Origin of the sequence: Klebsiella sp. Q2, assembly GCF_009900705.1 — a bacterium.
GTDB lineage: Bacteria > Pseudomonadota > Gammaproteobacteria > Enterobacterales > Enterobacteriaceae > Klebsiella > Klebsiella quasipneumoniae.
The window spans coordinates 451,159-505,844 of the sequence record NZ_JAAABE010000003.1; the positions used below are offsets into that span (position 1 = coordinate 451,159).

Here is a 54,686-nt window from a genome sequence, read left to right on the forward strand (position 1 = left end):
CGTCGGTAAAGTCGCTGGCGTGCGGCGAAACCCACGCCTCCAGTGCATGGGTCAGCACGTCCATACCGGTGTTGGCCGTAATCTGCGGCGGTACGCTGACCACCAGCTCCGGGTCCAGGATCGCCATATCCGGATACAGCGCATTGTTGAACAGTGGATACTTAATGCCTTTATCCGGGTCGCTAATTACGCAGGCGCTGGTCACTTCCGAGCCGGTGCCGCTGGTGGTTGGTATGGCCACGCAGGTTTCGATGTTGATGCCGCTCTGCTGGCTGAACCAGACGATAGCTTTCGCCGCGTCCATTGCCGAACCGCCGCCGAAGCCGATGACCACCTGCGGACGCAGGGCCTGCATTTGCGCAATCCCCTGCACCACGGTATGGATAGTAGGGTCCGGCGTTATCTCGCTAAAGACGCTGATGCGGTTATCTGCGGGCAACGCGTTACGCAGGGTATCCAGCAGCGGCGAGCGCGCCAGAAAGCCATCGCAGATTATCCAGATGTGCTTATTGGTAAAGCGCTTGAGCACCGCCAGACTGCCATGACCGCTGTACAACCGCGTTTGTAGTGAGAAAGTATTCATCGCGACCTCGGTTAGCGGATGGAAAAGCCGTTGGTCAGCACGCAGCGCCGGGAGCGGGCAAAGGTGCGCGCCGAGGTTGTCCCTTCACCGGTTGGCGTGGCAATGGTAAAGGTGGTAAAACCTTCGCCGCCGACGCCGATCCCGGCATAAGAGGGGCCGTTCTTGACGAAAATCGAGGTTTGCAGGGTGCGGGCCGCAAGGTTCAGGCGCGATACGTTCTGCGAGTGCATAATGGCGGTATGATGCAGACCCTCTTCAACCTTCAGCGCCAGCGCCAGCGCGCTATCGAAATCGCGGACTTTCACTACCGGCAGCATCGGCATCAGCTGTTCGCTGGTGACCCACGGGTCATCGGCGTTGACGATAGCAATCAGCAGACGCGGCGCTTTCGCCGGCACGGCGATCCCGGCCGCTTCCAGCATGGCCGACGGGCTTTTGCCGACCAGTTTTTTGTTCGCCTGGCCTTCAGGCAGGCAGGCGGCGCGGAGTTTGTCGGTATCGGCTGGACTGAGCAGCAGTGCGCCGAAGGTTTGCATTTGCTGCACCAGGCGTTCCGCCACGCTCTCCACCACAATCAGGCTCTTCTCGGCGATGCAGGGCAGGTTGTAATCGAACGAAGCGCCGTTGATGATATCTTCCGCCGCTTTTACCAGATCCGCCGTTTCATCAACGATACAGGGCGGGTTGCCCGCGCCAGCGCCAATGACTTTCTTACCGCTCTTCATGCCCATCGCCACAATGCCCGGGCCGCCGGTAATGGCCAGAACCGCAATGCGCGGATGGGCCATCATCTGCTGGGTCGCTTCAAAGGTTGGTTCCGCTACGGTGACCACCAGATTGCGGATGCCGCAGCAGCGGAAAACAATCTCTTCAATCAGGCTGATGAGCTTGAGAGAGACCTTTTTCGCTCCCGGATGCGGGCTGAAGTAGACGCTGTTGCCCGCCGCCAGCATGCTGATGCTGTTGTTGATGATGGTTTCCGTCGGGTTGGTGCTCGGCGCGACGGAGCCGATAACGCCAAACGGCGAATATTCAAAGAGCACCATGCCGCCGTCGCCGGTCAGCGCGGTGGTGGTGAGGTCTTCTACGCCCGGGGTATTGTCGAGCGCGGCCTTGTTTTTCAGGAATTTATCTTCTTTGTTGCCCATCCCCGTTTCATTGGCGCTCTCTTCCGCCAGCGTCGCCAGCAGCGGCGTCAGCTCCTGACGTATTGCGCTGATAATGGCGCTGCGGGTTTTTAGCGGGCACTGCTGATAACGTAAGAACGCCTGGTGCGCGGCGTCGATAGCCTCGCTGACGGACTGAAAAATCCCTTTGCCCTGAGGCTGGACCGGCGTTTGCGCTGGCGTGGTTAATTGCTCGCTAAGAATGGTGCGAATCAGGGTTTCGAGTTCAGAAGTATTCATTGATGTGTTCCCACGTTAATAGCCGCGATGGCGGTCTGTGCTATGTCCATGTCCTGCTCAACGCTGCCGCCGCTGATGCCAAGACCCCCAATTAATAAGCCGTCGCGCCACAGGGCGTAACCGCCGCCAAAGGTGACCACTTTTCCCTGTAAATGCGTTTCCAGACCGTAAAGCGCCGCGCCCGGCTGAACGACATCGCTCAGCTCATGGGTCGCCGTTTTCATCGCCACCGCGGTCCAGGCCTTTTTCGGCGCCAGTTCGCTGCTGACCAGCAGGGCGTCCGGCATCCGCCAGGTGACGGTTTCCGTACCGTGGGCATCAACGATGCTAATCACCACCGGCACCTGAAGCTGCTGCGCGCGCTCAACCGCGGCGCGGGTGAGCTGGTGCAGATCGTGGAATGAGAGTGCCACGGGCGTCGTCTCCTTGCTGTGGCTCGGCTGGCTGGCGGCCAGATAGCGCCTGCTAACCTCACGAATAATATTGTTCTGGTGCGCATCGCTATCTTCCGCGCGGGCCAGGGCGTACAGGCAATCTGATAAGCGGTTGATGTAGCGCATCAGCACCTGGCGTACGTTGACTTCCGCCGCCAGCTCAACCAGACGGCGTTCGGCGCGGCGGGCCAGCGTGCGGGCAAAATGCAGGCGGCTCGCGGCTTCGCAGCGGCCGGGTAAAATAAAGCTATGCAGCGGTTCGACGCGGGCCATGGCCCGATCGATGGCGGCTTGCAGGGCGGAAATCTCTTCGCTGCTGATGTAGCGCTGTTTGGGCGACGGCTGCTCGCTGTCGCTGGCCAGTTCTGCGCTAAACCAGAATATTTGCTGCTGGATGGCTTCGAGCAGGGCGCGGTGATTTTCATCCGCGGCGGCGCAGGCGCACAGGCTCAGCGCGGCGTTCAGTTCGTCCAGCGTGCCGTAGGCTTCAACCCGCGGGTGCGTTTTGCTCACCCGCTGGCCGGTAAAGAGTGAGGTGGTGCCAGCGTCGCCCGTTCGGGTATAAATCGCCATATTCGCTCCTTAACGTGAAAGCGTATCGACAATGCCGACAACGGCGAGGTCGATGGCCTCGTTTGGCCCGGAAAAAACGTGCCTGGCGCTGGAGCCGCCGCTGAGCAGAACCAGCTCGCCGATCCCCGCGCCGACGGAATCGACGGCGACTTCATCGCCGGAGGTGGGGGAGGCGGGGAGTTCGCCATCGGCGCTGACCCGCCGCACCAGCAGCAGCTTTTTGCCGATCAGGGAAGGCGATTTTTGCGTGGAGACAACCGCGCCCGTGACTCGTGCCAGATGCATGATTTACTCCTGCTTAATGAATTGAATATGCCGCGCCTGTGCCGCTTCGCGCGCCAGCGCGGTCACGATGCATTTGCGGTGGATAACCAGACGCCCCTGGCCCAGCTGCGCGACGTCGCGATAGCTCAGCACTGAACCTGCATGCAGGATCAGCGGCCGTCCGCGCTCGTCGGTGAATATCACCGGCAGGCGCGCCAGTTTTTTGAGCGGGATAACCGGCAGCAGCTGGCTGTGCAGGGTGAGCTGCACGCGGATGCCGAAAGCCAGCGCCTCGTGAATTTTCCGCGCCGCGGCATCGTCGGTTTCCGCATCCGCAAGCTGAGCCAGCAGCGGCAGGTCAACGAGCAGGATGCGCAGCGAGGCGTGCTGACAGAACAGCGCTGGACAGTCGGCATCACGGAGCTGCGCAACGCTCAGCGTCGCCGTGCTATGGGCGCGACGCTGCAGCCTGGAGACGATTTCCTCCACAATGCGCTGCAAAACTGCGCCGTTCATCGCGGGCCTACCAGCCGGGCAAAGGCCTGCGGATTATCGGCACCGGCGGCGTTGGCTTCATCGGTATCAATGTGCATTTCGAGGCGCATGTCCGGTGACACGCGAATCGCCACGTTGTCGAAAATCAGCCCGCGCTCGTCGCCTTCAATGGCCACGGAGACCCTGTCGCCATGAGAAACCCGCAGGATAAGCGCATCGAGCGGCGACATATGGATATGCCGCTGCGCGACGATAACCCCTGTCGAGAGTTCTAGCTCGCCAAAAGGGCTGACCAGACGGATGCCCGGCGTCCCTTTCAGGTTGCCGGACATTCTCAGCGGCGCCGCAATTCCCAGCGTTCTGGCATCGGTACGCGAGATTTCCACCTGACTTACCGAGCGCAGCGGGCCGAGCAGGCGCACATTTTTAAGCTGCCCCTTCGGCCCTACCAGGGTGACGGTTTGCTCCGCAGCGTACTGTCCCGGCTGCAGCAGCGCTTTTTTCTCGCTGATGGGATGACCGGGAAACAGGCGTTCATAATCCGACGCCGACAGGTGGATATGACGATTTGAAACCCCCAGCGGAATGGGCCGCAGACGCATCTCGTCGAGGACTTTACTGACCGTTGATTCGAGAAGCTGTTTATCCATTACGCTTCACCTCGCTTGCCGGGATGAATGCAAAGGGTGCGCGGCTCGCCCTTCTGGCGCGGACATTTTGGATCCAGGCACAGGTTGCAGCTCACCACGCCTTGTTGCTGGAGGGGCTCTTCTGCTGGCGCTTCAGAAACGACATCAGCCGTCTCTGACTCTTCAGGCTCAGGTTCCATGACGGAGGGTGGGGGAGCCTCTGCTGGCAGGATCCCTTCTCCGGGTCTGGCGATGACTTTATGAGCCACCAGACCGTTTCGCTGTTCGGCAAACTGTGCACCGGTGGTGATGGCCGCCTGTACTGAGGCCACATCACCGGTAATTTTAATGACCATCCAGCCTGAACCATTGGTCTTTTCGAGGGCGACCAGCGTGATAGAAGCGGATTTCGCCATGATATCGGCGCAGCTAATAGCCAGTGCCAGACCACAAACTTCAAGTAATCCCAGTGATTGCTTCACGCGGTGCTCCTTATTCGCCATCAATCAGGCTGATTTCGGTAAAATGGCCTCAACGTCGCTGTGCGGACGCGGGATCACGTGGCAGGATTTCACTTCACCCACCACGCTTGCCGCCGCGCTGCCCGCATCCACCGCCGCTTTGACCGCGCCGACATCGCCGCGAACCATGACGGTCACCAGACCCGAGCCAATTTTTTCGTAGCCGACCAGCTGCACGTTGGCCGATTTCACCATGGCATCGGCGGCTTCAATGGCGCCTACTAACCCTTTTGTTTCAACCAGTCCCAGTGCGTTATTCATACTGCTGTTCTCCTGTTGCTTAGCTATTCAGATCCCGGAAAGGGATCCCTTTGACCAGCCGTGCCGCGTTATTACCGGTGTTGCGGTGGGCCTGACTGTCCTGATGATGCATCAGCGTAAAAAGCGGCGCCGATGCGGGTAAATTCTTGTAGTGCACGACCAGCGTATGGCGATCGCAGGCGATGCCCACCAGCAGCGGCGAGCTGCGCGCCGCCTGCCAGGCGCTGTCCACGACATCCCCGGCCGGATGATGCTGGAGCAGGAAAGGAATGCCTTCCTCTTCGATACCCAGCAGCACTTCGCGCCACAAGCCGTCGCAGCCGTCGATGGCGGCGATCACAATAGCCGGGGCGGTGTGATTACTGTCCATGCGCAAACTCCTTATGCCAGGAGAGAATCAGACCGGTGGCCACCGCGTTTCTTGGGCCTTCGCTGCCGCGAATATTTCCTCGCCCGGCCACCAGCCGGTAGTGCGCCAGCGCATCGGTGACCAGCTGCGGGATCTCAAAATCGAGGGACGAGCCGCCCACCAGCACCACGAAGGGGATATCGCGAATGTTGCCGGTCGGGCTGACCTGGCGCAGCGCGCGCAGGGCGTTGGTGACAAAGACGCGCTCTTTGGCGCTGCGGCGAATGGCGCGCACTTTTTCCAGCACTAAGTCGCCGGGAAGCGGCACCAGTTCGTCCGGTTTCACCACGCAGACGCGGGCGAATACGGCGGGGGGCAGCGGCGTGGAGAAGAACTGCACGCTGCCGTCCTCGTGGCGCAGATGGAACAGACTTTCGACTTTCGCCAGTGAATATTTTTTGATCTCTTCCGCCAGGTAGCGATCCTCCAGCCCCAGCTCGCGGGCAATGATCATCGTCACCATATCGCCAGCTCCGGCGAGGTGAGTGGCGATGATTTCGCCTTTGGGGTTGATGATGGAGGCATCGGTGGAGCCTGCGCCCAGGTCGAGGATCGCCAGCGGACGCGTGGTGCCGGGGGTGGTCAGCGCGCCGAGAATGGCGGCTTCGGCCTCTGCGCCGCCGATCTGTACGTCGATATTGAGCTTCTGCTCGATCTCGCGGGCAATCATCGCCATCTGCAAACGGTCAGATTTCACCATGGAGGCGATGCCCACGGCCTGCTCCAGCGAGAACTCCCCGGCCAGACCGCCGGTGACGCTCACCGGAACCGAGGTGTCAACGGCCAGCAGATCCTGAATAAAAATCTCGCTGCTGGGCTTGTTGGTCAGCTCGGCCATGGTCTGGCGCACATGCTCCAGCATGCCGCCGATATTGGTCCCCGACTCGCCGGTGACGTTATCGAGTTTGCCGCAGCCGTCGACCGCTTTCATGATGGCTTCGGCGCCGGCGGCGACATCCACGCGCACGCTCCGGCCCTGGGCCAGCAGCTCAATGTTACCGGCGGGTATCGCGCGCGCTTTGACGTCACCGGATGGCGTTTTGACCACCACGGCGGAACGGTTGCCAATCAGCGCGCGAGCCATCGGCACGATGTTTTTCGTCTCATCGGCGTTGAGGTTAAATACGGTGGCGATGCCGTAGGGGTTAGAGAGCGTTTCGATGACCTTCCCCGGGACGGCGACCTCAATTGCCGCCAGCATCCCCAGCGGAATGCGGTCGATGTACAGCACTTCGTCAACGATCGGCAGCGGTTTTTCCAGCCGGTTGCTGACCAGCACGCCATCGTCACGTTGCAAAATGACGCCGGTAATCTGATATCCGGCGCGCAGGGAAGCGTTAATCACGCTGGCGATATCGGCAAAGTCAAACGCCGACGACACCACCAGGATATAGGGCGCGTCCGCCGGGCGGGTTAACAGCTCCTGCGGCGTAATGGTGATGCCCACGCCAAGCCCCGCGCCGCCGGGCGTTTTCGGGTTATGGCCGATCATGGTTGATTCGGTGATGATGGTTTCGGTAATGGTTTCCATCGCCACATCGCCAATCACCGGCGTGGCTTCGTTAATGCGGATGAGCGAAATATCGCTGACACTGATCCCCGCGCGCTTTGCGACCAGCGCGAGGGCCTCCTGAATGCCGAACACGTTACGCAACGTGCCTTTGATCCCGGTGGTTTCCGCCAGCGCGCTGTGCGTAATCGTCAGCGCGCCAGCCTCATTCAGGGTCGCCAGGGCGACTTCCGTCGATGAGTTGCCGATATCAATGCCAGCTATATATCGCATCACATGCCCCTGTAATTAATCGTCGCCCTTGAGTTTTTTACGCTCGACGTACAGCGTTGCCGCTTCGCGAACGAAAGCGGCGCAGATCTTCGCCTGGTAGCGGCTTTCGAGATCGTCGGCGATCGTCAGCAGCTCCTCTTTCGTCGAGCGATAGGGGCGGAGGGCGTTGTAGATTTCAAGAATGCGATCGTCCGGTACCGCGGTCAGTTCGGCGGCGCGTTCGAAGTTCATCGCCAACCGGTCGCGGCCCGCGTCCCTGGCGATAGAAGCCTGTAAGCGCAGCGTTTCCGGGGTAATACGCATATCCTGAGCGGTGACTTTATTGCTCAGCACGTTTTCCAGCGTAAAGTCGTCCAGCGTTTTATTGGTGGCGGTTTTCACCCATTCCGGGTGCTTGTTCGCCAGCGGGTAGTCGCTGACCTTTGCGCTACGGGACGCGCCGCCTGCCGCAGGAGCCGCCGTTGGCGCTTCGCCCTGCAGGCTGTTCATGCGGCTCAATACGTCCCGAACCATCGATTCAATTGCGTCGGTATTCATGGAGTTATCCTTTATCAAAGCGCCACGCGCAGTTCCTGCGGGTTTTTGCCCGTCACGACGTACTTGGTCTCTTTAATGTGCAAAATGGCAGATTTGGCCTGATACTTCGGGCGCGCCATCTGGTCATTCAGGGTCGGGACCGGCTGCGGCGATTCGCGTTTCGCATAGCGAGCGGCGTTCTTACCAATCTGACGATAGGTTTCCAGCGTCAGCAGCGGCGCCTGAGGGAACAGCTCCAGGTTAGAGAGCGGCGGTAGGCCCTGCTGATGGATAACGGTGGTGCCTTTTGACTGGATGCCGATAGAGATGCCGGAGCCGCTCAGGCGATTACCTTCAACCGCGACGAACGCCACGTCGGAAGATTTAAAGCAGCGAATCACGCGCGCTTTAATGCCTTCTTCTTCAATACCTGCGATGACTTCGCGCAGAATGCTCTTATGCGGTAAGCCGACGATATTGACGGTCTGCGCCAGGCCGAATGCCGGGCCGACGGCGATAATCACTTCGTCCTGCTGAGTGCCCTGACGCGCTTCGCCGACTTCCGTCAGGAAACCGTCGCCAGCAGGCGCGGTTGCCTGCGGCGCAGCCGAGGCCGCTGGCGCATTAAACGAGACGGGTTTATCGCTGCCTTTCATTTCGCTGAGCACTTCTTCAATTATCTGGCGCAGCAATTTTTCATTAATTTCCATTTCTCACCCCTTAATCAATCTCGTTGGGATCAAGAGCGCCAGGGATGTTTTTAATCTCTTCCCAGCGTTCGCCCTGCAGGCGATAACCCGTTGCCGGACCGGCATAGTCGTTAACGTCATTAACCGCAGAGAGCACCTGTCCGTCGCCGACGATAATGGCGGAGGTATGCAGATAGTCGCCGGTCAGCTTGGCCTTCTGGATGTTGAGCATGTCCTGGGCCACGTCGGTAAAACCGCCCTGCGCCAGCGCTTTAACGACTTCCAGACCGTTGCGGTTTTTATTGATGATTTCCTGGGCGAACTTGATGTCTTCGACGATGTTGCGCTCCGGCATATCTTTCGAACCGTGAGCGTAGGTTGCGGCTTCAACTTCTTCATCGGTAATCGGCGGCAGTCCCATTCCGGCAAACACGGCCTGCAGCGCGCGGGCGGCTTTGTTACGGATGGCGATAACGTCCTCTTCACGAACCGGACGCAGGCCGCCGTCCACTTTCAGGTCGCGCTGGATAACGTTGTAGTCGTCAAAGTCTTCCGCATCTTCGTTGGAACCGGCGAACATGTTGTCGTAGTTCGGCACCGCGGAATAACCGGAGGAGATAAAGTCAGTACCCGGCAGGAACTGCATCAGCAGGCGCGCGGTACGACGCATATCGGAGTGGGTGAAGGTCTGGTCGTTACTGGAGGCGCACTCCAGATCCAGCGACGAACAGATCAGGTTTTCCGCCAGCACAGCGCGAATGCCTGACGGCACCGCAGACGGTACGCCGATGCAGCTTACCGAGCCGTTTTGCAACCCCTGAACGCCGGCGGCTTTGGTGATGTAGATGCAGCGCGCTTCCAGATAAAGCATGGATTTGCCTTCGGCGTAGCCCATCTGCACTTCGGAGCCGGAGCCGGAGGTGAAGCGCATTTTCAGGCCGCGAGAGGCGTAGGAGGAGGCGAGGAAGCCCTTCGACCACGGGGTGTCGTCGCCGTCGGTAAAGACCGGTTCGGTACCGTAGACGGAGATGGTTTCGGCGTAGCAGGTGTGGCCCAGCATGCCGAGCTTGAGCTCGGTGGCTTCTTCCAGCGAGCACTGAGTCAGTACGCCCGGGCGGCCTACCTGCGAGCCGACCAGCAGCGCGATGGCGTTAAACGGCGCATAGCGCGCGACTGCAACCGTGGTTTCCTGTTCGTCAAATCCGCGCCATGCGCCTTCAGCGGCGTCGGCGGCAATCTGTACCGGGTTATCTTTAACGTTAGTGACGTGCGCCTGCTGAGACGGGGTACGGCGTGCGCGCATTTTCTGCATCGCCATCATCATCTCAACCACGTTCATATGCGAAACCACTTCGACAATTTTCGCCGGCGTCATCGCGGTGGTCAGCGGGACGATTTCGCTACGCTTAACGTTCGGATCGCAGAGCATGTTGGCCAGCTTGACCGAATCCATCGCCATCACTTCTTCGGCGCGGTTCAGGTTGATGCCGTAGCGGGCGATAAAGTGGTCGATCAGGTCAAAATCGCAAACCGGCTTTCCGTCCAGCTCAGTCACCGCGCCGTTAACGATTTTAATCGACGGTTTCGGGTCGTTCGGGCTTTCCATCGCGATAAAGCCTTCTTCGACCCACTCCTTAACGAAGCCGTCCTGATTCACAGGGCGTTTCGCCAGTGCTTCAAATCTTTTCGATCTCATGAATCAGCCTCGTGGGTATCAGATGTAGGACGGGCGATCGTTTTTCGGTTCAGAACCGAGGGTCGCAAGGACGGTTTTGCCGATTTCGCGGGCGGAGGTCACCGCCTGACGAACCGCGCCGGAGTCGCCGGAAATCACCAGAATGGCTTCGTTACTAAAGCTGGTGCCGTGCGCCGGAGAGCTGTACGCCACGACTTCAACGTTGGCTGACTTCAGGGCGGTATCGGCCATCAGTACGCCGACGGAAGCCGGAGCGCCGACGATAATGCCGCAGGCGCGGCCAATCGGGGCGCCGAACGCTTTTTCCAGGGCGTAGCTGGCGCGAGCGGTATACTGCAGCTCGATATGTCCGGCTTCGTTGCCATAAACATCACCGAAGGTGCGGTCCAGCTCTTTCAGCGCGACTTCGATACCGCGCTTAACGTCGGAAACGTCGTTGCCGCCTAAAATAATCAGCGAACCGTGGCCCGCCCCGCCTTTGGTATCACGCGGAAGCTCAATGCTGACCACTTCGGTGTTGGTGGCTTTCACCGCTTCGTCCGCCGCCATAATGTGCGGACCTGCGCCGGTGCGGGCGCCGAGAATGCCGATGGAGCGATAGCGCTTCTCAAGCTTCATCGCATCCAGCAGGGCGGTATCGACGTTCGCGATAACCAGGCCAAGGGTGTCGCCAATGGCGGTCCCGACAAATTCCGTTAAACTGCAGCTTTTTTCTGCCATAGCTGTCTCTCGTATTGGGTGGTTTTCAGTAGGGATGGCCTGCTGTTCCGGCGTTGCCACACGGGCAATCACCTGCGCCATGATCTGTTCAACCAGCTCATTGCTGCTCATTAGCTAATTCCCTTCGGTAAGATTTTTTCTACATCGGTGTGAGGGCGTGGGATGACGTGTACGGCTTTCACTTCACCCACGTTGCGTGCGGCGGCGGCACCTGCATCGGTAGCCGCTTTGACCGCGCCAACATCGCCGCGCACGATGACGGTTACCAGCCCGGAGCCAATCTTTTCATAGCCCACTAACATCACATTGGCTGACTTAACCATTGCATCAGCGGCCTCTATGGCTGCGGTTAAGCCTTTGGTTTCTACCATTCCTAGTGCTTCTTGTTGCATAAAGACCTCGCATGGAGTGATCCGATAGTTGGGACTATAAGAAGATGCGAGGAAAAAGAATGGCTGACTTCAATGTGATGGTGAAAAAATAGTGGGTATTGGATAATATAAAATTGTCTTTTATTTATTTAAGTGTTTGATGTTAATTAATATTTTTATTTGTTTTGATGTGATTATCTTGTTTTGTATATTCCATATTTACAAATTTGTTCATGACGATTTCAATTTTATCTGCTATGCGCGAGAAACTGATTTGTGATGTTTGTTGGAAAACGATGAGCTGGTTTTAGCAATATTTTTGCATGCCATGGTGGTGGCATAATGGCGAAAGCCGCGCGTGAGCAATGCAATTCTGCGTTATTTAATGACAATAATTTGTTATTGATGCCCGAATTTTCCGGAGGCTGCCGTCAGCAGGTTGCCAACAATTTGCGGACGGGAGTTCATATAGTGGTGCCCGTTGTACTCTACTGCCAGCAGGATGTTGGCTGGTCAGGACACGAACTCTGCTAAGAAGGTGTCATAATGAATGATTCGTTAAAAGCGCAATGTACCGCCGAGTTTCTGGGCACCGGGCTATTTTTGTTTTTTGGCATCGGCTGTCTGAGCGCGTTAAAGGTGGCGGGAGCCAGCCTCGGACTGTGGGAGATATGCATTATCTGGGGGCTGGGGATCTCGCTTGCCGTGTATCTGACTTCGGGGATCTCCGGCGGCCATCTCAACCCGGCGGTGACCGTCGCGTTATGGCTGTTTGCCTGCTTTCCCGGACGCAAAGTTTTCCCCTATATCGTTTCACAGGTTGCCGGCGCCTTTGGCGGCGCGGTGCTGGCCTATGTGCTGTACAGCACGATGTTTACCGAGTTTGAATCCGCCCACCATATCGCGCGCGGCAGCGTAGAGAGCCTGCAGCTGGCGAGTATTTTCAGCACCTACCCGGCGGCATCGCTGAGCATCTGGCATGCGGCGCTGGTTGAAGTGGTGATCACCTCCATGCTGATGGGGATGATTATGGCGCTGACCGACGACGGCAACGGCGTACCGAAAGGGCCGCTGGCCCCGCTGCTGATCGGCCTGCTGGTGGCGGTCATTGGCGCTTCAACCGGGCCGCTGACCGGCTTTGCAATGAATCCGGCGCGTGATTTTGGGCCGAAGCTGTTTACGTGGATGGCGGGTTGGGGCGATATCGCGATGACCGGCGGAAGGGATATACCGTACTTTATTGTGCCGATTATTGCGCCGCTGATCGGCGCCTGTCTCGGCGCGGCCATCTATCGTTATCTGATTGGTAATAATCTACCGTGTAATACCTGTAAATTAGAGGATTAATGCATCCGCTGAAATAGCGAAAAATTTTCATGAACCGGTATCACGAACTGGCTAAAAACGTCTCCCACGGATGGGAGACTTTTGCTATCGTAATATTCTTTTATCGTTGGCGGTAAATGATGATGAAAGGAAGTGAATATTAAAGAAATGTTTTATTTATAACAAAAAATTAACTGAGAGGTTTTATCATGATTTCTGCGAGCACACTGAACTCAGAACTCATTAATAAAATCGCACAGGATTTTGCGCAGGCCACCAGTCTGGCGGTTGTGGTTGTCAATATTCACGGTGATGAAATATCTGAACTGTTTAACTTCACCCCTTTCTGCCAGCTGATGCGCCAGCACCCCCAGCACAGCTCCCGCTGTCGCATGAGCGACCGCTGCGGCGGCCTCGAGGCCTCGAAAACCGATGCGCTCTGTATCTACCGCTGCCACGCCGGGTTAACCGATTTTTCCATTCCGCTGGTTATCGCCGGGCACCTTGTGGGCTTTGTGCTCTGCGGCCAGGTTCGTCTGAGCAACGATATCGAACTGGTGGACATCCTTAACGTGGATGACCGCTGGCAGGACGATCCGGCGCTGGTTCAGGCGTTCCGCGATGTGCCTGAGATGGACTATTCGCGGGTTATCGCCTCTGCGGATCTGCTCAAGCTGATCGTCGAGAATTGCCTGAAAAAACAGCTTAACTTCGTGGTTATCAAGGATAACCCGCCGCAGAACGACCCGGCGCAGAGCAGCCGGGCGGCCTCGCCGCACGATGGCAAAATGAAGAAGGCGCTGCGCTATATCGACGCGCATCTCTCTGATGAACTGCGTCTGGAGGAGGTGGCGGCGCACGTCTATCTCAGCCCGTACTACTTCAGCAAATTGTTTAAAAAATATCAGGGGATCGGCTTTAACGCCTGGGTCAATCAGCAGCGGATGGCGAGCGCAAAAGAGCTGCTTTGCCACAGCGACTGGAGCATTGCCAGCATTGCGCGGAATTTAGGTTTTTCGCAAACCAGCTATTTTTGTAAAGTGTTTCGCCAGACCTATCAGGTAACGCCGCAGGCGTTTCGTCAGCAAATTAATGCCGGATCACAAACTGAGTCATTTTAAATGACAATATTTTGCTATTGCCGATTTTTGATATCCCGGAGTATCTTCATCATTATAAAATGAAAAAAACGACAGTAGAGCAATAAATTGTCATAGCGCAACAAAATAATGATATTCGAGGGATAAACTACACCAGTTTTTATTTTTGTGATGGGATAGAGTGTCCGTTAATACGAGACCGATGATTATTCAAAACCGCTTCACTCCGCAGGCGTCATTCTGGCGGGGGATAAGGCGGTAAAAGTAAGCTTGAAACATTAACCGCCGATGCAGGGCGCATCGGCGAATAAAACCGACAGGTTCGACACCAGTTTGGTGTCAGGGAAGGGGGTGTCAATCCCCCGCAGCCCCCGCTGCTGTGATGCTGACGACCCCGTAAAAACCACTGATCGTAAGATTGGGAAGGGCGGGCGAGAACGAAGCTAAGCCAGAAGACCTGCCTGCCGGTAACAGACCAACAACTTCGGTGGGAAGTGGGTGGCTTAGCGGTGCGTGGTCGCAGGACCAGGCATGCGCGCAGCTATACTCTGACCACCTGAACAGGACAGGGTATGGCAACCAGGCGTGCGTTCATTCTTGCGGGTACCGGTAGCGGTTGTGGCAAAACCACCGTGACGCTCGGCCTGCTCAGCTTGCTCCAACAGCGCGGTTTGCGGGTGCAACCCTGTAAAGTGGGGCCAGACTATTTAGACACCGCCTGGCACACCGCCATCAGCGGCGTCGCCTCCCGCAATCTCGACAGCTTTATGCTTCCCGCCCCGATACTCAACGCGCTGTTTGCCGACCAGCTGCAGCAGGCCGATATCGCAGTCATTGAAGGGGTGATGGGCCTCTATGACGGCTACGGCACCGACCCCAACTACTGCAGCAGCGCGGCGATGGCCAAACAGCTTGGCTGCCCGGTGATTTTGCTGGTGGATGGCAAAGCGGTCTCGACCTCCATCGCCGCCACGGTGATGGGCTTTCAACATTTTGATCCGGCCCTCAATATCGCCGGCGTGATCGTTAATCGCGTCAACAGCGACACCCACTTCCAGCTGCTGAAAAGCGCCATTGAGCGCTACTGCCAGGCGCCGGTGCTCGGTTATGTGCCGCGCGTGGAAGGCGTGGCGCTGCCCGAGCGGCATCTGGGGCTGGTGACCGCCCGCGAGTCGGTGGTTAATCAACAGGCATGGCGGGATTTTGCCAGCCTGCTGGGGCGCACCCTCGACATCGACCGGCTGCTGTCCCTCAGCGAACTGGCGAACCTGCCGGCCGGCGAGTGGGGGGAGCAGCTTGCCGCCGACGCCGGCGAAGGGCTGACGCTGGCCCTCGCCGACGACGAGGCCTTCAATTTTTATTATCCCGATAACCTGGCGCTGCTGGTCCGCTGCGGCGTGAAGATCGTGCGCTTTAGCCCGCTGCGCGATCGCCAGCTGCCGGCCTGCCAGATGATCTGGCTTGGCGGCGGCTACCCGGAGCTGCACGCGACCGGCCTGTCTGCCAACCAGGAGATGCTGGCGCAGCTCCGCGCGGCGCACCGGCGCGGGGTGGCGATCTACGCCGAGTGCGGCGGCCTGATGTATCTGGGCTCCGCCCTGGAGGTCACCGGCGGCGAGCGCTATGCGATGGCGGATATCATTCCCGGCTACAGCCGGATGGGGACGCGTCTGACCCGGTTCGGCTACTGCGAAGCGCAGGCGCAGCAGCAGACGCTGCTGGCCGCCCCCGGCGAGTGGCTGCGCGGCCATGAATTTCATTACTCCGATTTTACTCCCGCCACCGCCGCCGTGCTGGCCTGCCGTAAACAGCGGGATGGCAAGACGCTTCAGCAGTGGCAGGGAGGATGGCAGTCCGGCAGCGCCTTTGCCAGCTATCTCCATGTCCATTTTGCCCAGCGACCCACCATGCTCAACCACTGGCTGCAGGCGGCAAGGAGGACGCTATGACTCTTCTCGCCTGGTGTGTGGCCTGGATACTCGATGTCGTCATTGGCGATCCGCCGCACTGGCCGCATCCGGTGCGCTGGATAGGTCGTCTGATCAACATCAGCCAGTGCGTGGTGCGGCGGGTCTGCCATAGCGAGCGGGCGCTGCGCATTGGCGGCGGGGTGATGTGGCTGGTGGTGACCGGCCTGACGTGGGCTGTGGCCTGGGGCGTACTGGCGCTGGCGCGCGGGATCCACCCCTGGCTGGGATGGCTGGTGGAGGTATGGATGATCTTCACCGTGCTGGCGGGGCGCTGTCTGGCGCAGTCGGCGCGGGACGTCGAGCGACCGCTGCGCGCGGGGGATCTGGCGGAAAGCCGTAGCAAGCTGTCGTGGATTGTCGGGCGCGACACCACACAGCTCCAGCCGCAGCAGATTAACCGCGCGGTGGTGGAAACCGTGGCGGAAAACACCGTCGACGGCATTATCGCGCCGCTCTTCTTCCTGCTGCTCGGCGGCGCGCCGCTGGCCATGGCCTATAAGGCGGTCAACACCCTCGATTCCATGGTCGGCTATAAGCACGAAAAATACCGGGCGATCGGCATGGTCAGCGCCCGTCTTGACGATGTGGCCAACTTCCTTCCCGCCCGGCTGAGCTGGCTGCTGCTTAGCCTCGCCGCCGTGGTATGTCGGGAAGATGGCGCCCGGGCGCTGCGGACGGGCTGGCGCGATCGCTATCAGCACAGCAGTCCTAACTGCGCCTGGCCGGAAGCGACCGTCGCCGGCGCGCTGGGGATCCGCCTTGGCGGCCCGAACGACTACTTCGGCCAGCGCGTTGAAAAACCCTGGATAGGCGACGCCGTCCGCGACATTGCGGTGGACGATATTTCCCGAACCATTCGATTGATGTGGGTGGCGTCAACCCTGGCGCTGGCGCTGTTTATCGGCCTGCGCTACTGGCTGGTCGGCGCGGCCTGAGGAGAACCTGATGCAGTACATACAACAACCGCAGGCGATTGAGGCGAAAAGCTTCGACATTATCAGCGAGATCATCGCCGAAACGCGACCGGACTACCGTTTCGCCAGCCCGCTGCACGAGGCGATTATCAAGCGGGTGATCCACACCACCGCTGACTTCGAGTGGCTGGATATTCTGTGGTTTTCTCCGGATGCCCTGATCGCTCTGAGCGAGGCGCTGAGCCGGCCCTGCACCCTGTATACCGATACCACCATGGCGCTGTCCGGGATCAACAAAACCCTGTTAGCCCGCTTTGGCGGCGAATGCCGCTGCTATATCAGCGACCCGCGGGTGGTGCGCGAGGCGCAAAGCCGGGGGATGACCCGCTCGATGGCGGCGGTGGATATTGCGGTGCAGGAGCCCGGGGAGAAAGTGTTTGTCTTTGGCAATGCGCCAACTGCGTTGTTTCGCCTGCTGGAACACCGCGAAACGGCCATCGGCGGCGTGGTGGGGGTGCCGGTCGGGTTCGTCGGCGCCGCGGAGTCGAAAGCGGCGCTCAGCGAGAGCGGCCTGCCGGCTATCGCTGCGCTCGGCCGCAAAGGGGGAAGCAACGTGGCGGCAGCAATTGTGAACGCCCTGCTGTACCACCTGCGGGAGGCGCGATGAGCGAGCAATCCTTCGACGCCCCGGTGTGGCACAACGGCAAAGCGCTGCGCAAAGGCTACACCACCGGCTCGTGCGCGACGGCGGCGGCTAAGGTGGCGGCGCTGATGGTGATGCGCCAGCACCTCATTCATCAGGTCTCCATTGTCACCCCTTCCGGCGTGACCCTGTGCCTTAACGTCGAATCGCCGCACGTCGAAGGGCAGCAGGCGATCGCCGCGATTCGTAAAGACGGCGGCGACGACGTTGACGCCACCCACGGGATGCTGATTTTCGCCCGCGTGACGCTCGACGACTCCGGCGAGATAACCCTGCGCGGCGGCGAAGGTATCGGCACAGTCACCCGCAAAGGGATCGGCCTGCCCATAGGCAGCCCGGCGATTAACCGCACCCCGCGGCACACCATCGAGTCGGCGGTGCGCGAGGCGATTGGCCCGTCGCGCGGGGCGACGGTAGAGATTTTCGCCCCGGAGGGCGAGGTGCGGGCGCAAAAAACCTATAACGCGCGGCTGGGGATCCTCGGCGGGATTTCGATTATCGGCACCACCGGGATCGTCACCCCGATGTCGGAAGAGAGCTGGAAGCGCTCGCTCTCCCTCGAGCTGGAGATCAAACGCGCCGCCGGACTGGAGCGCGTGGTGCTGGTGCCGGGGAACCACGGCGAGCGCTTCGTACGCGAGCAGATGGGCATCGACTCGCAGGTGGTGGTCACCATGAGCAACTTCGTCGGCTACATGATTGAAGAGGCCGTGCGCCTCGGGTTCCGTCAGATTGTGCTGATTGGCCATCCCGGCAAGTTGATTAAAGTCGCCGCCGGGATCTTCCATACCCACAGCCATATCGCCGATGCGCGCATGGAAACGCTGGTCGCGCATCTGGCGCTGCAGGGGGCACCGCTGGCGCTGCTGCAGCTGGTGAGCGAATGCGATACCACCGAAGCGGCGATGGAGCACATCGACGCGTACGATTTTCAGCCTATCTATAACCATCTTGCTGAACGCATCTGTCTGCGGGTGATGCAGATGCTGCGCTTTACCAAAGCGCCGCCCGTCTGCGACGCCATCATGTTCTCCTTTGATAACAAGGTCCTCGGCAGCAATCGGCCGATCGCCGAGATTGCGCGGGAGATGTCATGTTAACGGTGGTCGGCATGGGGCCGTCAGGCCTGCATCTTATGACGCCGGCGGCGCAAGATGCGGTCGCCAGCGCGGATGCGCTGGTAGGCGGTAAGCGGCATTTAGAGCAGTTCCCCGGATTTCGCGGCGAACGGTTTGCGCTGGGCGCCAATATTGCCGAACTGCTGGTCTGGCTCGGCGAACGCGTAGCGCAGAAGGTGGTGGTGCTGGCCTCAGGCGACCCGCTCTTTTACGGCATCGGCACGCGGCTGATCGCCCACTTTGGCATCGAGCGCGTGCGCATTATCCCCGGCATCAGCGCGGTGCAGTATCTCTGCGCGAAGGCCGGTATCGATATGAACGATATCTGGCTGACCAGCAGCCACGGACGGGACGTCTGTTTTGATGAGCTGGCGCGCCAGCGCAAGGTGGCGATGGTGACCGACGGGCGCTGCGGGCCGCGGGAAATCGCCGCCCAGCTGGCGGCGCGGGGTAAAGGGTATCGCTGGATGGTGATCGGCGAAAATCTGGCGATGGATAACGAGCGGATCCACTGGCTACCGGTCAGTGAGGTCGATGCCGAATATGAGATGAACGCGGTGGTGATCCTCGATGAAAGATGAGCTTTTTCTGCGCGGCGAGAAGGTGCCGATGACCAAAGAGGCGGTTCGCGCGCTGGCGCTGGCCAAACTTGAGCTACACCGGGCAAGCCACTTGATTGATATCGGCGCCGGTACCGGCAGCGTGTCGATTGAGGCGGCGCTGCAGTATCCCTCTTTGCAGGTAACCGCCATCGAACGCAACCCCGCGGCTCTCCGGCTGCTGGACGAAAACCGCCAGCATTTCGCCTGCGGCAATATTGAGATCCTGCCCGGCGAAGCGCCGATGGTGATGACCGAACGCGCCGACGCCATTTTTATGGGCGGCAGCGGCGGCCGCCTCGACGAGCTCATTGACTGGTCGTGGCAGCAGCTCTATCCCGGTGGCCGTCTGGTGATGACTTTTATCCTGCAGGAGAACCTGAATGCGGCTCTCGACTATCTGCAGCAGCGGGGGATTACACAGATTGATTGCCTGCAGCTGAACGTCTCATCGCTGACCACGCTGGGCAGCGGCCACTACTTCAAACCCCATAATCCCGTTTTTGTCATCGCCTGTCAGAAGGAAGGAAACCATGGCTGAGACTTTTGATCCCCATTGCGTGTGGTTCGTCGGCGCCGGTCCTGGCGATCGCGAACTGATTACTCTCAAAGGCTACCGTCTGCTGCAGCAGGCGCAGGTGGTGATCTACGCCGGGTCGCTGATCAACACCGAGCTGCTGGCCTACTGTCCGCCACAGGCGGAGTGTCACGACAGCGCCGCGCTGCATCTGGAGCAGATCCTCGATCTGATGGAAGCGGGCGTGAAGGCGGGAAAAACAGTGGTGCGCCTGCAGACGGGGGACGTCTCGCTGTACGGCTCGGTGCGCGAGCAGGGCGAAGAGCTGACCCGCCGCGGGATCCGCTGGCAGGTGGTGCCGGGCGTCAGCGCCTTCCTCGGCGCGGCGGCGGAGCTGGGGGTGGAATATACGGTGCCCGAGGTATCGCAAAGTCTGATTATTACCCGTCTGGAAGGGCGCACGCCGGTTCCTGCGCGCGAACAGCTGGAGGCCTTTGCCAGCCACCAGACCTCGATGGCGATTTACCTTTCCGTGCAGCGTATTCACCGGGTGGCGGAGCGGCTGGTGGAGGGCGGCTACCCGGCGACCACCCCGGTCGCGGTGATCTATAAGGCCACCTGGCCGGAAAGCCAGACCGTCCGCGGAACCCTTGCGGACATCGGCGATAAGGTACGCGACGCCGGGATCCGCAAAACGGCGCTGATCCTCGTCGGTCCCTTCCTCGGCGATGAGTATCACTACTCCAAACTGTACGCAGCGGATTTTAGCCATGAATACCGTAAAGCCTGAATCCATTGCCCTGTTTTGCCTGACGCCCGGCGGCGTGCGGCTGGCAAAAAGGCTGGCGGCGATGCTGCCGCTCACCTGCTACACCAGCGAGGCGCTGCAGGAGGAGGGGTTTATCCCCTTCAACGGCGGCTTTGCCAGCGCTGCCCGCGAGGCGTTCAGCAGCTTTTCGGCGCTGATTTTTATCGGCGCCACCGGGATTGCCGTGCGGGTGCTGGCCCCGCTGGTGAATGACAAGCTCAGCGACCCGGCGGTGGTGGTGATTGATGAGCGCGCCCGGCACGTCATCAGCCTGCTCTCCGGCCATGCCGGGGGGGCGAATGCCCTGACCCGCTATCTCGCCGGGATGCTCGGCGCCGACCCGGTGATCACCACCGCAACCGACGTCAACGAGTTGGCCGCCCTCGACACACTGGCTGTTGAGCTGAACGCCCGGATGACCGATTTTCGCGCGACGGTGAAAACCGTCAATCAGATGCTGGTGAGCGGTAAGCGGGTGGGACTGTGGTGCGACGCTGAATTTACCGAGGCGCTAAGCCGCTGCGACCAGCGCGGCTTTATTCCGGTGAGGAACCTTACGCGCTTGCCGTCGCTCGACGCGCTGATCTGCATCACCCTGCGCCGGTCGCTGCCGCCGCTGCCGATACCTCACTGGAAGCTGGTGCCCCAGCGGGTGGTGGCGGGGATCGGCTGCCGGCGCGACACCCCCTGCGCGCTGCTCAGTACGCTGCTGGAGCGCCAGCTTGCCGCCCAGCGCCTTGACCCACTGGCGTTGAAAGCGATCGGCAGCGTGAGCCTGAAGGCAAACGAGCCGGGGCTCCGCCAGCTGGCTCATCGCTGCCGGGTGCCGTTCGAAACCTTCAGCGCCGAGGCGCTGCGCGAGCACGAGCACCGCTTTCCGGCCTCGTCTTTTGTCCGGGAGACGGTCGGCGTCGGCAGCGTCTCCGGCCCGGTGGCCTGGCTGCTGAGTCAGGGGAACCTGTCCGGCGAAACCCTGCGCGAGCAGGGCGTGACCATTACTTTGGGAGTTTCACACTGATGTTAAGCGTAATCGGAATTGGCCCTGGCTCGCAGTCCATGATGACCATGGAGGCCATTGAAGCGCTGCAGGCGGCTGAAATCGTCGTTGGCTATAAGACCTACACGCACCTGGTGAAAGCCTTTACCGGCGATAAGCAGGTGATCAAAACCGGGATGTGCAAAGAGATTGAGCGCTGCCAGGCGGCGATTGAGCTGGCGCAGGCCGGGCATAACGTGGCGCTGATCAGCAGCGGCGATGCCGGCATCTACGGCATGGCGGGGTTGGTGCTGGAGCTGGTTAATAAGCAGCGGCTGGACATTGAGGTCCGCCTGATCCCGGGGATGACGGCCAGTATCGCCGCCGCCTCGCTGCTCGGCGCGCCGCTGATGCATGATTTCTGCCATATCAGCCTCAGCGACCTGCTGACGCCGTGGTCGGTGATTGAAAAACGCATTGTCGCCGCCGGGGAAGCGGACTTCGTTATCTGTTTTTACAACCCCCGCAGCCGCGGCCGCGAAGGGCATCTGGCGCGCGCCTTTGCGCTGCTGGCGGCCAGCAAAAGCGCGGATACGCCGGTTGGCGTGGTCAAATCCGCCGGGCGTAAAAAGCAGGAGAAATGGCTGACCACCCTCGGGGAGATGGATTTCGCCCCGGTGGATATGACCAGCCTGGTGATCGTCGGCAACAAAGCGACATACATCGATAACGGTCTGATGATTACCCCGCGAGGCTACGCGCTGTGAACCACGGCGACGTGCTGGTTATCGGGGGCACCAGCGATGCGCGGGCGATCTGCCAGCAGCTGGACGCCGCCGGCGTGCGCTACACCCTGTCGGTGGCGACGCCCACCGGTCAGCAGCTGGCCGGCGCTATCCGTGGCCAGATACGCTGCGGGCGCATGGAGTGGCAGCAGATGGCGGAGTGGCTGAAGGCGCAACGCACCCGCTGGGTAATCGACGCCTCTCACCCCTACGCCGAGGTGGTCAGCGAGAATATTGTACGCGCCTGCGCCAGCGTCGGAGTCTTGCTCAGCCGCTATCAAAGGCCGGAGCAGCTGAGCGATCTGCGCCATCCGCTTCTTCACGTCGTCGGCGATCTGAACGAGGCCTGCGCGGTAGCCCATCGCCTCGGCGAGCGGATCCTGCTGACCACCGGCAGCAAAGATCTGGCGGCCTGGCGGGCGGGGCTGGCGGAGAAAACGCTGCTTGCCCGGGTGCTGCCGGTGCCGGAGGTAGTTCAGCACTGCAGCGAACTGGGATTTGGCGTGGGGGAGATCTTTGCCCTCTGCGGGCCGTTCAGCGCTGAATTTAACGCCGCCTTTTATCGCCAGTGCCGGGCCGACGTCGTGGTGACGAAAGCCTCGGGGGCGGAAGGGGGCTATCAGGAAAAAGTACAACCCTGTCTCGATGCGGGGATCCCCTGCATCGTCATTACCCGTCCGGCGCCGCTGGTGACGGGCGATGAATTACTGCAAAGCCAGGCCGATTTCGCTGCGCGGCTGACGCGCTGGCTGTCGGCGACTTGAGGAACAGGATATGAAAAAAGCACTTCTGGTGGTGAGCTTTGGCACCAGCTATCACGACACCCGCGAGAAGAACATCGCCGCCTGCGAGCGCGATCTGGCCGCCAGCTGCCCGGACCGCACGCTGTTTCGCGCCTTCACCTCGGGGATGATTATTCGCAAACTGCAGCAGCGCGACGGCATCCATATCGATACCCCGCTGCAGGCCCTGCAAAAGCTGGCCGAGCAGGGGTACCAGGATGTGGCGATCCAGTCCCTGCACATTATCAACGGCGACGAGTACGAGAAGATCGTTCGCGAAGTGCAGAGCATGCGCCCGCGCTTTCAGCGTCTGACGCTGGGCGCGCCGCTGTTGAGCGGTCATGGCGATTACGTGCAGCTAATGCAGGCCCTGCGCCAGCAGATGCCGCCGCTGGCGGCGACGGAACGAGTGGTATTTATGGGGCATGGCGCCAGCCACCACGCCTTCGCGGCCTACGCCTGTCTGGATCATATGATGGCGGTGCAGGGTTTTCCGGCGCGGGTGGGGGCGGTGGAAAGCTATCCCGAAGTGGACATCGTGATTAACGAACTCGCTCGCCAGGGCGTGACCGGCGTGCACCTGATGCCGCTGATGCTGGTGGCCGGCGACCACGCCATTAACGATATGGCCTCGGACGAAGAGGACTCCTGGAAAACGCTGTTCAACGCCGCCGGTATCACGGCAACGCCGTGGCTGAGCGGGTTAGGGGAAAATCCGGCGGTGCGGGCGATGTTCGTCGCCCATCTGCAGCAGGCGCTGAATAACGCGATGGAGAAAGCAGCATGAGCGGCAAACTGTACGCCCTGAGCACCGGGCCGGGGGCGGCCGATCTGATCACTGTGCGTGCGGCGCGGATCCTCGGCCAGCTGGATGTGCTGTATGCGCCAGCCGGTCGCAAAGGCGGCGACAGCCTGGCCCTCTCCATCGTGCGCGAGTACCTTGGCGCACACACGGAGGTCCGCTGCTGCCATTTTCCGATGAGCGCCGACAGCGCGGAAAAAGAGGCGGTGTGGAACGATGTCGCCGCGGCGCTGGCCCAGGAAGTGGCGGCGGGCAGGCAGGTCGGATTTATCACCCTCGGCGATGCCATGCTGTTCAGCACCTGGGTCTTTCTGCTGCAGCGGATTGGCTGCCCGGACTGGCTGGAGATTGTCCCTGGCGTTACCTCCTTCGCCGCCATCGCTGCGCGGGCGAAAACCCCGCTGGCCATGGAGCAGCAGTCGCTGGCGGTGATCTCCTGCACCGCGCCGGAAGCGGACATTGCCGCGGCGCTGCGCCAGCATGACAGTCTGGTTCTGATGAAAGTCTACGGCCGCTTCGCCCGCATAAGGGCGCTGCTGGCGCAGGCGGGGCTGCTGGATGCGGCGCTGATGATGTCAGAGGCCACCCTGCCGGGTGAGCAGTGCTGGCGCAGCCTGCGCGAGGTCAGCGATGACCAGCCGCTGCCCTATTTCTCGACCATCCTGGTTAACAAACAGTGGGAGGAGGCGTAATGAATCAGGTGCAATCGCTGAAGCAGCTTTCGTATGGGGGGCTGGCGGCTGCTGTTCTGCTGATCATCGTCCCACAGGAGGCGTTCGCCATGCATATCATGGAGGGCTTTTTGCCGCCGATGTGGGCGCTGGCGTGGTGGCTGCTGTTTTTACCCTGCCTGTGGTACGGCCTGGTGCGCCTGCGGCGTATCGTCCAGGAAGAGAGCAATCAGAAGGTGCTGCTGGCTCTCTGCGGGGCGTTTATTTTTGTTCTTTCGGCGCTGAAGATCCCGTCGGTGACCGGCAGCTGCTCGCATCCCACCGGCGTTGGTCTGGCGGTGATCCTCTTCGGGCCGGGCGTAGTGGCGGTGCTGGGGGCGATCGTTCTGCTGTTCCAGGCGCTGCTGCTGGCGCATGGCGGCCTGACCACCCTTGGCGCCAACGGGATGTCGATGGCGGTGATCGGTCCGATGGTCGGCTATCTGGTGTGGAAGCTGGCCTGTCGGGCGGGGATCCGTCGCGATGTCGGGGTCTTTCTCTGCGCCATGCTGGCGGATCTGATGACCTACTTTGTCACCTCCGTCCAGCTCGGGGTGGCCTTTCCCGATCCGGCAACCGGAGCAGGTGGATCGATCGCCAAGTTTATGGGCATCTTCTGCCTGACGCAGATCCCGATCGCCATCGCGGAAGGGTTGCTCACCGTGATGATCTACGATCAGCTAACCAAACGGCGACTGATCGCCGCGGAGGGACATTAATATGAAAAAGACCCTGATCCTGTTGGCGATGGTGGTCGCCCTGATGATCCTGCCATTTTTTATTAACCACGGCGGCGAGTTTGGCGGCTCGGACGGCGAAGCGGAGAGCCAGATCCAGGCGGTGGCGCCGGATTATCAACCCTGGTTCCAGCCGCTATATGAACCGGCGAGCGGAGAGATTGAGAGCCTGCTGTTTACCCTGCAGGGCTCGCTGGGCGCGGCGGTGATTTTTTACATTCTCGGATATGCGAGGGGCAGACAGCGCCGTGATGACCGGGTTTGACCGACTCAGCTACCAGAGCCGCTGGCTGCAGGTGGCGCCAGAGCGGAAGTTTCTGCTCTGGCTGCTGCTGATGGCGCTGGCCTTTACGCTTCCGGCGTGGGGCCAGGCGCTGACGCTGGCGTTAACCGCCGCGCTGACCTGCTGGCCGCTACGGGTCTCATTCTGGCGCTGGTGCCGCTGGATGGCGCTGCCCTTTGGCTTTTTGCTGGTCGGCGTGCTGACCATTCTGTTCAGCGTCAGCCGCGACCCGCAGATGCTGTTAGCGAGCTTTCGGCTGGGCGCTTTCTCGATAGGGATTTCCGCCCAGGGGCTGGCCGTGGCCGGGGAGACTTTCTGGCGCAGCCTGGCGGCGATGGCGGCGACGCTCTGGCTGGTGCTCAATCTGCCTTTCCCGCAGTTGATTATTTTACTCAAGCGCGGTCGTGTACCGCGACTGCTGACGGAGCAGATCCTGCTGACCTGGCGCTTCATTTTTATTCTGTTGGACGAGGCGATGGCGATTCACCGCGCGCAAACCCTGCGTTTTGGCTATGGTAGCGTGCCGCAGGGCTATCGCTCGCTGGCGATGCTGGTGGGACTGCTGTTCACCCGCGTCCTCCTGCGCTATCAACAGATGAGCACGGCGCTGGATATCAAATTGTACCAGGGTGATTTTCACCTCTAAGGATAAGTATGCTTGCCACAACCGATCTCTGGTTTCGCTATCAGGATGAGCCGGTGCTTAAAGGGCTGACGCTGGATTTTTCCCGCCATGCGGTGACCGGCCTGGTGGGGGCCAACGGCTGCGGAAAGTCGACGCTGTTTATGAACCTGAGCGGCCTGCTGCGCCCGCAGAGCGGGGCGGTGCTATGGCAGGGAAAACCGCTGGACTACAGCAAGCGCGGCCTGCTGGCGCTGCGCCAGCAGATGGCGACGGTGTTTCAGGATCCGGACCAGCAAATCTTCTATACCGATATCGACAGCGATATCGCTTTTAGTCTGCGTAACCTCGGGGTGGCGGAAGAGGAGATCGCCCGCCGGGTGGACGAGGCGCTGACCCTCGTCGATGCCCAGGGATTTCGCCAGCAGCCGATCCAGTGCCTCAGTCATGGGCAGAAAAAACGGGTGGCGATCGCCGGGGCGCTGGTGCTGCAGGCGCGCTACCTGCTGCTTGACGAGCCCACCGCGGGCCTCGATCCCCGCGGGCGCGCGCAGATGATCGCCATCATCCGGCGCATTGTCGGGCAGGGGCGGCGCGTAGTGATCTCCAGCCACGATATCGATCTGATCTATGAGGTGAGCGACGCCGTTTACGTTCTGCGGCACGGCGAAGTGCTGGCCGAAGGGGAACCCGGCGAGGTGTTTGCTTGCGCGGAGACCATGGCCCGGGCGGGATTGACCCAGCCGTGGCTGGTGAAACTTCATAGCGAACTGGGGCTGCCGCTGTGTAAAACCGAAGCGGAGTTTTTTCAGCGGATGCGCAACGATGCGATAGGCGCGATTAAGGAGGCGTCATGACGCTGGCGATTATGTTACAGGGCACCGCTTCCGACGTCGGGAAAAGCGTGCTGGTGGCGGGACTGTGCCGCATTTTTTATCAGGATGGACTGCGCACCGCGCCGTTTAAATCACAGAATATGGCGCTGAACTCCGGCATTACGCCGGATGGCAAAGAGATGGGCCGGGCGCAGATTTTCCAGGCCGAAGCAGCCGGGATCGCCCCGGATGTCCGCATGAATCCGATTTTGCTCAAGCCCACCAGCGACCGTCAGGCGCAGGTGGTGCTGATGGGGGAGGTGGCGACCAGCATGGACGCGGTGAGCTATCACCAGTACAAGCCACGCCTGCGCGAGCAGATCCTCGCGGTCTACCAGAGCCTGGCCGGGGAGTATGAGGCGCTGGTGCTGGAAGGGGCCGGCAGCCCAGCGGAAATTAACCTGCGCGACCGCGATATCGTCAATATGGGCATGGCCGAAATGGCGCAGTGCCCGGTGATCCTGGTGGCCGACATCGACCGCGGCGGGGTATTTGCCGCGATTTACGGCACGCTGGCGCTGCTGCAGCCCGAGGAGCGAGCGCGGGTGAAAGGCGTGATTATCAATAAATTCCGCGGCGATGTGGCGCTCCTGCGCTCGGGGATCGAGCAGATCGAGGCGTTGACCGGCGTGCCGGTGCTGGGCGTTATGCCGTGGCTTGAAGTTGACCTTGAGGATGAGGACGGCGTGGCGCTGCAGGCCGGGAAATACCACCGCACCGACCGGCGCGATATCGACATCGCCGTCGTTCACCTGCCGCATATTGCCAATTTTACCGACTTTAACGCCCTGGCGGCGCAGCCTGACGTCCGGGTGCGCTATGTCCGCGACCCGCAGGCGCTGGCCGACGCCGACCTGGTCATTCTCCCGGGCAGTAAAAATACCCTCGGCGATCTGTGCTGGCTGCGTGAAAGCGGCATAGCGCACGCGGTCGAGCAGGCCCGGCAGCGCAAGGTGCCGCTGCTGGGGATCTGCGGCGGCTATCAGATGCTCGGCGAAACCATTATCGATGAGGTGGAGTCTGGCCTTGGCACCCAGCCCGGACTGGGGGTGCTGAAGACCGTGACCCACTTCGCCCAGCGCAAAACCACCACTCAGGTGCAGGCGACCCTGGAGGCTAACCTCCCGGACTGGTTAGCCGACGCGGCGGGGCTGCGGGTCAGTGGCTACGAAATTCATATGGGCGAGACGCGCCGCGAGGCAGGTTGCGCGCCGCTGCTGCTGCTGCATAAAGCGGGACAGTCAGTGGCAGACGGCGCGTTCAGCGACGACGGCCTGGCGTTCGGCACCTATCTCCATGGCCTGTTCGACAGCGATGCCTTTACCCGGGCGCTGGTTAACGGCCTGCGTCAGCGCAAAGGGCTGGCGCCGCTGGACAGCGCCCTGGAGTATGCCCGCTATAAAACCCGCCAGTTTGACCTGCTGGCCGATGCCATGCGCGAACATATCGCCATCGATCAAATTTACGCCATCATGCGCCAACATCAGGAGCCCCTATGCTGACTTTGGTTACCGGCGGCGCGCGCAGCGGCAAAAGCCGCCATGCCGAGGCGCTGATTGCCGATGCGCCGCAGGTTTTATATATCGCCACCTCGCAAATCTTTGACGACGAGATGGCCGCAAGGATCCAGCATCATCGCGACGGCAGGCCCGCCCACTGGCGCACCGCCGAGCGCTGGCAGCAGCTTGATGAACTGATCACCCCGGATATCGCCCCAGAGGAGGCGATTTTGCTGGAATGCATTACCACCATGGTCACCAACCTGCTGTTCGCGCTCGGCGGCGACAGCGACCCCGACGGCTGGGATTACGCCGCCATGGAGCGGGCTATTGATGACGAAATTGGCGTGCTGATTGCCGCCTGTCAGCGCTGCCCGGCGCACGTCGTGCTGGTGACCAACGAGGTGGGGATGGGCATTGTGCCGGAGAACCGCCTGGCGCGGCATTTTCGTGATATCGCCGGGCGGGTCAATCAGCGCCTGGCGGCCGCGGCAGATGCGGTCTGGCTGGTGGTCTCCGGCATCGGCGTCAAAATCAAATAACTCAATCGCTGGCCGACCGGGCCAGCCCTGGCAGGGATTCTGTATGCAAAGCGTAAACGAGGTACTGCGGGCGATCCCCGCGCCGGACGCCGACGCCATGGCGCGGGCACAGCAACACATCGACGGCTTACTCAAGCCCCCCGGCAGCCTCGGGCGTCTGGAGGCGCTGGCGGTGCAGCTGGCGGGAATGCCCGGCCTGGGCGGCCAGCCGCAGGTGGCGAAAAAGGCTCTGCTGGTGATGTGCGCCGACCATGGGGTATGGGACGAAGGGGTGGCGATTTCGCCGAAGGCGGTCACGGCCATCCAGGCCGCCAATATGACCCGCGGCACCACCGGCGTCTGCGTGCTCGCCGCCCAGGCCGGGGCGCAAGTGCACGTGATTGATGTCGGGATCGATAGCGAACCGCTGCCCGGCGTGGTGAATATGCGGGTGGCGCGGGGCTGCGGCAATATTGCCCGCGGCCCGGCCATGAGCCGCGAGCAGGGGCAGGAGCTGCTGCTGGAGGTGATGCGCTACACCCGCGCGCTGGCGCAGGAGGGCGTGACTCTGTTTGGCGTCGGCGAACTGGGGATGGCCAATACCACGCCGGCGGCGGCGATGGTCAGCGTCCTGACCGGCAGCGATGCGCAGGAGGTGGTTGGGATTGGCGCCAATTTGCCGCTGGCGAAGGTTGGCAACAAGGTGGAGGTCGTGCGGCGGGCTATCGCCCTTAATCAGCCCGACCCGAAGGATGGCCTCGACGTGCTGAGCAAAGTCGGTGGATTTGATCTGCTGGGGATGACCGGCGTCATGCTGGGGGCGGCGTCCTGCGGGCTGCCGGTGGTGCTGGATGGCTTTCTCTCTTACGCGGCGGCGCTGGCGGCGTGCCGGATAGCGCCGGCGGTAAAACCGTATCTGATCCCGTCCCACTATTCGGCGGAGAAGGGGGCGCGTATCGCGCTGGCGCACCTCGGACTCGAACCGTATCTCAATATGGGTATGCGGCTGGGGGAAGGCAGCGGCGCGGCGCTGGCGATGCCGATCGTCGAGGCGGCCTGTGCGATGTACCATCGCATGGGCATGCTGGCGGCCAGCAATATTGTGTTACCTAAGGGTTAAGCAGGAGATGGGGGCGGCAATGGCCGTTCCCGTTTGCGGCAGAGGTTTTGCCGGCGGCAGAAACAAAAAAACACCCTTGAGGGTGTTTATGATGTTGGTTGCGGGGGCCGGATTTGAACCGACGACCTTCGGGTTATGAGCCCGACGAGCTACCAGGCTGCTCCACCCCGCGTCACCGTACTGCTTCACGTTGTCAAATTTGATTGGTTGCGGGGGCCGGATTTGAACCGACGACCTTCGGGTTATGAGCCCGACGAGCTACCAGGCTGCTCCACCCCGCGTCACCGTACTGCTTTACTTCATCAAATTTTAATTGGTTGCGGGGGCCGGATTTGAACCGACGACCTTCGGGTTATGAGCCCGACGAGCTACCAGGCTGCTCCACCCCGCGTCCGTGGAAGCGCACTATACTCCGCTAGCGAGATGATGCAACCTTTTTTCGACCAAATCGACATTTTTGTATGAATTGGCTTATAAAACGCCACGTTGTGGTGTTTTTTTACACAAATCTGTGCCATCGATGAGATCGCGCATTTCAATAGCTCTGGCGCTTTGTTATCTTCAACACGCACTAAGGCTTCGCAGCAAAAGATGAGACACCATGAAAGGACGTTGGGCAAAATACGTAGCGACGGGGGCAATGCTGGCTATGCTCGCCGCCTGTTCCTCAAAACCGACCGACCGCGGTCAGCAATATAGCGATGGCAAGTTCACCCAGCCGTTTTCACTGGTAAACCAGCCGGATGCCGTCGGGGCGCCGATCAACGCCGGCGACTTCTCCGAGCAGGTTAATCAAATTCGTAACGCCTCTCCGCGCCTCTATAACAGCCAGAGCAACGTCTATAACGCGCTGCAGGAGTGGCTGCGCGCCGGCGGCGACACCCGCACGCTGCGCCAGTTTGGCATCGACGCCTGGCAGATGCAGGGCGTCGACAACTATGGCAACGTCCAGTTTACCGGCTACTACACGCCGGTGGTGCAGGCGCGCCACACCCGTCAGGGCGAATTCCAGTACCCCATTTACCGGATGCCGCCGAAGCGCGGCAAGTTGCCGTCCCGCGCCAGCATTTATGCGGGCGCGCTGAGCGACAACTATGTGCTGGCGTACAGCAATTCGCTGATGGATAACTTCATCATGGACGTGCAGGGCAGCGGCTATATCGATTTTGGCGACGGTTCGCCGCTCAACTTCTTTAGCTATGCCGGGAAAAACGGCTGGCCCTATCGCAGCATCGGCAAAGTGCTGATCGACCGCGGGGAAGTGAAGAAAGAAGATATGTCGATGCAGGCGATCCGCGAGTGGGGTGAAAAGCACAGCGAAGCGGAAGTGCGCGAGCTGCTGGAGCAGAACCCGTCGTTCGTGTTCTTTAAACCACAGTCTTTCGCGCCGGTGAAAGGCGCCAGCGCCGTGCCGCTGATCGGCCGCGCCTCGGTGGCCTCCGACCGGTCGATTATTCCGCCGGGAACCACCTTGCTGGCCGAGGTACCTCTGCTGGATAATAACGGCAAGTTTAACGGCCAGTACGAACTGCGTCTGATGGTCGCCCTCGACGTTGGCGGGGCCATCAAAGGCCAGCATTTCGACATCTATCAGGGCATTGGGCCTGACGCTGGCCACCGTGCCGGCTGGTATAACCACTACGGCCGCGTATGGGTGCTGAAAAACGCGCCAGGCGCGGGAAATGTTTTTAGCGGCTAACACCCCTGGCCGTGCCTGTTGACCAGGGCGCCCGGATGACGCCGTTTGCGGCGGCCTCCGGGCGCTGTCATTTTGTTCTGAGGTCCTATGTCTGTTGTAATCAGCGATGCCTGGCGCCAGCGTTTTGGCGGTACGGCACGTTTATATGGTGAAAAAGCGCTGCAATGTTTTGCCGACGCCCACGTCTGCGTGGTCGGGATCGGCGGGGTCGGCTCGTGGGCGGCGGAAGCGCTGGCGCGGACCGGCATCGGGGCGATCACCCTTATCGATATGGACGATGTCTGCGTTACCAATACCAACCGCCAGATCCACGCCCTCAGCGGCAACGTCGGGCTGGCGAAAGCGGAGGTGATGGCGGAGCGTATTCGCCTGATCAACCCGGAGTGCCGGGTGACGGTGGTGGATGATTTCGTAACCCCGGAAAACGTGGCCGAATACCTTGGCGCCGGCTTCAGCTATGTCATCGACGCCATCGATAGCGTCCGGCCAAAAGCGGCGCTTATCGCCTGGTGCCGCCGCTACAAAGTGCCGCTGGTCACCACCGGCGGGGCGGGCGGCCAGATTGACCCAACGCAGATCCAGGTCGCTGACCTGGCGAAGACCATCCAGGATCCGCTGGCGGCTAAACTGCGCGAGCGGCTGAAAAGCCAGTTTGGGGTGGTGAAAAACAGTAAAGGCAAGCTCGGCGTGGACTGCGTATTCTCTACGGAAGCGCTGGTCTACCCGCAGGCGGACGGCAGTGTCTGCGCGATGAAGAGCACGGCGGAAGGACCGAAGCGGATGGACTGCGCTGCCGGCTTTGGCGCGGCGACGATGGTGACCGCGACCTTCGGGTTTGTCGCGGTGTCGCATGCCCTGAAGAAGATGCTGGCGAAAGCGCAGCGCGACGCTGCGGCTTCCGGGAAGTAGTTCGGCGGGTAAGCGAAAGCTTGAGATTAGCGCTCGCGGGCGGCGGCGAGCACCGCCTCGCTCAGGGCGCTGAGGCCCTGGCTGCGTGAGGCGCTGAGCTGGCCGCGCAGCCCCAGCTCGTCGAACAGCGCCAGCGGATCCTGTGCCAGCAGCTCAGCGGCGCTTTTGCCTTCCACGGCGGTTAAAAGTACCGCCAGCAGACCGCGCACAATCCTTCCTTCGCTGTCGCCAAAGAAGTGCAGCCTGCCCTCGGCGTCCTCCTCATAGCCCAGCCAGACGCGGTTCTCACACCCGGCAATCTCATGGGCCTGCGCTTTGCGCTCATCGGTCAGCGTCGGCAGCTTTTTGCCCAATAAAATCAGCTGCCGATATTTATCCTCCCACTGGTTCAGCGGGGCGAAGGTCTGGCGCAGCGTGGCGTCGGTAATGGTCGTGCCGAAGGGGTGCAGGGTCGTCATTAATCCACCAAAATTTCCAGGGCGCGATCCACCGCGTGGACCAGCGCCGCAACATCGTCTTGGGTATTGTAGGGGGCGAAAGAGGCCCGCAGCGTGCCGCTGACTCCTAAAGCCGCCAGCAGCGGCTGGGCGCAGTGCTGCCCGGCGCGCAGGGCAATGCCGGACTCGGCCAGCAGCGTCACCAGATCGCTGTGATGAATACCGTCGAACTCAAAGGCGAGCAGGCTTGACTGCTGGCAGCGGAAAGAGCGGAAGCCCGGCCGTTTCGCCAGCGCCTCTTCCGCCAGGCTCGCCAGGCTGCGGCTCCAGTTTTCCGCCTGGCCGATATCGCTCTGCGCCAGCCACTCCAGCGCGGCGCTGAGGCCGATAACCCCGGCGACATTGGGCGTACCGGCCTCAAGGCCATAAGGGGCCGGCTGTGGCGTAAAGCCGTCAAAGCTGACTTCGGCGATCATCTTCCCGCCGCCGAGCCAGGGCGACATCGCCGCCAGCAGTTCGCTTTTGCCGTACAGGGCGCCGATCCCGGTCGGGCCATACAGCTTATGGCCGGAAAAGGCGTAAAAATCGATATCCAGCGCCTGCACGTCCGCGGGGAAATGTACCGCCCCCTGCGCGCCGTCGACCATCACCACCATCCCGGCGGCGTGAGCAAGGCGGATGGCCTGAGCCAGGTCCGGGCAGCCGCCGGTGACGTTGGACATCTGGCCGATGGCCAGCACCCGGCTGCGCGGGGTAATGAGCGCGCTGAGGCTGGCGATATCCGGCAGGCGGTCGGCGCCGAGCGGCAGCTTGACCACTCTGGCGCCGGTTTGCCCGGCCACCATAAGCCAGGGCACGAGGTTGGCATGATGCTCGGCTTCGCTAACGAGAATTTCATCGCCAGGCTGCAGGCGCGGCCGGACGTAGCTCTGCGCCACCATATTGATGGCCTCGGTGGTCCCCCGCGTCCAGACGATATCTTTGCCTGAGGGGGCGTTCAGCCACGCCGCCACGCGCTCGCGGGCCGCCTCATAGCGCTCGGTCAGCCGCTGGGCGGCGGCGAATTGACTGCGGTGGACGTTGCCGGCGCTCAGGCGATAAAACTGGTCGCTGGCGTCGATCACCGCCTGCGGTTTGAGCGCCGTCGCCGCGCTGTCGAGATAGACGCCGGCATCGGCCAGAGCCGGAAACTGCGCGCGAAAGTGCGCAGGGTTGAATGCGTTCATGGAATTCCTCGTATCAATACCGCGATCGTCGCGCAATTTGTCGGGCGTGACAAGGCCTCTGCGCTCTGTGGAATTGTCCGAATGTGACTCCACGTGGGTCAAAGAGGGTTATGCTGAAAAGTGTTGGGTTTGTGTTTTAACCTATTACTTAACGAGTCACGAATAGTATAAATAGCCGTAAGGAGAGAAAAATGAAAATGACTAAGGCCGCTGCGATTATCTCTGCCTGTATGCTGACTTTAGGCCTGAGCGCCTGTTCCTCTAACTATGTGATGCATACCAATGATGGGCGGACCATCGTTACCGACGGGAAACCGCAAACCGATAATGATACTGGCATGATCTCGTATAAGGACGCGTGGGGCAACAAACAGCAGATCAATCGCTCTGACGTGAAACAGCTGGGTGAGCTGGACGAGTAAGGCAGTAAAAAGGCAAAAAAAAGCACCGCGCGTTGCGGTGCTACATTAAATCACTATGGACAGACAGGGTAAATGTACAGGAAGTGAAAAGGGGTAGCCTTGCTACCGGGGTCTGCAAAGACAGACCAATTGCAAACACAACAACACAACATCACAACCGTAAGCCAAAAGCTTGATGGAACACGCATTCCAAAAAAAGCTTCTCGTTCCGGCTCAGGAAGTGCCGCCACTATAGGTATTTGCTGGTAGAACCTCAACGGACAATTTATAATGGCTCAGATAAAAAAAACTAATAGGTTAACCATTGTTTCCTATTTGTTAAATTGAGTTAACATCTAAGCCAGAATAACCATGTCGAAGCGATTACCTCCTCTGAATGCATTACGTGTTTTTGATGCAGCCGCACGCCATCTCAGCTTCACTCGGGCAGCCGATGAGCTTTTTGTGACGCAGGCCGCAGTCAGCCACCAAATCAAGTCTCTCGAGGATTTTCTGGGCCTTAAGCTGTTCCGTCGGCGCAATCGTTCGCTGCTGTTAACGGAAGAAGGGCAGAGCTATTTTCAGGATATTAAAGAGATTTTTTCGCAACTGACGGAAGCGACGCGTAAACTGCAGGCGCGCAGCGCCAAAGGGGCATTAACGGTCAGTTTATTGCCAAGTTTCGCCATCCAGTGGCTGGTGCCGAGACTGACAAGCTTTAACTCAGCTTATCCGGGAATCGACGTCAGGATCCAGGCGGTGGACCGTCAGGAGGATAAGCTGGCGGACGATGTCGATGTGGCGATTTTTTACGGTCGCGGCAACTGGCCGGGCCTGCGTGTGGAAAAACTGTACGCCGAGTATCTGCTGCCGGTCTGTTCCCCGCTGCTGCTCACCGGCGATAAAGCATTGAAAACGCCTGCCGATCTGGCGCAACATACGCTGCTTCACGATGCGTCCCGCCGCGACTGGCAAACTTATACCCGCCAGCTTGGTCTAAGCCATATTAATGTGCAGCAGGGGCCGATTTTCAGCCACAGCGCGATGGTGCTGCAGGCGGCCATTCACGGGCAGGGCGTGGCGCTGGCCAACAATGTCATGGCGCAGTCCGAAATTGAAGCCGGTCGCCTGGTGTGTCCATTTAATGATGTTCTGGTCAGTAAGAATGCGTTTTACCTTGTTTGCCATGACAGTCAGGCAGAACTGGGTAAAATAGCCGCTTTCCGGCAGTGGATTCTGGCGAAAGCGGCAAGTGAACAAGAAAAATTCCGCTTTCGTTATGAACAATAATTACTTGTAGGGTAACAACATGACCAGCCGTTTTATGCTGATATTCGCCGCGATTAGCGGCTTTATCTTTGTGGCTCTGGGTGCCTTCGGCGCGCATGTCTTAAGTCAATCGCTCGGCGCGGCGGAGATGGCCTGGATCCATACCGGCCTGGAGTATCAGGCCTTCCATACCCTGGCGATTTTTGGTCTGGCGGTGGCGATGCAGCGTCGGATCAGTATCTGGTTCTACTGGAGTAGCGTGTTTCTGGCGTTAGGGACCGTGCTGTTCAGCGGCAGCCTCTACTGCCTGGCGCTCTCTCATTTACGCCTGTGGGCGTTCGTGACCCCGGTGGGCGGCGTGAGCTTCCTCGCCGGCTGGGTGTTAATGTTAATTGGTGCAATTCGTCTGAAACGTAAGGGCGTTGTTCATGAATAAGGTTGTCCTCTATTGTCGCCCTGGGTTTGAGAAAGAGTGCGCAGCAGAAATTACCGATAAGGCAGCCCGCCTCGAGGTGTTTGGTTTCGCCCGGGTCAAAGAAGACTCTGGCTATGTGATTTTTGAAGGCTATCAGCAGGATGATGGCGAGAAGCTGGTGCGCGATCTGCCGTTCAGCTCGCTGATCTTCGCCCGCCAGATGTTTGTGGTGGGCGAACTGCTGCGCGACCTGCCGCCGGAGGATCGCATTACGCCGATCGTCGGCATGCTGCAGGGCGTGGTGGAGAAGGGCGGCGATCTGCGCGTCGAGGTGGCGGACACCAACGAAAGCAAAGAGCTGATGAAGTTCTGCCGCAAGTTTACCGTGCCGCTGCGCGCGGCGCTGCGCGAAGCGGGCGTCCTGACCAGCTATGAAACGCCGAAGCGTCCGGTGGTGCATGTGTTCTTTATCGCCCCGGGCTGCTGCTATACCGGCTACTCGTACAGTAACAATAACTCGCCGTTCTATATGGGCATTCCGCGGCTGAAGTTTCCGTCCGACGCGCCGAGCCGCTCCACCCTCAAGCTGGAAGAGGCGTTCCACGTTTTTATTCCGGCGGACGAGTGGGACGAGCGCCTGGCGAACGGCATGTATGCCGTCGACCTCGGCGCCTGCCCGGGCGGCTGGACCTATCAGCTGGTGAAACGCAACATGTGGGTCTCTTCGGTCGATAACGGCCCGATGGCCCAGAGCCTGATGGATACCGGCCAGGTGACCTGGCTGCGTGAAGACGGTTTCCGCTATCGTCCTAACCGCAATAACATCTCGTGGATGGTCTGCGATATGGTGGAAAAGCCAGCGAAAGTGGCGGCGCTGATGGCGCAGTGGCTGGTCAACGGCTGGTGCCGGGAGACCATCTTCAACCTCAAGCTGCCGATGAAAAAGCGCTATGAAGAGGTGTCGCAGAATCTGGCCTACATTCAGGCCCAGTTGGACGAGCACGGCGTTAACGCCCAGATCCAGGCGCGTCAGCTGTATCACGATCGTGAAGAGGTGACCGTTCACGTGCGTCGCCTCTGGGCCGCCGTTGGCGGACGTCGCGACGAGCGTTAATCACTCACCCTGAGGCCAGAGACGCGCATGTCCTCTGGCCTTCGCCGCATGCTTAAGGCTGAGGCGCATCCGACACAATATGCGTCACCTCATCCAGATGACCAATCCTCGCTTCGCCGGAGCGGTTGAACTTGCTTTTGTCGATCAGCAGCAGCGACTGCGCCGCCCGCTTAAGCAGGATCGATTTGAAGTCGGCATTGAAGGCATTGGAGTCCCACAGCGCGCCCTGCGGGTCGATGCCTTCGCAGGAAAAAATAAACAGATCGATCTCCAGCGATTTCAGCTGGGAAATCAGCGCCGGGTTAACGTAGCAGCCATATTTCCGCTGCAGAGTACCGCCGGAGCAGGTGAGCATGATCTGGTCGCGTTTAGCCAGCTCCTGACAGATGGGCTGGCTGTTGGTAAAGACGTGCAGCGGGCGGTCCGGCAGCTGGCGGGCGAGATACCAGCAGGTGGAGCTGGCATCGAGGGCGATGACCATCCCTTCGTCAATCCAGGCCAGCGCTTCGCGGGCGATATCGGCTTTATGCGCGTAATGGCTTTTCAGCCGCATGTGAAAAGGGTCGCCGCTGTCCTGGCTGCGCTGGTGGATCACTTTAGCCCGGCCGTGGTTGCGCAGCACTTTGCCCTGCGCCTGCAGCTCGCTGAGATCGCGGCGAATGGTTTCCCTGCTGACGTTGAGCTGTTTTGACAACGTTTCGGTGGTCAGGCTGCTGTGGTTGATCAGGAGATCGACGATCGCCTGCTGGCGGGCCGCTTTCATTTATTCTCACCCCATCATTGATTGAGCGTCTGCATCAGGCAGACGCTCCGGCATGAGATTACGGCGTGACTCCTTTTTTTAAAAGGATATTTCCGTACTTAGCGCACTCTCCTGTGATAACGATCGCAAAGGCTTTTTGCGCCCGGTCGTAGAAGGCAAAGCGGTCAATCCGCACGATATCCGGGCAGGGGGCCTGCGCCGAAAGCGCCTGCCGATAGCGCTGTTCCACCGTCGGGTCGAGCGCATCGCCTTCGACGGCGGCCATCATCACCAGCGGCGGCGCATAGCTGTCTAACTCGAACAACGGGATAATCGCCTGCAGCAGATCGCTGACCCGCAGGCCGTCGGCCCGAATCACCTGCGGACCCATGCTGTGCGCCGGGAAGTGGGCATCGGAAAAAATAATTTCATCCCCATGGCCCATTTCGGCCAGCACTTTCAGCAGTTCCGGCGATATCAGCGGGGAAATGGTTTTGAGCATCTCAGACTTCCTCTGTTAATTCAGGTTCAGTTTGCGGCCAAAAATAGCGGTAGCGGTACGCGACCTGCGCTCTGGCCTGTTCCGGGGAAGAGAACTCGCCCACGCCATACCAGCCAAACATCGCCGCGCCGGCCACCGTGGTTTCGGCATCGTCGAGAACTTTGATCGGTATTCCCAGCCGGTCAGCCTTGATCTGGTTCCACAGCGCGTTGCGGCTGCCGCCGCCGACCAGCAGCAGCTCTTGCGCCCGGAAGCGGCCGATGTTTTCCAGGGTTTGCAGATGCTTCGCCAGCTGGTCGCTTAACCCCTCCAGCGCGGCGCGGTAAAAATGGCCGCGGGTGGTGTTGAGCGTGACGCCCTGCCAGCCGGCGTGCTGGCTGGCGAGCAGGTCGCACTGCATTCTGACGCCCTGGGCACCGGGCGGGATCGCCTGCGCTTCGTCAATCAGCGTTTGCCACGGCGTGTCAGTGTTCCACAGTAGCTTGCGCACCCACTCGAGCACGCCGGAGGCCAGCCACTGCATCCCCGGGTTATAGCGTCCCGGCTGGCTGTCCAGCTCGCAAGTGGAGCCGCTGTAGTCGCAGAGCAGCGAGGTGTCGACCTGCGCGCTGCGCACCATCAGGATCTCCCAGGTCCCTGAGGAGAGCACCGGCTCATCCTGCCCGGCGCCGGCGCCAAACAGGGCGAACTGGGTGTCGTGCCCGGCCGAGATAACCGGGACCCCGACGGGAAGGCCCAGCAGCGCAGCGGCCTCCGGCAGCAGGGCGCCGATCGGCTGGCCTGCTTCAACCAGCTGCGGGAACAGGCGGCGCGGCAGGCCGGTCGCCTGCAGGATCGGCGCGCTGAAATCGCGCTGTCGGAGATCGAGCATCTGGCTGGTGCCCGCCATGGTGAGGTCGGTGGTGAACTCCCCGGTCAGCCGATGGTTGATCAGCGACGAAATAAACAGCCAGGCATGGGCCTGCGCCAGCAGCTGCGGGTGGTTCTCTTTCAGCCAGATCAGCTTATACAGGGTGTTGAATGCAAAGGCGCCGACGCCGGCGATTTGCTGCAGCTGGCGCGCGGACATATACCGGCTGATGGTGTCCATTACCGCCGCGGTGCGCGGGCATTTCCAGCTGATTATCGGATACAGCGGCGCACCCTGCTCATCCACCAGCGCGCCATCGACGCCAAAGGTCGTGACGGTGATGCCGCGCACCGTGCAGGAGGCCAGCTGGTCATGGATCTGCCGACAGCAGTCGGCAAAGCGCTGCATAATGGCCTCCAGCGACCACTGGTGCCAGTCGCTTTTTTCCGCCGCAATGTCGCTGGCGTTCGCCGTTGCGGCGCGGGCGATAATGTTCCCCTGTCGGTCAACGGCCATCGCCCGCACGTTCGTGGCGCCGCAGTCGAGGACCAGGATTACGTCTTGCTTCATAGTGACTCCCGAAACAACATTGCCGAATGGCGCGGCGCTTATCCGGCCTACAAACAGCGCGCGTCTGTAGGCCCGGTAAGCCTGCGCCACCGGGCTAAACCCACCTGTTAACGCTTATACAGCGGCCCGTAGTTCTGGCAGGCGCGGTAGTCCTGGCCTTCGATGTCCATACCGTGCGCGGCCCAGGCGGAGGGGCGGTAGATTTTCGCCGCTTCCACGTTGTGCATGCAGACCGGAATGCGCAGCATGGCGGCGAGGGTAATGAAATCCGCGCCGACATGGCCGATGGTCAGCACGCCGTGGTTGGCGCCCCAGTTAGCCATGACCGAGTACACATCGCTGAACGGGCCTTTGCCGGTCAGGCGCGGGGCAAACCAGGTGGTGGGCCAGGTGGAGTTGGTGCGGGCGTCGAGCTGGTCGTGCATCGCTTTGGGCAGCGCCACGCTCCAGCCTTCGGCGATTTGCAGTACCGGTCCCAGGCCTTTGATGATGTTCACCCGGGTCATGGTGAACGGCACGCCGCCTTCGGTCAGGAAGCGGGAAGAGAAGCCGCCGCCGCGGAAGTATTCATGGATCGCCGGGCACCATTCGGTGGCCGCGAGGCAGGCATCCGCCTCGTTCTGCTCAATCTCCCAGTGAGGTTTCATCGTCGGGTTGCCCTGCGCGTCGCGCTGCTGGCAGGAGCCGTCCAGCGCCGCGGAGCCGGAGTTAATCAGGTGAATGATGCCGTGCTCCGCCCGGCCGGTGAGCGGCTGCCCGGTGACGCGCTCTACGGCCTCCGGCGACCAGTAGGTGCGCACGTCGGCAAACACCTGGGCAGTGCCGGTGAGCTGGTGGCCCATCAGCATGGCCACGCCGTTGAGGCTGTCGTTTTCGGTGGCGACGACGAACGGCTCGCGCACGCCGTTCCAGTCAAAGGAGCTATTGAGCAGCGCTTCGGCGGTATCGCCATTGGGGTATTGATCGGTCCAGTGACGCTGGCCCTGGAAGCCGGCGGCGATGGCGTTGTAGCCCAGCGACTCCTCCACCAGCCCTTTTTCCGCCAGCTTCGCGTTGCCCTGCATCATGTCGCGGATGCACATCGCCATCAGCAGGCTCTCTTTCAGCACCGCGCGGCTCTGCGCCTCATTGCGCTTATACTGCTCGGCGTTCTGATCTTCGCCGTAGCGGAAATGTTTATCCGCCCACGCCAGCGCCATCTCCAGCTCGATTTCATCATAGATTTTCTGATCGATTCGCCGGCGCAGCTCCGTCATGTCGACAGCCTGAACCTTCATCCCGAGCCAGGATTCAAAGAAGTTGTGGTCGACGATGGAGCCGGCGATGCCCATTGAGACGCCGCCCAGCGACAGATAACTTTTCCCTTTCATACTGGCGACCGCCAGGCCAGCGCGAGCGAAGCGCAACAATTTTTCTTCGACATCCGCCGGGATCGAGGTGTCATCGGCATCCTGCACATCATGCCCGTAGATGGAGAACGCCGGGATCCCTTTCTGGCTGTGGGCCGCCAGCGTCGCGGCCAGATAGACCGCTCCCGGACGCTCGGTGCCGTTGAAGCCCCAGATGGCCTTCGGGCGCAGCGGATCCATATCGATGGTTTCGCTGCCGTAGCACCAGCAGGGGGTGACGGTGATGGTGACGCCAACGTTCTGGCTGCTGAATTTCTCTTCACAGGCGGCCGACTCGGCCATGCCGGCGATGCAGGTATCGGCGATCACGCACTCCACCCGGGCGCCGCAGGCATGGCGCAGCTTCTCACTGATAAGCGCGGCGGTGGCTTTCGCCATGTTCATGGTTTGCGCTTCCAGCGATTCGCGAACCCCCATGCGACGACCATCGATTACCGGGCGGATACCGATCTTCGGTAAGCTGATTTTTTTCATTACAGATCCCTCAGGTTATGCGGATAACAGGTTTAGTTCGTCGCCGCTTGCGAGCGGAAACGGGCAAAAATAAAGATGATGGCGAAGCACAGCGCCGGAACCAGTTCGGCGGTCGGGATATTGCCGGCGGCGTCGCTGACAAAGCCCATTACCGGGGTGACGATCCCGCCGCCGATGATGGTCATGACGATAAATGACGAGCCATATTTGGTGTCCTGGCCCAGGTGCTTAATCCCCAACGAGAAGATGGTCGGGTACTGAATGGACATAAAGGCGCTGCACAGGGTCAGGGCCAGCAGACCGACGTGGCCGCCGCTGAAGGCGGAGAGCAGACAGAGCAGCATGGCGATAAGCGCATAGATAGCGAGCACGTTATGCGGCGCGAAGCGGCGGATCAGCCAGGTGCCGGTGAAACGGCCAATAAAGAAACAGACCATGGTGCCGGTCAGGTAGTTGGCGGCGAAACCGGCCGTCATGCCCGGGATCTCTTCGACAGCGTAGCGAATCAGATAGCTCCAGCAGGCGGTTTGCGCACCGACATAGCAGAACTGAGCCAGTACCGCCCAGCGCCAGTGGCGGATGCGCATCAGGCGCGACAGCGAGGCGAGAAACGTGCTCTGCGCGCTGTCGCTGTGGTCATCGCTTTGCAGCGACGGGAAACGGGTACAGACGATCAGCAGGGCGACCAGCAGCACGATGGCCACGATAATCATATAGGGGGTTTGTACCGACAGGACCAGGCTGTGCTTCCAGGCGCCGAGCTGCTCTGGCGTCATTTTATCCAGCACCTCCTGCGGCTGATGCGGGACGTTGGACAAAATAAGGCTCTGGCCAAATACCACGGCAATAATGGCGCCAAATGAGTTAAAGGTCTGGGCCAGATTCAGGCGGAAGTGACCGCCGCTTTCCGGACCGAGGACGGTGACAAATGGGTTGGCCGCGGTTTCCAGACAGCCAAGCCCGGCGGCGATAATAAATAACCCAATCAGGAATAAGGTGTAATTCATTACTTCGGCGGCAGGCCAGAACAGCGCGGCGCCGCAAGCATATAAAAACAGACCCGTAAGAATGCCGGCTTTATAGCTGAATTTTTTCATCAGCATCCCGGCGGGGATGGGAATAATAAAATAGCCAAAATAAAAAGCCGACTGGATTAATCCGGCCTGAAAATTAGTCAGGGTAAAGGCCTGTTGAAACTGCGGTAATAAAATATCATTGAGATTATTGGCCACGGCCCACAGAAAAAAGAGGGAGCACAGCAGAGCAAAAGGAATAATGTAGCTCTTACTTTGCCCGCTCTCCATGGCGCGGTAACTTTGCGTTGGTATCGTTGTGTTTCCCATAGCGTCCTCATCAGTTCAGAAGCATTTACAACAGCATTCAGGGCGCAGTCTGGTGCTGCAGCAGACCGCAAAATTAAGTGAGCTCAGGTGACGCGCCGGTGAGTGAAATGAAAGTCACGGCGGAACTCATGGCTTCATTTTCAAATAAAAACCGCCTGTTAATATGATGAGGGTCACACTTAACGCTCTGTGGACCATTTTATGTGATAATTGTCACTTTAATTTTTCAAAATGACTGACCGTTTGAGGAAATAAATTCACAAAACCACAACGCCAATGACCGATTGAATATATATCGTGGAAAACGGGCAAATGTTACAGAAAAATAAAATGCCCGCTTGAAGAAATATTTTTAAGAACGGGCATTTTCAACATCCGCTTAACCAGTCACATCCCTTTTTTTATGATGGAATAATTGACCTGGTTCACAAAATATGGCGATGGAAATTCCCCTGCGATTATTCAGGCTGAAGATGGAGAACATTATTCAACCTATCCCACGGTCGCCAACAATAATTACGTTGCCCTGCCGTTGACGGATGATGAGTCGCTAAAAGAGGAAAACAATGGAAAGAAACAGACTGGCCCGGCAGATTATCGATACCTGCCTGGAAATGACCCGCCTGGGGTTAAATCAGGGGACCGCCGGCAATGTCAGCGTGCGCTATCAGGGGGGGATGCTGATCACGCCCACCGGCATCCCCTATGAAAAACTGACGGAAGACAAGATCGTCTTTATTGATGCCGACGGCCAGCATGAGCAGGGAAAACTGCCCTCCAGCGAATGGCGTTTCCATCAGGCGGCCTACCAGACGCGGCCCGATGCCCAGGCGGTAGTTCACAATCACGCAGTCCATTGTACGGCGGTATCGATCCTCAACCGGCCAATTCCGGCCATCCACTATATGATCGCCGCCGCCGGCGGGAATTCGATCCCCTGCGCGCCCTATGCCACCTTCGGCACCCGCGAACTGTCTGAGCATGTCGCGGTGGCGCTGAAGCACCGCAAAGCCACGCTGCTGCAGCATCATGGCCTGATCGCCTGCGAGGCCAGCCTGGAGAAAGCGCTCTGGCTGGCGCATGAAGTGGAAGTCCTGGCCCAGCTCTATCTCAGCACCCTGGCGATTACCGACCCGGTCCCCGTGCTGGATGACGAGGCGATCGCCATCGTGCTGGAGAAGTTTAAAACCTACGGATTACGCATTGAAGAGTGATGCCGCAACCCTAACAGGAGAGACGCGATGGCAAACCGAATGATCCTCAACGAAACGGCGTGGTTTGGCCGGGGGGCGATAAACGCATTAACCGATGAAGTGATGCGGCGCGGTTATCGCAAGGCATTGATCGTGACCGACAGGACCCTCGCGAAGTGCGGCGTGGCGGCAAAAGTCACTGACAAACTGGACGCCGCCGGGCTGGCATGGGACATGTTCAGCGACGTGATCCCGAACCCCACCATCGCCGTGGTTCAGCAGGGGTTGCAGGCCTTTCAGCGCAGCGGGGCGGATTACCTGATCGCCATCGGCGGCGGTTCGCCGCAGGATACCTGTAAGGCGATCGGTATTATTCAGCGTAACCCGGCGTTCGCCGATGTTCGCAGCCTGGAGGGGCTGTCGCCCACCCGTCAGCCCAGCGTGCCGATCTTCGCGGTGCCGACCACCGCGGGGACCGCGGCGGAGGTGACGATTAACTATGTCATCACCGATGAAGAACAGCGGCGCAAATTCGTCTGCGTCGACCCGCACGATATTCCGCAGGTGGCCTTTATCGATGCCGATATGATGGACGCCATGCCGCCGACGCTGAAGGCGGCCACCGGCGTGGACGCCCTGACGCACGCTATCGAAGGGTACCTCACTCGCGGCGCCTGGGCATTGACCGATGCGCTGCACCTCAAGGCCATCGAGATCATCGCCGGCGCGCTACGCGGCTCGGTTGCCGGCGACGCCGGAGCGGGGGAAGCTATGGCGCTCGGCCAGTATGTGGCGGGAATGGGATTTTCCAACGTCGGGCTTGGCCTGGTGCACGGCATGGCGCATCCGCTCGGCGCTTTTTACAACACGCCGCACGGCGTGGCGAATGCCATCCTGCTGCCGCACGTGATGCGCTTTAATGCTGAGGCGACCGGGGAAAAATATCGCGATATCGCCAGGGCGATGGGCGTCAAAGGGGAAGCGTTAAGCCTGAGCGCCGCGCGTCTGGCGGCGGTGGAGGCGGTGTGCCAGCTAAACCGCGATGTCGGTATTCCCGGCCATCTGCGCGAGGTGGATGTCAGGAAAGAGGATATTCCGGCGCTGGCCCAGGCGGCGCTGGCGGATGTGTGTACCGGCGGCAACCCGCGCGAGGCGAGCCTGGCCGATATCGTCGAGTTATATCAGGCGGCCTGGTGAGGGGCCGGCCCGGGGGAAGCAGGCGGTGCCGCCGCGCCGGCACCACGCTCGGGTAGGGTCAGCGCGTCAGCCGCAGCTGCTGCAGATTGCCATCCAGCTGTAGGTCGGTCTGCAGGCGGGCCACTTCCCGGCAGGTGAAGGCCATCTCCTGATGCGCTGCCAGCTTTTTGCGCCACTTTTCCGGGACCTCTGCCAGGCGGGCATACAGCCCCTCCAGGTCCTGAAACTCGTTCAGCAGCTGGGCGGCGCTTTTCGGGCCAATGCCCGCCACGCCCGGCACCTTCGAGCTGCTGATCCCCGCCAGCCCCCAGTAATCCGCCAGCTGCTCCGGGGTGACGCCGAACTCACTGGCGATGAAGGGGGCGTCCAGCCAGCGCTTCTGAAAGTAGTCGCGGATGCGGATGGTGGGCGACAGCAGCTGGCAGTAGCCTTTGTCGGTGGAGACAATGGTGGCCTGATGGCCCGCCTGGGCCACCTTCACCGCCAGGGTGGCGGCGAGATCGTCCGCTTCGCTGCCCGGCGAGGCCCAGCAGCGGATCCCCCGCTGTTCGAAGGCGGCCCGCAGCGCCGGCATCTCGGCGACCAGCGTATCCGGCATCGGCGCGCGGCCGGCTTTGTACTCCGGCAGGCGCTGGTGGCGCCAGCCGTGGGCGCGATCCTCATCATCAAACACCGCCACCGCGTGGGTGGGCTGACTGTGGACAATCAGCTGCTCCAGCGCATGCAGGCAGGTATCGACGCAGGGCGAACCCTGCACCGCGTGGATGCGGCGGATCAGATTTAACGCGTCGACGATTAACAGATGAACAGCCACAGATACCCCCTTATTCTCAGCGTCTTTAGGGTAACATCGCCATCGGATCGAGGCTATCTGCGCCTGAACAATCAGGAAGATAACGCGCAATTTTCGCTAACTGACCGCCATCAGCGAGCTGGCGACGCCGGGCGCGGGCTCGCCGTACCACACCGCTTCCCGCACCGGGACCGGTTTGGTGATAAGCCCGAGGGCGTAAAAGCGATCGGCGATGGTCTGCTGGGCGCGGATCACCGACAGATCCATCGGCCTTGGGCGATGGCTACGGCGGGCGAGGGCGATGCGCAGCGACCGGGCGTCAATCCCCAGCTCTGCTGAGAGTAAGCGGGCCGCTTCGCCACGATGCGAGTCGATAAACTGCCCGGTGTGGGTCAGCTCCGTCAGCAGGCGGCGCATGATATCGCCGTGCTGAGCGAGATAGTCCCGTCGCGAGAGATAAAACTGATGGTTGTTGACCCGTCCTTCGCCGCTGGCGACCACCCGCAGCTCGCCGGTGTGTTCGGCGTCGCTGAGCAGCGGATCCCACATCATCCAGGCGTCCACCGCCAGATAGTCGCTGGCGGTCAGCGGGTATTTCGGCGGGGTATAGACCACCCGCACGTCGTTCAGCCCCAGCCCGGCGTCCTCGAGGATCTGCAGCAGCAGCCAGTGGACATTCGACCCTTTATTGAGGGCGATGCGTTTTCCGCGCAGATCGCTGAGCTGGCGAATGTCGCTCTCCTGCGGGACGACCATCGCCACGCTGCGCGGCGCCGGCGGCTCCCACGCCACGTACATCAGTTCGCTGTTGCTGGCCTGGGCGAACACCGGCGGCGCTTCTCCGGTGGTGCCAAAGTCGATCTCGTTGCAGGCGAGGGCGTGAAGGAGCTGCGGTCCGGCGGGAAACTCGCTCCACAGCACGTTGACGCCGAGGCTGGCGAAGGCGGTCTCCAGACTCTGGCGGGCTTTCAGGATCCCGAGGCTGCCGAAGCGCTGGTAGCCAATGCGCAGCTCGCGATCGGCCCCGGTCGCGCTGGCGAACGCCCGCGGCGGCGCAGGCGGACGGCGGCGGCTTTTGATCAGTCCGAGGTTAGCGAGCTGGGTGCGTAAGGTATGCCGACTGATCCCTAACAGCGCGGCCGCCTGGCTCTGATTATCGTCGCAATGCGCCATGGCGTGGCGGATCAGCGCGCTGGTCACCCGCTGCCACAGCGGCTCGCCGGGAAGCGCCAGCTGGTGGCGAATAAAGTCGTCCAGTTCATGATCGCTCGCCGGCGACGGGGCGTCGTTGAGCGTCGCCAGGCGCAGCTGGGCGGGGCTAATCTCCTCTTCTTTACTGAGCAGCACCGCGTTGTGCAGGGTGTTTTCCAGCTCACGAATATTACCCGGCCACGCATAGTCCATCAGCCGGGCCAGCGACTCCGGCGCCAGACGCAGGGTTGGCCGGCCGAGGCGGCGGGCATAGAGCGATAAAAAGTGGTGAGCCAGCTGCGGGATATCCTGCCGACGCTGGCGCAGCGGCGGCAGCGGCACCACCGCGATATTCAGCCGATAGTAGAGATCTTCGCGAAAGCGGCGCTCGCGGATTGCCTGGGCCAGGTCGACGTGAGTGGCGGCAATTACCCGGACATTCACTTTAATCGCTTTGCGCGAGCCGACGCGGGTAATTTCGCGCTCCTGCAGCACCCGTAACAGCTTGACCTGCAGGGGCAGGCTTAATTCGCCGATCTCGTCCAGCAGCAGCGTCCCCCCTTCCGCGGCTTCAAACCAGCCGGGCTGTCCCTGCTGCGCGCCGGTGAAGGCGCCTTTCTCATGGCCGAACAGTTCGGCTTCGGCAAGGCTCTCGGTTAGCGCGCCGCAGTTAACGGCCAGAAACGGCTGCTGGCGGCGGGGACTGTGGTGATGGAGATAGCGCGCCACCACCTCCTTGCCGGTGCCGGTTTCGCCCACGATCAGCACGGTAGCCTCCGTCGGCGCGAGCTTGTCCAGCAGGCTCTGGAAAGCCTTCGATGCCGGGTCGATCAGCGCGGGCGCGGTGGAAGGGGATTCTGGGTTCAGCATAGCGGGCCTCCGGTCGTTGACCTCCTGAACTTATCCTGCGGCGGCGGCGGAAACCAGAGGGGGAAAGGCCGACGGCTGTTGCAAATGCGCCAGCGGATGCGCGGCGGCTGCGGGATTTGCAACAGCACGACGCGCGTGGGATGTTTTCAATCCCTTGATTTTAAAAATGTAATTTTTTATTCACCATTGGCATGATTATCGCTAACACTCATATAACCAAATTAAAACTTCTCTTCGATAAATATCGGATATGGTTATATAGGAAATAGATAATGACGCAGCAAGTTCCCGACAAGATCAATGTCTTCTGGTTCTTACCTACCCATGGCGATGGCCGCTATCTGGGCACCACCGAGGGTGGACGTCCGGTCGATTTACCTTATCTGCAGCAGGTGGCGCTGGCGGCCGACAGCCTGGGTTATTACGGCGTGCTGATCCCCACCGGTAAAAGCTGTGAAGATTCGTGGCTGGTGGCCTCGGCGCTGGCGCCGTTGACCCGCCGTCTGCGCTATCTGGTGGCGGTCAGACCGGGTCTGCAGCCGCCCACTCTGGCGGCGCGGATGGCGGCCACCCTCGACCGTTTATCGGAAGGACGGCTGCTGATCAATGTCGTCACCGGTGGCGACCCGGTGGAAAACAAAGGCGATGGCATCTTTCTCAGCCACAGCGAACGCTACCAGGTGACCCGCGAATTTCTCGACGTTTACTCCCGCCTGCTGCGCGGGGAGAAAGTGGACTATCACGGGGAGCATATTCATGTCGAGGGGGCGGAAGTGCTGTTTCCGCCGGTTCAGGAGAATGGCCCGCCGCTGTACTTCGGCGGCTCTTCTGAGGCGGCTATCGATGTGGCGGCCGAACAGATCGACAGTTATCTAACGTGGGGCGAACCGCCGGAACTGGTGGCGGAGAAGCTGGCGGTGGTGCGCGAGCGCGCCGCGGCCCGCGGGCGCACCCTGCAATATGGCATCCGTCTGCACGTCATCGTGCGCGAAACGGAAGAGGAGGCGTGGGCCGCCGCCGACCGGCTGATCGCCCATCTTGACGACGACACCATCGCTCAGGCGCAAAAGATCTTCGCCCGCATGGACTCGGCTGGCCAGGCGCGGATGAGCGCCCTGCATCAGGGATCGCGCGACAATCTGCGTATTGCCCCTAATCTGTGGGCCGGCGTCGGGCTGGTGCGCGGCGGTGCGGGTACCGCGCTGGTGGGTAATCCGCAGCAGGTGGCGGAGCGCATCCGCGAATATCAGGCGCTCGGCATCAGCAATTTTATCTTTTCCGGCTACCCGCATCTGGAAGAGGCACACCGCTTCGCTGAGCTGGTGATGCCTCTGCTGCCGCTGGAAAACGCGGCCTCGTCGAAGGCGCGCAGCGTGAACACCGGTCCGTTTGGCGAAACCATCGGCGGCGATAAGCGCCCGGTGCGCCAGGCCAGCGCCAGCTGATGGCCAGGAGCGCGACCATGAGACAGCATACCGGAGGAGGGCAGCGATGAGTGCAGAACCGCATATCGTGATTATCGGCGGTGGCTTCAGCGGCGCGGCGGTGGCGATTGAGCTGCTGCGCCTGGCGCCGAACGGGGTGCGCGTGACGCTGCTGGAGCCGCGTCAGACTCCCGGCGCCGGGGTGGCCTACTCCACCGCGGAGCCGACGCACCGGATTAACGTCCCGGCCGCCCGTATGCAACTGACCGGTGATGAAGAGGGCGCCTTCGATCGCTGGTACCGCCGTCAGCCTGCCTTTGCCGCCGATGCGCAGGCGCTGCGCCCGGACGGTTCCGTCTACCCTCAGCGCGGCCAGTTTGGTCGCTATGTGGCACAGCGTTTTTCCGACGCCGCGGCCGCCAGCGGCGGACGGCTGCGCCACCTGCGCGATCGGGCGTTCGCTTTTCATCAGGGGACGGTTAGCACTGAGGGCGGACTGCAGCTTAAGGCCGACCTGCTGGTGCTGGCGATCAGCCATCCACCGCCTTCGCTGCCGGCGCAGGCCGAAGCCTGGCGTCACCATCCGGCGCTGATTGCCAACCCGTGGCAGCCTGGCGCGCTCGACGCCATCGCCCCGCACGCCCGGGTGGCGGTGATGGGCACCGGATTAACCATGGCCGATACGGTCGCGACGCTGGACCGGTTGGGCCACCGCGGCAGTATCATCGCCTTTTCGCGCCACGGCCTGCTGTCGCGCGGTAACCTCAGCGGCGCGGGGGCAGCATGGCCCGGCGACTATCAGCAGGGCAACTTGCGCCAGCGCCTGCGCCAGATCCGCCTCGATGTGGCGTATGCGGCGCAGCAGGGCCTGAGCTGGCAGGTGGTGCTGGATGCGGTCCGCCAGCAGGGGCAGCGGATCTGGCAGGCGCTCAGCGTCGCCGATCGCCAGCGTTTTCTGCGCCATCTGCGCCATTACTGGGATGTCCACCGCTACCGCGTGGCGCCGCAGGTCGCCGAGGTGCTGGAGGCGCGCCAGCGCACGGGCAGTCTGCAGGTGCAGGCGGCCAGGCTACTGTCGATGAGCGCTGAAGGCGAGACGCTGCGTCTGACGCTGGCGCGGCGCGGCGGCGGCGTGCAGACCCTGAGCGTCGATCACCTGATCCTGACGACCGGACCCGCGCACCGTGCCCTAACCGACAGCCAGCCATTTTTACAGGACCTTGCCCGCCGCGGCCTGATTCGCGCTGATGCTCTCGGCATGGGCCTGGAGGTGGACAGCCGTTCCCGGGCAGTGGCTGATCCGCAGGTTGAGGCGCTGCCGGTGCTGGTGGCCGGTCCGGCCGCCCGCGGGCGTTTTGGCGAACTGATGGGCCTGCCGCAGGTAGCCGACCATGCCGCTGAGGTGGCGGCGCAAGCGTTACTCACGCTCGGGATCCCGCAGGACTCCCGATGTCCAGCGTACTGAATACCTCCCTTTACCTTCCCTGATTCATTTTGCCGCGTGCGCCCCGGCGACGGGCCGCGCTATGGAGATTGCTATGTCATCACAACGTGAAATTCGTCTTAACGCTTTCGATATGAACTGCGTCGGCCATCAGTCGCCGGGCCTGTGGGCGCATCCCCGGGATCGCTCCTGGCAGTATAAAGATCTGGAGTACTGGGTGGATCTGGCGCGACTGCTGGAGCGCGGCAAGTTCGACGGGCTGTTTATCGCCGACGTGCTTGGCGTCTACGACGTGCTGAACGGCAGCGGCGACGCGGCGATCCGCCAGGCGACGCAGGTGCCGGTCAACGATCCGCTGGCCCTGATCACTCCGATGGCGCTGGTGACGGAGCATCTGGGCTTCGGTCTGACCGCCTCGCTGTCGTTTGAGCATCCTTACCCCTTCGCCCGTCGTCTGTCGACGCTCGACCATCTGACCAAAGGGCGGGTGGGCTGGAACATCGTCACCTCCTATCTGGAGAGCGGGGCGCGCAATATCGGCCAGCAAACTCAGACCGACCACGACACCCGCTATGACTATGCCGATGAGTATTTGCAGGTGATCTACAAACTGCTGGAGGGAAGCTGGGAGGACGGGGCGGTGCTGCGCGACAGAGAGCGCAGGATCTTCAGCGATCCGCGGAAAATCCATCCCATTAACCATCAGGGACAGTTCTTTTCCGTGCCGGGGATCCACCTCTGCGAGCCATCCCCGCAGCGCACACCGGTACTGTATCAGGCGGGAGCGTCCAGCCGCGGCAAACAGTTCGCCGCCGGCCATGCCGAATGCGTCTTCGTCGCTGCGCCGTCGAAAGTGCTGCTGAAGAAGACGGTGGCGGATATTCGCCGCCGGGCGGCTGAGGCGGGGCGCGATCCGCACAGCATTCTGATCTTCAATCTGCAGACGGTAATTGTTGGCGACACCGACCGCGAGGCGCAGGCGAAATGGCAGGAATATAAGCAGTACGTCAGTTATGAAGGCGCGCTGGCGCTGCTCTCCGGCTGGACGGGGATTGATTTCGGCCAGTATCAGCCGGATCAGGTGCTGAAGTATCTGCACACCAACGCCATTCAGTCGGCGGTGGAGGCCTTCTCCACTGCGGACCCGAACCGGCAGTGGACGGTGCAGGCCCTGGCCGACTGGGCCGGTATCGGCGGCTTCGGCCCGCTGGTGGTCGGCAGCGCGCAAACCGTGGCGGACGAACTGCAGTCCTGGGTCGAAGAGACGGATGTCGATGGCTTTAACCTTGCCTATGCCGTCACCCACGAAACCTTCCGCGACGTCGTCGAGCTGCTGGTGCCAGAGCTGCAAAAGCGCGGCGTCTTTAAGCAAGAGTACCGTGAGGGGACCCTGCGCGAAAAACTGTTCGGCGCCGGTCCGCGTCTGGCCGCGCCTCACCCGGGCGCCAGCTACCGACGCGATGCGCGCACGGCGGCATCGGTAGAGGAGAAGGTGACATGATCGCTATCGATGATCTGCATAAAAGCTACCGCACGGCGGATGGCCGGCTCAGCGCGGTGCTGAAAGGGCTGTCGCTGCAGGTGCCTGAGCGCTCCATCACCGCGGTGGTGGGGCCGAGCGGCGCCGGTAAATCAACTCTCGCGCGCTGCATCAGCCTGCTGGAGCGCCCGGACAGCGGCAGCATTCGTATCAATGGCCTGGATCTGTCGGTGCTGTCCGGCGAGGCGCTGCGCCGGGAGAGGCGGGCGATTGGCACCGTTTTCCAGTCTTCGGCGCTGCTGAGCCGCAGGACCGCCTGGGAGAATGTCGCCCTGCCGCTGGCGTGGCTTGGCGTGGTGGAGCGCGATATCAAGGCGCGGGTCGGTGAGCTGCTGGAGAGCGTCGGCCTGAGCCACAAAGCGGATGCCTGGCCGGCCCAGCTCTCCGGCGGCCAGCGCCAGCGGATCGCCATTGCCCGCGCGCTGGCGCTGCGCCCGTCCGTTCTGCTGGCGGATGAAGCCACCTCCGGCCTCGATCCTCAGGCCACGGCCTCGGTGCTGACTCTGCTCAAGCGGCTGCGTGATGAGTACCAGTTGGCGATCGTCCTGATCACCCATGAAATGGACGCCGTGCGCTCGGCGGCGGATGCGGTGGCGGAGATCCGCGACGGGACGATCGTCCAGTACGGGCGGCTCGAAGATCTGCTGGCGCGTCCCGATTCCCTGCTCGGCCAGCAGCTGTTGCCGCTGACGCCGGCGGCAGCGGCCCACAGCGATTTGCTGCTGCGTCTGAGCTACCGCTGGGATGTGCCGGTGGCCACCGACTGGATCAGCCGCCTGAGCCAGCAGTGGGCGCTGCAGATCGATCTCCTTGGCGGCCACGTCGAGGTGATTAACGGTCGACTGGCCGGTCGTCTGCAGGTTGGAGTGCGCTTTCAGGGCGAACGCCTGTCGCCCGCGCGGCTGCAGGGCCTGCTGGCGCAGCTCGGCATGACGGCGGAGATCCTCGACAGCGCGCCGTTGCTCAGGGAGGCGGTATGAAACCGACAGTCAACAGCCAGGACACCCCCTGGAGCGAAATCCCTTCGCTGCTGCTTCCCGCCTATGGCGAAACCTGGCTGATGGTGGCCATTGTGATGCTGTTTGTCGTCACGCTGGGAGGGCTGGTGGGGGTGGTGCTATTTAACGCCTCGCCGCGGGGATTATTTCCGCACGCACTGCTGTACCGGCTGCTGAACTGGGTGGTCAACATGGGACGTTCGCTGCCGTTTCTGGTGCTGATGGCCGCTATTATCCCGTTCACTTACTGGCTGACCGGCACCACGATTGGCATCCCCGCCGCGGTGGTGCCGATGATCGCCGCCGGCGTCCCGTTCTTTGGCCGTCTGGTGGAGAACGCGCTGCGCGAGCTGCCGGCGGAGGTCACCGCGGTGGGCGTCGTCTGCGGTGGATCGCGCTGGCAAATCATTGCCAGCGCGCAGCTCAGTGAAGCATTGCCGGCGCTGGTGGCGGCGGTGACGCTAAACCTGGTCTCGATGATCGAGTATTCGGCCATCGCCGGGACCATCGGCGCCGGGGGCATCGGCTACCTGGCCGTGGTGTACGGCTATCAGCGCTT

The 54,686-nt window shown here is 61.1% G+C and carries 58 protein-coding genes, 3 tRNA genes and 1 riboswitch (2 of these 62 only partly in view); of the genes, 34 read left to right on the forward strand and 27 right to left on the reverse strand.

Annotated elements, in window-relative coordinates:
- The 15 genes in view from pduQ to pduA are tightly spaced (at most 19 nt apart) and all read right to left on the reverse strand, a layout consistent with a single transcriptional unit that may run on beyond the window.
- On the reverse strand, nt 1-583 hold the 5' portion of the coding sequence (pduQ, locus tag GT756_RS13915) for a 1-propanol dehydrogenase PduQ (RefSeq protein WP_135699197.1). The gene continues 530 nt to the left of window position 1, outside the view; 583 of the gene's 1,113 nt are visible here — the first part of the coding sequence; it begins with the start codon at nt 581-583; its stop codon lies beyond the left edge, outside the window.
- An 11-nt stretch (nt 584-594) separates the two neighbouring features.
- A complete protein-coding gene (gene pduP / locus GT756_RS13920) occupies nt 595-1,989 on the reverse strand; it encodes a CoA-acylating propionaldehyde dehydrogenase PduP (protein ID WP_004205473.1) in 1,395 nt (464 codons plus the stop codon).
- Nucleotides 1,986-2,996 carry a two-domain cob(I)yrinic acid a,c-diamide adenosyltransferase PduO gene (pduO, locus tag GT756_RS13925; RefSeq protein ID WP_160124848.1) on the reverse strand — a complete coding sequence of 337 codons (1,011 nt, stop codon included), beginning with the start codon at nt 2,994-2,996 and terminating at the stop codon, nt 1,986-1,988. The genes pduP and pduO overlap by 4 nt, the downstream gene beginning before the upstream one ends.
- Nucleotides 2,997-3,005: 9 nt before the next feature.
- Nucleotides 3,006-3,281, reverse strand: coding sequence for a propanediol utilization microcompartment protein PduN (gene pduN / locus GT756_RS13930; RefSeq protein WP_000549823.1), 276 nt, complete (start codon nt 3,279-3,281; stop codon nt 3,006-3,008).
- A gap of 3 nt (nt 3,282-3,284) precedes the next feature.
- The gene (gene pduM, locus GT756_RS13935) at nt 3,285-3,776 is read right to left on the reverse strand and encodes a microcompartment protein PduM (RefSeq protein ID WP_043520838.1); all 492 of its coding nucleotides are present in this window, start codon (nt 3,774-3,776) and stop codon (nt 3,285-3,287) included.
- A complete protein-coding gene (locus GT756_RS13940; RefSeq protein ID WP_023319059.1) occupies nt 3,773-4,405 on the reverse strand; it encodes a phosphate propanoyltransferase in 633 nt (210 codons plus the stop codon). The genes pduM and GT756_RS13940 overlap by 4 nt, the downstream gene beginning before the upstream one ends.
- Nucleotides 4,405-4,887, reverse strand: coding sequence for a BMC domain-containing protein (locus GT756_RS13945; protein WP_085955473.1), 483 nt, complete (start codon nt 4,885-4,887; stop codon nt 4,405-4,407). Before GT756_RS13945 ends, GT756_RS13940 begins: the two co-directional genes overlap by 1 nt.
- A 3-nt stretch (nt 4,888-4,890) precedes the next feature.
- The gene (pduJ, locus tag GT756_RS13950; protein ID WP_001057755.1) at nt 4,891-5,166 is read right to left on the reverse strand and encodes a propanediol utilization microcompartment protein PduJ; all 276 of its coding nucleotides are present in this window, start codon (nt 5,164-5,166) and stop codon (nt 4,891-4,893) included.
- A gap of 19 nt (nt 5,167-5,185) precedes the next feature.
- Complete coding sequence (pduH, locus tag GT756_RS13955) at nt 5,186-5,536, reverse strand: propanediol dehydratase reactivase beta subunit PduH (protein WP_048295506.1); 351 nt, start codon at nt 5,534-5,536, stop codon at nt 5,186-5,188.
- Nucleotides 5,526-7,358 (reverse strand): propanediol dehydratase reactivase alpha subunit PduG, encoded by a 1,833-nt coding sequence (pduG, locus tag GT756_RS13960; protein WP_135699192.1) that lies wholly within the window; start codon nt 7,356-7,358, stop codon nt 5,526-5,528. The genes pduH and pduG overlap by 11 nt, the downstream gene beginning before the upstream one ends.
- A gap of 15 nt (nt 7,359-7,373) precedes the next feature.
- Complete coding sequence (gene pduE, locus GT756_RS13965) at nt 7,374-7,895, reverse strand: propanediol dehydratase small subunit PduE (protein ID WP_160124849.1); 522 nt, start codon at nt 7,893-7,895, stop codon at nt 7,374-7,376.
- A gap of 14 nt (nt 7,896-7,909) precedes the next feature.
- Nucleotides 7,910-8,584 carry a propanediol dehydratase medium subunit PduD gene (gene pduD, locus GT756_RS13970; RefSeq protein WP_108450876.1) on the reverse strand — a complete coding sequence of 225 codons (675 nt, stop codon included), beginning with the start codon at nt 8,582-8,584 and terminating at the stop codon, nt 7,910-7,912.
- Between the two features lie 10 nt (nt 8,585-8,594).
- Nucleotides 8,595-10,259, reverse strand: coding sequence for a propanediol dehydratase large subunit PduC (gene pduC, locus GT756_RS13975; RefSeq protein WP_160124850.1), 1,665 nt, complete (start codon nt 10,257-10,259; stop codon nt 8,595-8,597).
- An 18-nt stretch (nt 10,260-10,277) separates the two neighbouring features.
- On the reverse strand, nt 10,278-11,090 hold the full coding sequence (pduB, locus tag GT756_RS13980; RefSeq protein ID WP_004105122.1) for a propanediol utilization microcompartment protein PduB: 813 nt from the start codon (nt 11,088-11,090) through the stop codon (nt 10,278-10,280).
- Complete coding sequence (gene pduA / locus GT756_RS13985) at nt 11,090-11,371, reverse strand: propanediol utilization microcompartment protein PduA (RefSeq protein ID WP_003030255.1); 282 nt, start codon at nt 11,369-11,371, stop codon at nt 11,090-11,092. The genes pduB and pduA overlap by 1 nt, the downstream gene beginning before the upstream one ends.
- 525 nt (nt 11,372-11,896) lie before the next feature.
- Here pduA and pduF point away from each other — a divergent pair.
- The 21 genes from pduF (at nt 11,897) to cobT (ending at nt 30,117) form a co-directional block, all read left to right on the forward strand.
- Nucleotides 11,897-12,697, forward strand: a complete 801-nt coding sequence (gene pduF / locus GT756_RS13990; protein ID WP_004105118.1) for a propanediol diffusion facilitator PduF — start codon at nt 11,897-11,899, stop codon at nt 12,695-12,697.
- A gap of 188 nt (nt 12,698-12,885) precedes the next feature.
- Nucleotides 12,886-13,797, forward strand: a complete 912-nt coding sequence (gene pocR / locus GT756_RS13995) for a regulatory protein PocR (RefSeq protein WP_004205486.1) — start codon at nt 12,886-12,888, stop codon at nt 13,795-13,797.
- A gap of 280 nt (nt 13,798-14,077) precedes the next feature.
- Nucleotides 14,078-14,256: riboswitch (cobalamin riboswitch) on the forward strand.
- Nucleotides 14,257-14,348: 92 nt separating this feature from the next.
- On the forward strand, nt 14,349-15,725 hold the full coding sequence (locus GT756_RS14000; RefSeq protein WP_135699186.1) for a cobyrinate a,c-diamide synthase: 1,377 nt from the start codon (nt 14,349-14,351) through the stop codon (nt 15,723-15,725).
- A complete protein-coding gene (gene cbiB / locus GT756_RS14005) occupies nt 15,722-16,681 on the forward strand; it encodes an adenosylcobinamide-phosphate synthase CbiB (protein WP_048295502.1) in 960 nt (319 codons plus the stop codon). The genes GT756_RS14000 and cbiB overlap by 4 nt, the downstream gene beginning before the upstream one ends.
- A gap of 10 nt (nt 16,682-16,691) precedes the next feature.
- Nucleotides 16,692-17,327, forward strand: a complete 636-nt coding sequence (locus GT756_RS14010) for a cobalt-precorrin-8 methylmutase (protein WP_069602797.1) — start codon at nt 16,692-16,694, stop codon at nt 17,325-17,327.
- The gene (gene cbiD / locus GT756_RS14015; RefSeq protein WP_135699184.1) at nt 17,324-18,463 is read left to right on the forward strand and encodes a cobalt-precorrin-5B (C(1))-methyltransferase CbiD; all 1,140 of its coding nucleotides are present in this window, start codon (nt 17,324-17,326) and stop codon (nt 18,461-18,463) included. The genes GT756_RS14010 and cbiD overlap by 4 nt, the downstream gene beginning before the upstream one ends.
- Nucleotides 18,457-19,062, forward strand: a complete 606-nt coding sequence (locus tag GT756_RS14020; RefSeq protein ID WP_023319049.1) for a cobalt-precorrin-7 (C(5))-methyltransferase — start codon at nt 18,457-18,459, stop codon at nt 19,060-19,062. Before cbiD ends, GT756_RS14020 begins: the two co-directional genes overlap by 7 nt.
- A complete protein-coding gene (locus GT756_RS14025) occupies nt 19,052-19,621 on the forward strand; it encodes a decarboxylating cobalt-precorrin-6B (C(15))-methyltransferase (RefSeq protein WP_023319048.1) in 570 nt (189 codons plus the stop codon). Before GT756_RS14020 ends, GT756_RS14025 begins: the two co-directional genes overlap by 11 nt.
- Entirely contained in the window at nt 19,614-20,387 is a 774-nt protein-coding gene (locus tag GT756_RS14030) for a cobalt-precorrin-4 methyltransferase (protein ID WP_004149602.1), read from the forward strand. Before GT756_RS14025 ends, GT756_RS14030 begins: the two co-directional genes overlap by 8 nt.
- Nucleotides 20,368-21,423 (forward strand): cobalt-precorrin 5A hydrolase, encoded by a 1,056-nt coding sequence (cbiG, locus tag GT756_RS14035; RefSeq protein WP_004205497.1) that lies wholly within the window; start codon nt 20,368-20,370, stop codon nt 21,421-21,423. The genes GT756_RS14030 and cbiG overlap by 20 nt, the downstream gene beginning before the upstream one ends.
- Nucleotides 21,423-22,148 carry a precorrin-3B C(17)-methyltransferase gene (locus GT756_RS14040; protein WP_070183165.1) on the forward strand — a complete coding sequence of 242 codons (726 nt, stop codon included), beginning with the start codon at nt 21,423-21,425 and terminating at the stop codon, nt 22,146-22,148. The genes cbiG and GT756_RS14040 overlap by 1 nt, the downstream gene beginning before the upstream one ends.
- The gene (locus tag GT756_RS14045) at nt 22,145-22,930 is read left to right on the forward strand and encodes a cobalt-precorrin-6A reductase (RefSeq protein ID WP_122542438.1); all 786 of its coding nucleotides are present in this window, start codon (nt 22,145-22,147) and stop codon (nt 22,928-22,930) included. The genes GT756_RS14040 and GT756_RS14045 overlap by 4 nt, the downstream gene beginning before the upstream one ends.
- A 10-nt stretch (nt 22,931-22,940) precedes the next feature.
- Complete coding sequence (locus tag GT756_RS14050) at nt 22,941-23,735, forward strand: sirohydrochlorin cobaltochelatase (protein ID WP_017899205.1); 795 nt, start codon at nt 22,941-22,943, stop codon at nt 23,733-23,735.
- Complete coding sequence (locus GT756_RS14055; RefSeq protein ID WP_023319043.1) at nt 23,732-24,442, forward strand: cobalt-factor II C(20)-methyltransferase; 711 nt, start codon at nt 23,732-23,734, stop codon at nt 24,440-24,442. The genes GT756_RS14050 and GT756_RS14055 overlap by 4 nt, the downstream gene beginning before the upstream one ends.
- Nucleotides 24,442-25,179: a cobalt ECF transporter S component CbiM gene (cbiM, locus tag GT756_RS14060; protein WP_004205506.1), complete on the forward strand. Its 738-nt coding sequence runs from the start codon at nt 24,442-24,444 to the stop codon at nt 25,177-25,179. The genes GT756_RS14055 and cbiM overlap by 1 nt, the downstream gene beginning before the upstream one ends.
- Nucleotide 25,180: 1 nt before the next feature.
- Entirely contained in the window at nt 25,181-25,462 is a 282-nt protein-coding gene (locus GT756_RS14065; RefSeq protein ID WP_004205507.1) for an energy-coupling factor ABC transporter substrate-binding protein, read from the forward strand.
- Nucleotides 25,449-26,126, forward strand: coding sequence for an energy-coupling factor ABC transporter transmembrane protein (locus GT756_RS14070; protein ID WP_048325565.1), 678 nt, complete (start codon nt 25,449-25,451; stop codon nt 26,124-26,126). Before GT756_RS14065 ends, GT756_RS14070 begins: the two co-directional genes overlap by 14 nt.
- Before the next feature lie 8 nt (nt 26,127-26,134).
- Nucleotides 26,135-26,959, forward strand: coding sequence for an energy-coupling factor ABC transporter ATP-binding protein (locus GT756_RS14075; protein WP_135699182.1), 825 nt, complete (start codon nt 26,135-26,137; stop codon nt 26,957-26,959).
- Entirely contained in the window at nt 26,956-28,479 is a 1,524-nt protein-coding gene (locus tag GT756_RS14080) for a cobyric acid synthase (RefSeq protein WP_064178240.1), read from the forward strand. The genes GT756_RS14075 and GT756_RS14080 overlap by 4 nt, the downstream gene beginning before the upstream one ends.
- Complete coding sequence (gene cobU, locus GT756_RS14085) at nt 28,473-29,018, forward strand: bifunctional adenosylcobinamide kinase/adenosylcobinamide-phosphate guanylyltransferase (RefSeq protein ID WP_004205511.1); 546 nt, start codon at nt 28,473-28,475, stop codon at nt 29,016-29,018. The genes GT756_RS14080 and cobU overlap by 7 nt, the downstream gene beginning before the upstream one ends.
- A 43-nt stretch (nt 29,019-29,061) precedes the next feature.
- Complete coding sequence (gene cobT / locus GT756_RS14090) at nt 29,062-30,117, forward strand: nicotinate-nucleotide--dimethylbenzimidazole phosphoribosyltransferase (RefSeq protein ID WP_023319039.1); 1,056 nt, start codon at nt 29,062-29,064, stop codon at nt 30,115-30,117.
- Between the two features lie 95 nt (nt 30,118-30,212).
- Here cobT and GT756_RS14095 read toward each other — a convergent pair.
- From GT756_RS14095 to GT756_RS14105, 3 genes are all read right to left on the reverse strand, one after another.
- A tRNA-Met gene (locus GT756_RS14095) sits at nt 30,213-30,289 on the reverse strand.
- Between the two features lie 32 nt (nt 30,290-30,321).
- Nucleotides 30,322-30,398: transfer RNA gene (locus tag GT756_RS14100), tRNA-Met, on the reverse strand.
- A 33-nt stretch (nt 30,399-30,431) separates the two neighbouring features.
- Nucleotides 30,432-30,508 (reverse strand) — tRNA-Met (locus GT756_RS14105).
- 210 nt (nt 30,509-30,718) lie between these two features.
- Between GT756_RS14105 and mltA the strand changes: the two genes are divergently transcribed.
- Complete coding sequence (gene mltA / locus GT756_RS14110) at nt 30,719-31,816, forward strand: murein transglycosylase A (RefSeq protein WP_002915579.1); 1,098 nt, start codon at nt 30,719-30,721, stop codon at nt 31,814-31,816.
- 87 nt (nt 31,817-31,903) lie between these two features.
- Nucleotides 31,904-32,725, forward strand: a complete 822-nt coding sequence (gene tcdA / locus GT756_RS14115) for a tRNA cyclic N6-threonylcarbamoyladenosine(37) synthase TcdA (RefSeq protein WP_004205514.1) — start codon at nt 31,904-31,906, stop codon at nt 32,723-32,725.
- Between the two features lie 26 nt (nt 32,726-32,751).
- On the opposite strand, the gene csdE is transcribed toward tcdA, so the two are convergent.
- Entirely contained in the window at nt 32,752-33,183 is a 432-nt protein-coding gene (csdE, locus tag GT756_RS14120; protein ID WP_080841384.1) for a cysteine desulfurase sulfur acceptor subunit CsdE, read from the reverse strand.
- Nucleotides 33,183-34,388, reverse strand: a complete 1,206-nt coding sequence (csdA, locus tag GT756_RS14125; RefSeq protein WP_004205516.1) for a cysteine desulfurase CsdA — start codon at nt 34,386-34,388, stop codon at nt 33,183-33,185. The genes csdE and csdA overlap by 1 nt, the downstream gene beginning before the upstream one ends.
- Before the next feature lie 197 nt (nt 34,389-34,585).
- On the opposite strand from csdA, the gene GT756_RS14130 reads away from it, so the two are divergent.
- The 4 genes from GT756_RS14130 (at nt 34,586) to rlmM (ending at nt 37,587) form a co-directional block, all read left to right on the forward strand.
- Nucleotides 34,586-34,810 (forward strand): YgdI/YgdR family lipoprotein, encoded by a 225-nt coding sequence (locus GT756_RS14130; RefSeq protein WP_002915549.1) that lies wholly within the window; start codon nt 34,586-34,588, stop codon nt 34,808-34,810.
- A 351-nt stretch (nt 34,811-35,161) separates the two neighbouring features.
- Nucleotides 35,162-36,079: a glycine cleavage system transcriptional regulator GcvA gene (gcvA, locus tag GT756_RS14135; protein WP_002915545.1), complete on the forward strand. Its 918-nt coding sequence runs from the start codon at nt 35,162-35,164 to the stop codon at nt 36,077-36,079.
- Between the two features lie 19 nt (nt 36,080-36,098).
- Nucleotides 36,099-36,494 (forward strand): DUF423 domain-containing protein, encoded by a 396-nt coding sequence (locus tag GT756_RS14140; RefSeq protein WP_002915543.1) that lies wholly within the window; start codon nt 36,099-36,101, stop codon nt 36,492-36,494.
- Nucleotides 36,487-37,587: a 23S rRNA (cytidine(2498)-2'-O)-methyltransferase RlmM gene (rlmM, locus tag GT756_RS14145; RefSeq protein WP_004205518.1), complete on the forward strand. Its 1,101-nt coding sequence runs from the start codon at nt 36,487-36,489 to the stop codon at nt 37,585-37,587. The genes GT756_RS14140 and rlmM overlap by 8 nt, the downstream gene beginning before the upstream one ends.
- Before the next feature lie 52 nt (nt 37,588-37,639).
- Here rlmM and fucR read toward each other — a convergent pair whose 3' ends face one another.
- From fucR to fucP, 5 genes are all read right to left on the reverse strand, one after another.
- Complete coding sequence (fucR, locus tag GT756_RS14150) at nt 37,640-38,350, reverse strand: L-fucose operon activator (RefSeq protein ID WP_004205519.1); 711 nt, start codon at nt 38,348-38,350, stop codon at nt 37,640-37,642.
- A gap of 58 nt (nt 38,351-38,408) precedes the next feature.
- Nucleotides 38,409-38,831, reverse strand: coding sequence for an L-fucose mutarotase (fucU, locus tag GT756_RS14155; RefSeq protein WP_017899197.1), 423 nt, complete (start codon nt 38,829-38,831; stop codon nt 38,409-38,411).
- 1 nt (nt 38,832) lies between these two features.
- Entirely contained in the window at nt 38,833-40,251 is a 1,419-nt protein-coding gene (fucK, locus tag GT756_RS14160; protein ID WP_160124851.1) for an L-fuculokinase, read from the reverse strand.
- A 107-nt stretch (nt 40,252-40,358) separates the two neighbouring features.
- Nucleotides 40,359-42,134: an L-fucose isomerase gene (gene fucI / locus GT756_RS14165; RefSeq protein WP_160124852.1), complete on the reverse strand. Its 1,776-nt coding sequence runs from the start codon at nt 42,132-42,134 to the stop codon at nt 40,359-40,361.
- Nucleotides 42,135-42,166: 32 nt separating this feature from the next.
- Nucleotides 42,167-43,477, reverse strand: coding sequence for an L-fucose:H+ symporter permease (gene fucP / locus GT756_RS14170; protein ID WP_048295492.1), 1,311 nt, complete (start codon nt 43,475-43,477; stop codon nt 42,167-42,169).
- Nucleotides 43,478-44,043: 566 nt separating this feature from the next.
- Between fucP and fucA the strand changes: the two genes are divergently transcribed.
- Both fucA and fucO read left to right on the forward strand, forming a co-directional pair.
- Nucleotides 44,044-44,691 carry an L-fuculose-phosphate aldolase gene (fucA, locus tag GT756_RS14175; protein WP_002915470.1) on the forward strand — a complete coding sequence of 216 codons (648 nt, stop codon included), beginning with the start codon at nt 44,044-44,046 and terminating at the stop codon, nt 44,689-44,691.
- A gap of 27 nt (nt 44,692-44,718) precedes the next feature.
- Nucleotides 44,719-45,867: a lactaldehyde reductase gene (fucO, locus tag GT756_RS14180; RefSeq protein ID WP_064178245.1), complete on the forward strand. Its 1,149-nt coding sequence runs from the start codon at nt 44,719-44,721 to the stop codon at nt 45,865-45,867.
- Between the two features lie 58 nt (nt 45,868-45,925).
- On the opposite strand, the gene xni is transcribed toward fucO, so the two are convergent.
- Entirely contained in the window at nt 45,926-46,681 is a 756-nt protein-coding gene (xni, locus tag GT756_RS14185) for a flap endonuclease Xni (protein ID WP_023319031.1), read from the reverse strand.
- Nucleotides 46,682-46,777: 96 nt separating this feature from the next.
- On the reverse strand, nt 46,778-48,721 hold the full coding sequence (locus tag GT756_RS14190; RefSeq protein WP_023319030.1) for a sigma-54-dependent Fis family transcriptional regulator: 1,944 nt from the start codon (nt 48,719-48,721) through the stop codon (nt 46,778-46,780).
- A gap of 272 nt (nt 48,722-48,993) precedes the next feature.
- On the opposite strand from GT756_RS14190, the gene ssuD reads away from it, so the two are divergent.
- From ssuD to GT756_RS14215, 5 genes are all read left to right on the forward strand, one after another.
- Nucleotides 48,994-50,166: an FMNH2-dependent alkanesulfonate monooxygenase gene (ssuD, locus tag GT756_RS14195; RefSeq protein WP_004205532.1), complete on the forward strand. Its 1,173-nt coding sequence runs from the start codon at nt 48,994-48,996 to the stop codon at nt 50,164-50,166.
- A 46-nt stretch (nt 50,167-50,212) separates the two neighbouring features.
- A complete protein-coding gene (locus tag GT756_RS14200; protein ID WP_048295488.1) occupies nt 50,213-51,610 on the forward strand; it encodes an FAD/NAD(P)-binding protein in 1,398 nt (465 codons plus the stop codon).
- Nucleotides 51,611-51,683: 73 nt separating this feature from the next.
- Nucleotides 51,684-53,090, forward strand: coding sequence for an LLM class flavin-dependent oxidoreductase (locus GT756_RS14205; protein ID WP_043520773.1), 1,407 nt, complete (start codon nt 51,684-51,686; stop codon nt 53,088-53,090).
- Nucleotides 53,087-54,109: a methionine ABC transporter ATP-binding protein gene (locus GT756_RS14210; protein ID WP_023319026.1), complete on the forward strand. Its 1,023-nt coding sequence runs from the start codon at nt 53,087-53,089 to the stop codon at nt 54,107-54,109. The genes GT756_RS14205 and GT756_RS14210 overlap by 4 nt, the downstream gene beginning before the upstream one ends.
- Nucleotides 54,106-54,686 carry the 5' portion of a methionine ABC transporter permease gene (locus GT756_RS14215; RefSeq protein WP_160124853.1) on the forward strand. It continues 118 nt past the right edge of the window, so the window shows 581 of its 699 coding nt (coding positions 1-581); it begins with the start codon at nt 54,106-54,108; the stop codon falls past the right edge of the window. The genes GT756_RS14210 and GT756_RS14215 overlap by 4 nt, the downstream gene beginning before the upstream one ends.

What these genes read in the sequence shown, in the direction of transcription:
- pduH (WP_048295506.1), bottom strand. Translation starts at nt 5,536, where the DNA reads ATGGACAGTAATCACACCGCCCCGGCTATTGTGATCGCCGCCATCGAC.
- ssuD (WP_004205532.1), top strand. Translation starts at nt 48,994, where the DNA reads ATGACGCAGCAAGTTCCCGACAAGATCAATGTCTTCTGGTTCTTACCT.
- pduO (WP_160124848.1), bottom strand. Translation starts at nt 2,996, where the DNA reads ATGGCGATTTATACCCGAACGGGCGACGCTGGCACCACCTCACTCTTT.
- pocR (WP_004205486.1), top strand. Translation starts at nt 12,886, where the DNA reads ATGATTTCTGCGAGCACACTGAACTCAGAACTCATTAATAAAATCGCA.
- cbiG (WP_004205497.1), top strand. Translation starts at nt 20,368, where the DNA reads ATGAATACCGTAAAGCCTGAATCCATTGCCCTGTTTTGCCTGACGCCC.
- pduJ (WP_001057755.1), bottom strand. Translation starts at nt 5,166, where the DNA reads ATGAATAACGCACTGGGACTGGTTGAAACAAAAGGGTTAGTAGGCGCC.
- cobT (WP_023319039.1), top strand. Translation starts at nt 29,062, where the DNA reads ATGCAAAGCGTAAACGAGGTACTGCGGGCGATCCCCGCGCCGGACGCC.
- fucI (WP_160124852.1), bottom strand. Translation starts at nt 42,134, where the DNA reads ATGAAAAAAATCAGCTTACCGAAGATCGGTATCCGCCCGGTAATCGAT.
- GT756_RS14080 (WP_064178240.1), top strand. Translation starts at nt 26,956, where the DNA reads ATGACGCTGGCGATTATGTTACAGGGCACCGCTTCCGACGTCGGGAAA.
- GT756_RS14190 (WP_023319030.1), bottom strand. Translation starts at nt 48,721, where the DNA reads ATGCTGAACCCAGAATCCCCTTCCACCGCGCCCGCGCTGATCGACCCG.
- GT756_RS14210 (WP_023319026.1), top strand. Translation starts at nt 53,087, where the DNA reads ATGATCGCTATCGATGATCTGCATAAAAGCTACCGCACGGCGGATGGC.
- pduN (WP_000549823.1), bottom strand. Translation starts at nt 3,281, where the DNA reads ATGCATCTGGCACGAGTCACGGGCGCGGTTGTCTCCACGCAAAAATCG.
- GT756_RS14010 (WP_069602797.1), top strand. Translation starts at nt 16,692, where the DNA reads ATGCAGTACATACAACAACCGCAGGCGATTGAGGCGAAAAGCTTCGAC.
- tcdA (WP_004205514.1), top strand. Translation starts at nt 31,904, where the DNA reads ATGTCTGTTGTAATCAGCGATGCCTGGCGCCAGCGTTTTGGCGGTACG.
- fucP (WP_048295492.1), bottom strand. Translation starts at nt 43,477, where the DNA reads ATGGGAAACACAACGATACCAACGCAAAGTTACCGCGCCATGGAGAGC.
- GT756_RS14065 (WP_004205507.1), top strand. Translation starts at nt 25,181, where the DNA reads ATGAAAAAGACCCTGATCCTGTTGGCGATGGTGGTCGCCCTGATGATC.
- csdA (WP_004205516.1), bottom strand. Translation starts at nt 34,388, where the DNA reads ATGAACGCATTCAACCCTGCGCACTTTCGCGCGCAGTTTCCGGCTCTG.
- mltA (WP_002915579.1), top strand. Translation starts at nt 30,719, where the DNA reads ATGAAAGGACGTTGGGCAAAATACGTAGCGACGGGGGCAATGCTGGCT.
- GT756_RS14055 (WP_023319043.1), top strand. Translation starts at nt 23,732, where the DNA reads ATGAGCGGCAAACTGTACGCCCTGAGCACCGGGCCGGGGGCGGCCGAT.
- pduG (WP_135699192.1), bottom strand. Translation starts at nt 7,358, where the DNA reads ATGCGATATATAGCTGGCATTGATATCGGCAACTCATCGACGGAAGTC.
- cbiM (WP_004205506.1), top strand. Translation starts at nt 24,442, where the DNA reads ATGAATCAGGTGCAATCGCTGAAGCAGCTTTCGTATGGGGGGCTGGCG.
- GT756_RS14140 (WP_002915543.1), top strand. Translation starts at nt 36,099, where the DNA reads ATGACCAGCCGTTTTATGCTGATATTCGCCGCGATTAGCGGCTTTATC.
- GT756_RS14025 (WP_023319048.1), top strand. Translation starts at nt 19,052, where the DNA reads ATGAAAGATGAGCTTTTTCTGCGCGGCGAGAAGGTGCCGATGACCAAA.
- pduB (WP_004105122.1), bottom strand. Translation starts at nt 11,090, where the DNA reads ATGAGCAGCAATGAGCTGGTTGAACAGATCATGGCGCAGGTGATTGCC.
- GT756_RS14205 (WP_043520773.1), top strand. Translation starts at nt 51,684, where the DNA reads ATGTCATCACAACGTGAAATTCGTCTTAACGCTTTCGATATGAACTGC.
- pduE (WP_160124849.1), bottom strand. Translation starts at nt 7,895, where the DNA reads ATGAATACCGACGCAATTGAATCGATGGTTCGGGACGTATTGAGCCGC.
- cbiD (WP_135699184.1), top strand. Translation starts at nt 17,324, where the DNA reads ATGAGCGAGCAATCCTTCGACGCCCCGGTGTGGCACAACGGCAAAGCG.
- pduF (WP_004105118.1), top strand. Translation starts at nt 11,897, where the DNA reads ATGAATGATTCGTTAAAAGCGCAATGTACCGCCGAGTTTCTGGGCACC.
- GT756_RS13945 (WP_085955473.1), bottom strand. Translation starts at nt 4,887, where the DNA reads ATGGCGAATAAGGAGCACCGCGTGAAGCAATCACTGGGATTACTTGAA.
- rlmM (WP_004205518.1), top strand. Translation starts at nt 36,487, where the DNA reads ATGAATAAGGTTGTCCTCTATTGTCGCCCTGGGTTTGAGAAAGAGTGC.
- GT756_RS14020 (WP_023319049.1), top strand. Translation starts at nt 18,457, where the DNA reads ATGTTAACGGTGGTCGGCATGGGGCCGTCAGGCCTGCATCTTATGACG.
- GT756_RS14040 (WP_070183165.1), top strand. Translation starts at nt 21,423, where the DNA reads ATGTTAAGCGTAATCGGAATTGGCCCTGGCTCGCAGTCCATGATGACC.
- pduP (WP_004205473.1), bottom strand. Translation starts at nt 1,989, where the DNA reads ATGAATACTTCTGAACTCGAAACCCTGATTCGCACCATTCTTAGCGAG.
- gcvA (WP_002915545.1), top strand. Translation starts at nt 35,162, where the DNA reads ATGTCGAAGCGATTACCTCCTCTGAATGCATTACGTGTTTTTGATGCA.
- fucU (WP_017899197.1), bottom strand. Translation starts at nt 38,831, where the DNA reads ATGCTCAAAACCATTTCCCCGCTGATATCGCCGGAACTGCTGAAAGTG.
- fucR (WP_004205519.1), bottom strand. Translation starts at nt 38,350, where the DNA reads ATGAAAGCGGCCCGCCAGCAGGCGATCGTCGATCTCCTGATCAACCAC.
- GT756_RS14070 (WP_048325565.1), top strand. Translation starts at nt 25,449, where the DNA reads ATGACCGGGTTTGACCGACTCAGCTACCAGAGCCGCTGGCTGCAGGTG.
- pduD (WP_108450876.1), bottom strand. Translation starts at nt 8,584, where the DNA reads ATGGAAATTAATGAAAAATTGCTGCGCCAGATAATTGAAGAAGTGCTC.
- pduC (WP_160124850.1), bottom strand. Translation starts at nt 10,259, where the DNA reads ATGAGATCGAAAAGATTTGAAGCACTGGCGAAACGCCCTGTGAATCAG.
- GT756_RS14030 (WP_004149602.1), top strand. Translation starts at nt 19,614, where the DNA reads ATGGCTGAGACTTTTGATCCCCATTGCGTGTGGTTCGTCGGCGCCGGT.
- GT756_RS14050 (WP_017899205.1), top strand. Translation starts at nt 22,941, where the DNA reads ATGAAAAAAGCACTTCTGGTGGTGAGCTTTGGCACCAGCTATCACGAC.
- GT756_RS14000 (WP_135699186.1), top strand. Translation starts at nt 14,349, where the DNA reads ATGGCAACCAGGCGTGCGTTCATTCTTGCGGGTACCGGTAGCGGTTGT.
- cobU (WP_004205511.1), top strand. Translation starts at nt 28,473, where the DNA reads ATGCTGACTTTGGTTACCGGCGGCGCGCGCAGCGGCAAAAGCCGCCAT.
- GT756_RS14075 (WP_135699182.1), top strand. Translation starts at nt 26,135, where the DNA reads ATGCTTGCCACAACCGATCTCTGGTTTCGCTATCAGGATGAGCCGGTG.
- GT756_RS13940 (WP_023319059.1), bottom strand. Translation starts at nt 4,405, where the DNA reads ATGGATAAACAGCTTCTCGAATCAACGGTCAGTAAAGTCCTCGACGAG.
- csdE (WP_080841384.1), bottom strand. Translation starts at nt 33,183, where the DNA reads ATGACGACCCTGCACCCCTTCGGCACGACCATTACCGACGCCACGCTG.
- GT756_RS14200 (WP_048295488.1), top strand. Translation starts at nt 50,213, where the DNA reads ATGAGTGCAGAACCGCATATCGTGATTATCGGCGGTGGCTTCAGCGGC.
- fucO (WP_064178245.1), top strand. Translation starts at nt 44,719, where the DNA reads ATGGCAAACCGAATGATCCTCAACGAAACGGCGTGGTTTGGCCGGGGG.
- cbiB (WP_048295502.1), top strand. Translation starts at nt 15,722, where the DNA reads ATGACTCTTCTCGCCTGGTGTGTGGCCTGGATACTCGATGTCGTCATT.
- GT756_RS14130 (WP_002915549.1), top strand. Translation starts at nt 34,586, where the DNA reads ATGACTAAGGCCGCTGCGATTATCTCTGCCTGTATGCTGACTTTAGGC.
- fucK (WP_160124851.1), bottom strand. Translation starts at nt 40,251, where the DNA reads ATGAAGCAAGACGTAATCCTGGTCCTCGACTGCGGCGCCACGAACGTG.
- pduM (WP_043520838.1), bottom strand. Translation starts at nt 3,776, where the DNA reads ATGAACGGCGCAGTTTTGCAGCGCATTGTGGAGGAAATCGTCTCCAGG.
- fucA (WP_002915470.1), top strand. Translation starts at nt 44,044, where the DNA reads ATGGAAAGAAACAGACTGGCCCGGCAGATTATCGATACCTGCCTGGAA.
- pduA (WP_003030255.1), bottom strand. Translation starts at nt 11,371, where the DNA reads ATGCAACAAGAAGCACTAGGAATGGTAGAAACCAAAGGCTTAACCGCA.